This window comes from Paenibacillus glufosinatiresistens (genome assembly GCF_031470375.1).
In the GTDB taxonomy this organism is placed as follows: domain Bacteria; phylum Bacillota; class Bacilli; order Paenibacillales; family Paenibacillaceae; genus Paenibacillus_AQ; species Paenibacillus_AQ glufosinatiresistens.
Window position 1 is genome coordinate 1 of the sequence record NZ_JAVFHT010000013.1, and the last position, 57,671, is coordinate 57,671.

Annotated in this window: 50 protein-coding genes (1 of these 50 running past the window's edge); 7 read left to right on the forward strand and 43 right to left on the reverse strand. The window is 59.0% G+C overall.

Annotated elements, in window-relative coordinates:
- Positions 1 to 131: 131 nt before the first annotated feature.
- The 3 genes from tyrS to RBI05_RS13730 all read right to left on the reverse strand — a co-directional run bounded on the left by tyrS (position 132) and on the right by RBI05_RS13730 (position 6,985).
- The gene (tyrS, locus tag RBI05_RS13720) at positions 132 to 1,397 is read right to left on the reverse strand and encodes a tyrosine--tRNA ligase (RefSeq protein WP_150457715.1); all 1,266 of its coding nucleotides are present in this window, start codon (positions 1,395 to 1,397) and stop codon (positions 132 to 134) included.
- Positions 1,398 to 1,801: 404 nt separating this feature from the next.
- Positions 1,802 to 2,311, reverse strand: a complete 510-nt coding sequence (locus tag RBI05_RS13725; protein ID WP_310551522.1) for a LiaF transmembrane domain-containing protein — start codon at positions 2,309 to 2,311, stop codon at positions 1,802 to 1,804.
- Positions 2,312 to 2,506: 195 nt separating this feature from the next.
- Positions 2,507 to 6,985: a bifunctional 2',3'-cyclic-nucleotide 2'-phosphodiesterase/3'-nucleotidase gene (locus RBI05_RS13730; protein WP_310551523.1), complete on the reverse strand. Its 4,479-nt coding sequence runs from the start codon at positions 6,983 to 6,985 to the stop codon at positions 2,507 to 2,509.
- 311 nt (positions 6,986 to 7,296) lie between these two features.
- Here RBI05_RS13730 and RBI05_RS13735 point away from each other — a divergent pair, with 311 nt between their 5' ends.
- Entirely contained in the window at positions 7,297 to 8,334 is a 1,038-nt protein-coding gene (locus RBI05_RS13735; protein ID WP_150457717.1) for an asparaginase, read from the forward strand.
- A 222-nt stretch (positions 8,335 to 8,556) separates the two neighbouring features.
- Here the strand turns inward: RBI05_RS13735 and RBI05_RS13740 are convergent, their stop codons facing one another.
- From RBI05_RS13740 to RBI05_RS13790, 11 genes are all read right to left on the reverse strand, one after another.
- Positions 8,557 to 9,783, reverse strand: a complete 1,227-nt coding sequence (locus RBI05_RS13740; protein WP_310551524.1) for an aminotransferase class I/II-fold pyridoxal phosphate-dependent enzyme — start codon at positions 9,781 to 9,783, stop codon at positions 8,557 to 8,559.
- A gap of 270 nt (positions 9,784 to 10,053) precedes the next feature.
- Positions 10,054 to 11,112, reverse strand: a complete 1,059-nt coding sequence (locus tag RBI05_RS13745; RefSeq protein ID WP_310551525.1) for a Gfo/Idh/MocA family protein — start codon at positions 11,110 to 11,112, stop codon at positions 10,054 to 10,056.
- Between the two features lie 126 nt (positions 11,113 to 11,238).
- The gene (locus RBI05_RS13750) at positions 11,239 to 12,207 is read right to left on the reverse strand and encodes a sugar phosphate isomerase/epimerase family protein (RefSeq protein ID WP_150457721.1); all 969 of its coding nucleotides are present in this window, start codon (positions 12,205 to 12,207) and stop codon (positions 11,239 to 11,241) included.
- On the reverse strand, positions 12,204 to 12,938 hold the full coding sequence (locus RBI05_RS13755; RefSeq protein ID WP_150457722.1) for a ThuA domain-containing protein: 735 nt from the start codon (positions 12,936 to 12,938) through the stop codon (positions 12,204 to 12,206). The genes RBI05_RS13750 and RBI05_RS13755 overlap by 4 nt, the downstream gene beginning before the upstream one ends.
- A 92-nt stretch (positions 12,939 to 13,030) precedes the next feature.
- On the reverse strand, positions 13,031 to 14,107 hold the full coding sequence (locus tag RBI05_RS13760) for a Gfo/Idh/MocA family protein (protein ID WP_150457723.1): 1,077 nt from the start codon (positions 14,105 to 14,107) through the stop codon (positions 13,031 to 13,033).
- A gap of 79 nt (positions 14,108 to 14,186) precedes the next feature.
- Entirely contained in the window at positions 14,187 to 15,077 is an 891-nt protein-coding gene (locus tag RBI05_RS13765) for a helix-turn-helix transcriptional regulator (RefSeq protein WP_310551526.1), read from the reverse strand.
- A 49-nt stretch (positions 15,078 to 15,126) separates the two neighbouring features.
- Complete coding sequence (locus RBI05_RS13770) at positions 15,127 to 16,230, reverse strand: GerAB/ArcD/ProY family transporter (RefSeq protein WP_310551527.1); 1,104 nt, start codon at positions 16,228 to 16,230, stop codon at positions 15,127 to 15,129.
- 24 nt (positions 16,231 to 16,254) lie between these two features.
- Entirely contained in the window at positions 16,255 to 16,482 is a 228-nt protein-coding gene (locus RBI05_RS13775) for a hypothetical protein (protein WP_310551528.1), read from the reverse strand.
- Between the two features lie 3 nt (positions 16,483 to 16,485).
- Positions 16,486 to 17,694: a Ger(x)C family spore germination protein gene (locus RBI05_RS13780; protein WP_310551529.1), complete on the reverse strand. Its 1,209-nt coding sequence runs from the start codon at positions 17,692 to 17,694 to the stop codon at positions 16,486 to 16,488.
- Complete coding sequence (locus tag RBI05_RS13785; RefSeq protein WP_310551530.1) at positions 17,691 to 19,235, reverse strand: spore germination protein; 1,545 nt, start codon at positions 19,233 to 19,235, stop codon at positions 17,691 to 17,693. The genes RBI05_RS13780 and RBI05_RS13785 overlap by 4 nt, the downstream gene beginning before the upstream one ends.
- Positions 19,236 to 19,308: 73 nt before the next feature.
- The gene (locus tag RBI05_RS13790; protein ID WP_310551531.1) at positions 19,309 to 21,399 is read right to left on the reverse strand and encodes a YhgE/Pip domain-containing protein; all 2,091 of its coding nucleotides are present in this window, start codon (positions 21,397 to 21,399) and stop codon (positions 19,309 to 19,311) included.
- 203 nt (positions 21,400 to 21,602) lie between these two features.
- Here RBI05_RS13790 and RBI05_RS13795 point away from each other — a divergent pair, with 203 nt between their 5' ends.
- Positions 21,603 to 22,139: a hypothetical protein gene (locus tag RBI05_RS13795; RefSeq protein ID WP_310551532.1), complete on the forward strand. Its 537-nt coding sequence runs from the start codon at positions 21,603 to 21,605 to the stop codon at positions 22,137 to 22,139.
- 133 nt (positions 22,140 to 22,272) lie between these two features.
- Here the strand turns inward: RBI05_RS13795 and RBI05_RS13800 are convergent, their stop codons facing one another.
- The 6 genes from RBI05_RS13800 to arfA form a co-directional block, all read right to left on the reverse strand.
- A complete protein-coding gene (locus RBI05_RS13800) occupies positions 22,273 to 23,238 on the reverse strand; it encodes a glycoside hydrolase family 43 protein (protein WP_310551533.1) in 966 nt (321 codons plus the stop codon).
- Positions 23,239 to 23,275: 37 nt separating this feature from the next.
- Positions 23,276 to 24,742, reverse strand: a complete 1,467-nt coding sequence (locus RBI05_RS13805; RefSeq protein WP_310551592.1) for an alpha-N-arabinofuranosidase — start codon at positions 24,740 to 24,742, stop codon at positions 23,276 to 23,278.
- A gap of 156 nt (positions 24,743 to 24,898) precedes the next feature.
- Positions 24,899 to 25,750 carry a carbohydrate ABC transporter permease gene (locus tag RBI05_RS13810; RefSeq protein ID WP_408638335.1) on the reverse strand — a complete coding sequence of 284 codons (852 nt, stop codon included), beginning with the start codon at positions 25,748 to 25,750 and terminating at the stop codon, positions 24,899 to 24,901.
- 21 nt (positions 25,751 to 25,771) lie between these two features.
- Positions 25,772 to 26,659, reverse strand: coding sequence for a carbohydrate ABC transporter permease (locus RBI05_RS13815; RefSeq protein ID WP_150457732.1), 888 nt, complete (start codon positions 26,657 to 26,659; stop codon positions 25,772 to 25,774).
- Positions 26,660 to 26,755: 96 nt separating this feature from the next.
- Positions 26,756 to 28,159, reverse strand: a complete 1,404-nt coding sequence (locus RBI05_RS13820) for an ABC transporter substrate-binding protein (RefSeq protein WP_310551534.1) — start codon at positions 28,157 to 28,159, stop codon at positions 26,756 to 26,758.
- 89 nt (positions 28,160 to 28,248) lie between these two features.
- On the reverse strand, positions 28,249 to 29,775 hold the full coding sequence (gene arfA, locus RBI05_RS13825) for an arabinosylfuranosidase ArfA (RefSeq protein WP_310551535.1): 1,527 nt from the start codon (positions 29,773 to 29,775) through the stop codon (positions 28,249 to 28,251).
- 362 nt (positions 29,776 to 30,137) lie between these two features.
- Between arfA and RBI05_RS13830 the strand changes: the two genes are divergently transcribed.
- Both RBI05_RS13830 and RBI05_RS13835 read left to right on the forward strand, forming a co-directional pair.
- Positions 30,138 to 31,100 carry an ArsR/SmtB family transcription factor gene (locus tag RBI05_RS13830; RefSeq protein WP_310551536.1) on the forward strand — a complete coding sequence of 321 codons (963 nt, stop codon included), beginning with the start codon at positions 30,138 to 30,140 and terminating at the stop codon, positions 31,098 to 31,100.
- An 83-nt stretch (positions 31,101 to 31,183) separates the two neighbouring features.
- Positions 31,184 to 31,342 carry an asparagine synthase gene (locus tag RBI05_RS13835; protein WP_150457736.1) on the forward strand — a complete coding sequence of 53 codons (159 nt, stop codon included), beginning with the start codon at positions 31,184 to 31,186 and terminating at the stop codon, positions 31,340 to 31,342.
- A gap of 133 nt (positions 31,343 to 31,475) precedes the next feature.
- On the opposite strand, the gene RBI05_RS13840 is transcribed toward RBI05_RS13835, so the two are convergent.
- From RBI05_RS13840 to RBI05_RS13915, 16 genes are all read right to left on the reverse strand, one after another.
- Complete coding sequence (locus tag RBI05_RS13840; protein WP_310551538.1) at positions 31,476 to 32,249, reverse strand: class I SAM-dependent DNA methyltransferase; 774 nt, start codon at positions 32,247 to 32,249, stop codon at positions 31,476 to 31,478.
- Positions 32,246 to 33,148 carry a CvfB family protein gene (locus RBI05_RS13845; RefSeq protein WP_310551539.1) on the reverse strand — a complete coding sequence of 301 codons (903 nt, stop codon included), beginning with the start codon at positions 33,146 to 33,148 and terminating at the stop codon, positions 32,246 to 32,248. The genes RBI05_RS13840 and RBI05_RS13845 overlap by 4 nt, the downstream gene beginning before the upstream one ends.
- The gene (rsfS, locus tag RBI05_RS13850) at positions 33,145 to 33,492 is read right to left on the reverse strand and encodes a ribosome silencing factor (RefSeq protein ID WP_150457739.1); all 348 of its coding nucleotides are present in this window, start codon (positions 33,490 to 33,492) and stop codon (positions 33,145 to 33,147) included. Before rsfS ends, RBI05_RS13845 begins: the two co-directional genes overlap by 4 nt.
- The gene (gene yqeK / locus RBI05_RS13855) at positions 33,489 to 34,067 is read right to left on the reverse strand and encodes a bis(5'-nucleosyl)-tetraphosphatase (symmetrical) YqeK (protein ID WP_310551540.1); all 579 of its coding nucleotides are present in this window, start codon (positions 34,065 to 34,067) and stop codon (positions 33,489 to 33,491) included. The genes rsfS and yqeK overlap by 4 nt, the downstream gene beginning before the upstream one ends.
- Entirely contained in the window at positions 34,051 to 34,641 is a 591-nt protein-coding gene (gene nadD, locus RBI05_RS13860) for a nicotinate-nucleotide adenylyltransferase (protein WP_310551541.1), read from the reverse strand. Before nadD ends, yqeK begins: the two co-directional genes overlap by 17 nt.
- Before the next feature lie 61 nt (positions 34,642 to 34,702).
- Positions 34,703 to 34,996, reverse strand: a complete 294-nt coding sequence (gene yhbY, locus RBI05_RS13865; RefSeq protein WP_150457742.1) for a ribosome assembly RNA-binding protein YhbY — start codon at positions 34,994 to 34,996, stop codon at positions 34,703 to 34,705.
- Between the two features lie 33 nt (positions 34,997 to 35,029).
- Positions 35,030 to 35,893, reverse strand: a complete 864-nt coding sequence (locus RBI05_RS13870) for a shikimate dehydrogenase (RefSeq protein WP_310551543.1) — start codon at positions 35,891 to 35,893, stop codon at positions 35,030 to 35,032.
- Between the two features lie 22 nt (positions 35,894 to 35,915).
- Positions 35,916 to 37,043: a ribosome biogenesis GTPase YqeH gene (gene yqeH / locus RBI05_RS13875; protein ID WP_310551545.1), complete on the reverse strand. Its 1,128-nt coding sequence runs from the start codon at positions 37,041 to 37,043 to the stop codon at positions 35,916 to 35,918.
- Entirely contained in the window at positions 37,040 to 37,567 is a 528-nt protein-coding gene (locus RBI05_RS13880; protein WP_310551546.1) for a YqeG family HAD IIIA-type phosphatase, read from the reverse strand. The genes yqeH and RBI05_RS13880 overlap by 4 nt, the downstream gene beginning before the upstream one ends.
- A gap of 4 nt (positions 37,568 to 37,571) precedes the next feature.
- Positions 37,572 to 39,806: a DUF4129 domain-containing transglutaminase family protein gene (locus RBI05_RS13885; protein ID WP_310551547.1), complete on the reverse strand. Its 2,235-nt coding sequence runs from the start codon at positions 39,804 to 39,806 to the stop codon at positions 37,572 to 37,574.
- Positions 39,803 to 41,053, reverse strand: a complete 1,251-nt coding sequence (locus RBI05_RS13890; protein WP_310551548.1) for a DUF58 domain-containing protein — start codon at positions 41,051 to 41,053, stop codon at positions 39,803 to 39,805. Before RBI05_RS13890 ends, RBI05_RS13885 begins: the two co-directional genes overlap by 4 nt.
- Before the next feature lies 1 nt (position 41,054).
- Entirely contained in the window at positions 41,055 to 42,011 is a 957-nt protein-coding gene (locus RBI05_RS13895; protein ID WP_310551549.1) for an AAA family ATPase, read from the reverse strand.
- 179 nt (positions 42,012 to 42,190) lie between these two features.
- Positions 42,191 to 42,541, reverse strand: a complete 351-nt coding sequence (spoVAE, locus tag RBI05_RS13900; RefSeq protein ID WP_150457749.1) for a stage V sporulation protein AE — start codon at positions 42,539 to 42,541, stop codon at positions 42,191 to 42,193.
- A complete protein-coding gene (spoVAD, locus tag RBI05_RS13905) occupies positions 42,538 to 43,572 on the reverse strand; it encodes a stage V sporulation protein AD (RefSeq protein ID WP_310551550.1) in 1,035 nt (344 codons plus the stop codon). Before spoVAD ends, spoVAE begins: the two co-directional genes overlap by 4 nt.
- A complete protein-coding gene (spoVAC, locus tag RBI05_RS13910) occupies positions 43,569 to 44,021 on the reverse strand; it encodes a stage V sporulation protein AC (protein ID WP_408638336.1) in 453 nt (150 codons plus the stop codon). Before spoVAC ends, spoVAD begins: the two co-directional genes overlap by 4 nt.
- A gap of 119 nt (positions 44,022 to 44,140) precedes the next feature.
- Positions 44,141 to 44,269, reverse strand: coding sequence for a hypothetical protein (locus RBI05_RS13915; protein ID WP_263406097.1), 129 nt, complete (start codon positions 44,267 to 44,269; stop codon positions 44,141 to 44,143).
- A 199-nt stretch (positions 44,270 to 44,468) separates the two neighbouring features.
- On the opposite strand from RBI05_RS13915, the gene RBI05_RS13920 reads away from it, so the two are divergent.
- Positions 44,469 to 45,545 (forward strand): M42 family metallopeptidase, encoded by a 1,077-nt coding sequence (locus tag RBI05_RS13920; RefSeq protein WP_310551551.1) that lies wholly within the window; start codon positions 44,469 to 44,471, stop codon positions 45,543 to 45,545.
- Between the two features lie 155 nt (positions 45,546 to 45,700).
- On the opposite strand, the gene RBI05_RS13925 is transcribed toward RBI05_RS13920, so the two are convergent.
- The 3 genes from RBI05_RS13925 to RBI05_RS13935 form a co-directional block, all read right to left on the reverse strand.
- Positions 45,701 to 46,603, reverse strand: a complete 903-nt coding sequence (locus RBI05_RS13925; RefSeq protein WP_310551552.1) for an aldo/keto reductase — start codon at positions 46,601 to 46,603, stop codon at positions 45,701 to 45,703.
- Between the two features lie 122 nt (positions 46,604 to 46,725).
- Complete coding sequence (locus RBI05_RS13930; protein ID WP_310551553.1) at positions 46,726 to 51,576, reverse strand: LamG-like jellyroll fold domain-containing protein; 4,851 nt, start codon at positions 51,574 to 51,576, stop codon at positions 46,726 to 46,728.
- Between the two features lie 316 nt (positions 51,577 to 51,892).
- Positions 51,893 to 52,951, reverse strand: a complete 1,059-nt coding sequence (locus tag RBI05_RS13935; RefSeq protein WP_150457753.1) for a glycoside hydrolase family 53 protein — start codon at positions 52,949 to 52,951, stop codon at positions 51,893 to 51,895.
- Positions 52,952 to 53,149: 198 nt separating this feature from the next.
- Here RBI05_RS13935 and RBI05_RS13940 point away from each other — a divergent pair, with 198 nt between their 5' ends.
- The gene (locus RBI05_RS13940; protein WP_310551554.1) at positions 53,150 to 53,497 is read left to right on the forward strand and encodes a hypothetical protein; all 348 of its coding nucleotides are present in this window, start codon (positions 53,150 to 53,152) and stop codon (positions 53,495 to 53,497) included.
- A 129-nt stretch (positions 53,498 to 53,626) separates the two neighbouring features.
- Here RBI05_RS13940 and RBI05_RS13945 read toward each other — a convergent pair whose 3' ends face one another.
- A complete protein-coding gene (locus RBI05_RS13945; protein ID WP_310551593.1) occupies positions 53,627 to 54,082 on the reverse strand; it encodes a VOC family protein in 456 nt (151 codons plus the stop codon).
- A gap of 30 nt (positions 54,083 to 54,112) precedes the next feature.
- Positions 54,113 to 54,850, reverse strand: coding sequence for a ZIP family metal transporter (locus RBI05_RS13950; protein WP_310551555.1), 738 nt, complete (start codon positions 54,848 to 54,850; stop codon positions 54,113 to 54,115).
- Between the two features lie 208 nt (positions 54,851 to 55,058).
- Here RBI05_RS13950 and RBI05_RS13955 point away from each other — a divergent pair, with 208 nt between their 5' ends.
- Positions 55,059 to 55,523, forward strand: a complete 465-nt coding sequence (locus tag RBI05_RS13955) for a GreA/GreB family elongation factor (protein ID WP_310551556.1) — start codon at positions 55,059 to 55,061, stop codon at positions 55,521 to 55,523.
- A 99-nt stretch (positions 55,524 to 55,622) separates the two neighbouring features.
- Here RBI05_RS13955 and RBI05_RS13960 read toward each other — a convergent pair whose 3' ends face one another.
- Both RBI05_RS13960 and RBI05_RS13965 read right to left on the reverse strand, forming a co-directional pair.
- On the reverse strand, positions 55,623 to 56,441 hold the full coding sequence (locus tag RBI05_RS13960) for a hypothetical protein (protein ID WP_310551557.1): 819 nt from the start codon (positions 56,439 to 56,441) through the stop codon (positions 55,623 to 55,625).
- A 104-nt stretch (positions 56,442 to 56,545) separates the two neighbouring features.
- Positions 56,546 to 57,671 carry the 3' end of a hypothetical protein gene (locus RBI05_RS13965; protein WP_310551558.1) on the reverse strand. It continues 1,634 nt past the right edge of the window, so the window shows 1,126 of its 2,760 coding nt (coding positions 1,635-2,760); its start codon lies off the right edge, out of view — the gene reads right to left on this strand; it ends in the stop codon at positions 56,546 to 56,548.

Below are 57,671 nucleotides of genomic sequence, written 5' to 3' on the forward strand. Positions count from 1 at the left end.
TTGAACGGCCGCTTTGTTTACTTTTTAGTGGAGGTGGTCCCTCTCAGCTTAGAAATATCTACTTTTGGGACAGCCTCTTCGCGTGTGCCGTTATTGCCGTCTTCCTCGGCAGTCCCCTTCGGCTGCTGCCCTTATTGCTGCGCCAGCTTCACCAGGCTGTAGTTCTTCTTGCCTTTGCGGATAATGAGGAACCGGCCGCCAATGGCGTGATCCGGCGTGACTTCGAACTCCAGCTCGCTCACGCGCTCCCCGTTCAGGGAAATCGCGCCCTTCGTAATATCTTCGCGGGCCTGCCGTTTGGAAGGCTCAATGCCCAGCTCCACGAGCCAGTCGACGATATTCTTCGTCTCCGGAGCAGCGGTGTACGTCGGCATTTCCTTGAAGCCCTCTTCGATCTCATCGGCCGTCAGCGCCGAGATATCGCCGCTGAACAGTGCCGCTGTAATCTTCTTGGCCTGCTCCAGCAGCTCCTCGCCGTGCACGAACCGGGTCATTTCCTCGGCCAGCGCCTTCTGCGCCTCACGCTTGTGCGGTTCGGTCCGAACCTTCTCCTCCAGCGCCTCAATCTCTTCTTTCGTCAGGAAGGTGAAGTACTTCAGGTACTTGACCACATCCCGGTCATCGGCGTTCGCCCAGAACTGGTAGAACTCGTACGGCGTCGTCTTCTTCGGGTCCAGCCAGATCGCGCCGCCCGCGCTCTTGCCGAACTTCGTGCCGTCGGCCTTCAGCATGAGCGGGATTGTCAGGCCGAATACCTTCGCTTCGGCGCCTTCTTTTTTGCGGATCAGATCCAGGCCGCTCGTAATGTTGCCCCACTGATCGGACCCGCCGACCTGGAGCTGCACATCTTCGTGCCGGTACAGATGGAGGTAGTCGATCGACTGAAGAATCTGGTAGGAGAATTCAGTGAACGAAATGCCGTTGTCCAGACGGCTTGCCACGACATCCTTCGCCAGCATCGTGTTGATGCTGAAGTTTTTGCCAAAGTCCCGGAGGAATTCAATCACGTTCATGTCCTTGGTCCAATCGTAGTTGTTGACCATACGTACCGTGTTGTCGCCGTCCGTCACGAAGAGCTTCTTCATCTGGGCCGTCAGCGCATCGACGTTCGCCTGCACCTGCTCCATCGTCTGGAGCGAACGCTCGGTCGCCCGTCCGCTTGGATCGCCGATCGTACCGGTGGCGCCGCCGATCAGAATGACCGGCCGGTGTCCGGCCATCTGGAAACGTCTCAGTACCATGAACGGAATCAAATGGCCGATATGCATGCTGTCGCCGGTCGGGTCGACGCCGCAGTACAGCGAGATCGACTTGCTCTCCGTCAGCTCGCGCAGGCCCTCTGCGTCGGTCTGCTGATTAATGGCGTCTCGCCATTCCAATTCGTCGATGATGTTCAAATTGCACAGCTCCTTTTGGGGTCAGATTCTGCAGAATTTGTTGAACGGAGCCGGTCTTCACACCGCCGGACATCGCCGCCGGAACGCAAAAAATCGCCCCGTGCGCCGATTCATATCGGCACAGGGACGATGGATACACCGCGTTACCACCCTGGTTGCGCGCCCCCTCCCGTATCGGGTCAGGAACGCACCGCTCCCGGCGAGTTAACGTTCGCCTGATCCGCTTGGCATTACCCAAGATACTCCAGAGTGTAATTCGCAGTCCTTGTATGTACCGGGTTCCATCGCCCCCCGGCTTTCTGGGACAGGGACAAAGGCTGCTACTGACTCGTTCAACGTACTTCCGCTATCGAATTAGCTAAAAGTATAGCCCACTTCCAATTTCATTGTCAATGCCGTTAGCTTCAGTACCGTTCTCCCCGTCTGCGGCCCATCATCAGGGCAAGGCCCGCGGCCACCAGCAGCACAGCCCCCACCGATTGTCCCAGCACGCTCACGCTCAGCAGCGTCCCTACGGTGAAGATCATGAAGAACGTCAGCGAAGCTCCGCCGAGAATAAAGACGGGAATCAGAATCCAGCGGTTGCGTCCGCCGAACCAGTAGAATTCCAGCAGCCCGAAGGCAACCGCAAGCGGAAAGCCGGGCCAGGTGTACTCCCAGGCGTCCAGCAGCATCGAGATCTGGAAGATGATTCCGCTGACCAGCAGGATGCCGCCGGGAATAAGCAGCCCGCTGCCGCGTCTCCGGGTGGCGTAGAAATACAGCCAGTGCATCAGAATGCCGAGCGGAATGACGAACAGGCTTGGCCAGAAATAGGTGAAGACTCTGCCCGGCTCCATAATATCGCCCCTGCCCGCGAACAGGAGCACTCCCAGAATGACCAGCAGCAGCCCCCACAGTGTGCGTTTATCCATATACTCCGAACCTCCGTATGTTCCAGGATTTGCTTCTCCATCTGATTGTATCGGAGAAACGGCGTTTCGGACAGCAGCCAGGGATGGAAGAAGACTCCGTCCCGGGACCGATGCAAAGAGAAACCGATGCAAAGAGAAGAGCCTTCCCGATGTCCGGGAAGGCTCTTCTTGGCGCATGGCCTGGATAGAGGTGGATCAGGAGGCTTTATCCAGCATGCGGTAGACAATAACCGCCGCCTGGGCGCGGTTCGCGATCCCCTTCGGCGCGAAGGAGTCGCTGTCAACGCCGTTGACGATACCGGCCTGGGCCAGCTTCGCCACCGCCTCTTGGGCATAGGAAGCGATCTTCGATTTGTCTGCAAAATCGGCCAGCGCCGTCGTCTTGTTGACCGCCGGAAGCTTGTCGCCGAGCGCGTTGGCGATCATAATCGCCATTTCCTCGCGGGTGATGGCCCGGGACGGTTCGAACTTGCCGCTGCCGGAGCCTTTGACGATGCCGGCGTTCACGGCTGCCGTAATGGCATCCGTATACCAGGCGCCCTGCTTCACATCCTTGAAGGATGCCGCGCCCGTCGGCTGCAGGTTCAGCGCGCGCACGATCATCGTGATGAACTCGGCGCGGGTGACTTCTTTCAGCGGAGCGAAGTCGGAGCCGCTCACGCCCTTGATGATTCCCTGGGAAGCCAGGGAGGAGACAGCCTCCTGAGCCCAGGCCACCTTGGCCAGATCCTTGAATACCGGAGCTGCCGAAGGGCTTGGGAGCGGAGTGGCCGACGGAGCCGGGCTGGCCGAAGGCGCTGCGGAAGCAGCCGGAGTCGGCGACGGCGTTGCGGCCGGGCTCGTAGTCGACACCGGAGTCGGTGTCGGGTTCGTACCCGAACCCGAGTCGGTCTGGTTCGTAATGCGTCCTTCGATTTTTGCCGTAATCGGTCCGTAGTTGAAGGTCTGAACGATGTAGTTATACAGAGCCTCCAGGTCCGTGAGTCCGATCAGCTTGGACGATGCCTGCGGAAGCACCTTGTAGTTATCTCCGCCGTCGGCCATGAAGTTGTTCACAACCGCCGTGTACTTCGCGTTCATGTCAATCGGTGTGCCGTCCGCCTTGGTCATGGAGAGGACACGATCGGCAATCGGCAGTTTCAGATTGGCCGTATACTTGAGGCCGGAAATCTGCAGCGTCTTCGTATCCGCATCGGTTGCTCCCCACTGCTGCTGCAGCAGCGTCTTGATCTGGGCGCCGGTCAGTTCCAGCTTCACCAGCGTATTGCCGAACGGCTGGATCTTGGCCAGATCGCCGTAAGTGACGCTGCCCTTCGGCATATCGGCGCGGATACCGCCCGGATTCATGAAGGCAAAGTCGGCAGGGCCGGCTTTGTCGCCGAAGTCGGCAAAGCGCATGGAATCCGCGATCAGGTTGCCGAGCGCCGTCTCTTTGGTGTACGCATCGGTTCTCGTAATCGTGCCGTCCGTACTGCCGACCGGGTTGGTCAGTTCCGGATGCTTGGTCAGATATTTGTTGACCAGAGCAACCGTATCCGGGTCAGGCTTTACGCCTTCCTGGAAGGTGCTGGTTACCACGGCGCTGCTGGACTTCACGTCGCCGGTCGCAGGGTCAATGACAAGCTTGATGTCTTCAAAGGCTGTCCCGTACGAGTAAGCCTGCACAATCAGCATGCCGTTGACATAGCCGTTGGCCAGAGCGTGATTGTCGCCGGCGACGATCACGTCGATCGGAGACTTCGCGTTCGGGTCTTTCTCCTTCAGCTTGGCGATGAGCTTATCCGACAGCTCTGCCGCTTCGCCGGTAGTCGTACCGGTCGTCTTGGTAGCTTCCCCTGTCGCGGCTCCGCCTTTGGTCGTAGCCGGATCATGGGCCAGAACGACGATTGTCTTCACGCCCTTCTCCTCCAGCTTGGCCGCATAGCGGTTGATCGCTTCAGCTTCTTCGTCGGCGCTCAGGAAGTTCACGCCAACCAGACCGGAAGGGGCCACCTTGGACGGTGTCGCTTTGGTTACCGTGCCGATAAAGCCGATCTTCACCCCGCCGATTTCCTTGATGACGTAAGGGTTCAGAATCGGTGTGCCGGTCGCTGTGTCAATGGCATTCGCATTAATGTAGTCAAAGTTCGCTCCGGCATGCTGAATCTTGCCATCCTTTGGATCCAATCCGCCGAAGATCTGGGCCTTCAGCGCGGCTACGCCCTGGTCGAACTCATGGTTGCCCAGTGTACCGACATCAAAGCCCATCATATTCATCCATTCCATCGTTGGCTCATCGCGTTCCAGTGCGGACACCGGAGCGGAAGCCCCTACGGAATCGCCGTTGTGGAACAGAAGCGCGTTGTCGTATTTAGCGCGGGTCTGCTTCAGGTAGGTGGCCAAAATCGCCGCCGTACCCACATTCTTGCCGCTCACGGTATTCGTCGTATCCAGTTGTCCATGGAAGTCGTTCACGCCGAGCAGGTGAACTTCCACGTCCTGGGTAGGAGCCGCAGCCGTTTGCTTCAGATTGATATTGTAAATGCCAAAACCGCCGGTTCTGGAATTCGCGGCATAGAACCGATTCCCCGGTTCATTCAATTCCGGATTATAGGTAATGCTCTGATCGGCCGGAAGGAAATCAACAGCAACCGGAGTTGTAGTAAAGGTTACATTCACATTGCCCTTGATCGGAGCGATTGACCAGTTGTTGTCAGCTTCCGGGTTCACTTTATCGGTGCTGCTAATATAATCCATCAGCACTTGACGATTTTCCATCTGGGAGTCGATTATCAGCTTTCCGTTCTTGACACCCGGGAAGTTGCCGCCTCCGCTCGCACGGTAGTTATTGGTCACCACAACGAATTCCATATCGTCGTCCAATGGCTTGTCGTTGTAGGTAACGTCGAACACACGACTCGAGGATGCGTCGTTGATCGTGCCGTCCGCCTTATATTTGGCTTTTTTGGTTACATCAATTTTATACTTGATCCCGTCGATCACATCAAAGTTGAACACGGAGAAGTTATTGTTCAGCAGCGGTTGTGGCGTTGTAATGCCGGTCTTGATCTGATTGTAGGCCCCGGCGCTCATTTCCAGCCACTCTTTAACATCTCGGCCCTTCAGAACCAGCGCTTTTAGCGTATTGTCATACAGATACAGATCGCTTGCGCTGCGAATCGTAAGGTCCCCTTTCTTGATATTGGTATACTCCGTAACCCCGTTGCGCCCCGCTTTGAAAGGAGCTCCTACACTGAGTATAGGATAATCTTTATAGGTCGCCAGCGTCACATCGTGCTGGATCATATCTTCTACATACCTTTTCTGAGCATAAGTCACGATCTGGACAGTTGGATTGTCCTGCACCATAGCAAAATAGCTATTCATAGGCGAAGTAGTTTCGCCCAGTTTGGTGCCGGTATACCCGATCGTTCCTTCGTGAACCGCCGCTACCGCGTCATCGACACTCTGGTCGGGTTCCACATTAGCTATGTTCACCTTTTTGTTATCAATCGTTTTGGTCTGATAAATGGAGCGGGTCGAAGCCTTGGAGGCTTCCTTATCTACCGACCAGCCGTTCCCATTCCACTTAATGGCCAGGTCAATCTGGCCGAGATAGGCTCCGCCGTAGCCGGCCTGAACCGCAGGTGTGCCGTTGATGTGGCCGTTAATGTTGTCTATTTTGACATTATCCTTGTTGTAAGGAAGATTGGTTGCCGGATCTTTAAAGGAGGAATCAAGCGTCTTGTCATCCCCGGTAGGGAAAGCTTTGTGGGTATGAGAGAACGTGATGGCATCAATGCCACCCACCTTGCTCAGCCCGTTAATCGCATTCTCGACGTTGGGGTCGTTATCGCTGGCAGTTCCGTCAAAGCCGCTGTGAGCCATGGCAATCACGACATCGACATGTTCCTCTTCTTTCAGAATTTTCACATATTTCCGAGCGGTCTCTACAATTCCTTTGGTGACCACCTTGCCGCTTAGATTGGCTTTGTCCCAATCCATAATCTGCGGAGTTACCAGTCCCAGGTATCCCACCCGGATGGTCTGGTCATCGCCTTTACTGTCTTTTACTTTCATTTCTTTAATAACGTAAGGCTGAAAGGCGTTAGTCACTCCGTCGGTCTCATAAACATTGGCATTGATATAATCAAAATTTGCACCCGTACCGGCCTTGGCACCACTTCCTGTATCGTAGCCGTAAATACTGCGTTTCAGAAAATCCAGTCCATAATTGAATTCATGGTTACCCAGCGTCGCCACATCATATTTCATGACATTCAGCGCGGCAATCATCGGCTGGATACTTTCTGCATCTTGTGGGAATCCCGGATTTTCCTTAACAAAATATGTAGCCATCGGAGTTCCTTGAATCAGGTCTCCATTGTCCAGCAGTACGCTGTTAGTGCTCGGCACCTCTTCACGTGCTTTCTTGATCAGACTCGCAGTTCGATCCAGACCGACCGTCACAGTCGGAGTATTGGAGAAATAGTCAAAGCCATAGACATTGGAGTGTACATCGGTAGTGCTTAACACTCTCAATTGTACCGAGGTCCCCGAAGCCGGAGCGGCCTCCGCCTTCTTCGTTCCCACCAAAGATCCCGCAACCGCTCCGCCCAGAACCTGGACCGACAACACGGCGGCGGCCAGGATCGAAGCCAGCGGCTTGTTCCCATTCTTCCTGCCCTTCATCATCTGCTTGCTCCTCCCAAAAAGAAAATATTAATGATGCCTATTTCTACCTGCTACACGGCGATATTATAGCATAGTTTGAGAGAAGGTCTTCTTGATTTTTCACAAAAAAGATCATTTTTGTGTAAAGTCCGCGTTTGTTTGTATGACTTGCTTAACATACAGTTAACACGCAGAGTAAATACCGGGACTCAATTAAAGGAACACCGCGTTAAACGGGCAGTCGGACCATTGACATTCCGCTGCAAATGCGATAGTTTTCCTACATCTATGAATATTGAATACGGGCCCCCCGCCCTGGAGAGGATAACCGCATGAACCTACATCAAGAGGACGTCTCATTCGAGAGTTCCCCCTACTATAACCCGAACCTGAAGAACATTGTGCTGCTTGCCACCGGAGGCACGATCGCCGGGAGCGGCGAGAATCACCGGACGACCAATTACGAGCCGGGAACGCTGGACTTTCAGGCGTTGCTGGACAGCGTCCCCCATCTGGATCGGCTGGCCAATATGGCGGGCATTCAGGTCAGCAATCTGTGCAGCGCCGACATTACCGGCAGCCACTGGCTGACACTGGCATCGCTGATCAACCGTCTGTCGCTGCGCGACGATGTCCACGGGTTCGTCATTACCCACGGAACCGACACCCTGGATGAGACCTCCTACTTCCTGAATCTGACCGTCAAAACGGACAAGCCGGTCATCCTGACCGGCTCCATGCGTCCGGCTACCGCGCTCAGCGCCGACGGACCGCTTAATCTGTACCAGTCCATTGCGCTGGCCGTCAATCCCGAGGCGCACGGACAAGGCGTTATGGTCGTCTTCGCAGAAGGCATCTACAGCGGCCGCGATGTGCAGAAGGTCAATACCTTCAAGGCGAACGCCTTTGACGAGCGGGATTTCGGCTGTCTCGGATATATGCGGGACGCCGAAGCCTTCTTCTATACACGCTCCATCAAGCGGCATACTACCGCCGCCCAGTTCGACGTCACCGGCCTGACGGAGCTGCCGAAAGTTCCGGTCGCCTACTTCCACGTGGACGCCGATCCCGGCATTCTGGACTATTTCGCTTCAACCTCGAACGGCATCGTCATTGCGGGCGCGGGCGGCGGAATCTACAGCAAGCCTTGGATCGACAAGGTCGGGGAGCTGAAGGAGAACAACATTCCGGTCGTGCGCTGCTCGCGCATCTCCAGCGGGATTACGCTGAAGGATGCGTACATCGACCTTTCGGCCAACTCCATCCCCTGCAACAGCTTGGTCCCGCAAAAAGCGCGCATCCTGCTCTCCCTCGCCCTGACCCAGACGACGGATTATCTGCGCATCGGCGAGATGTTCCACGAATATTAATCTGAAATCCTGCCCTGACAGGGAAAACGCAAACAAGGCGATCCGGCCAAACGGATCGCCTTGTTTGTCGTTCCTTTCCCGCTCCGCTTCTGCTCCTCCGCCGGGTCTGTTATACTCCCGGCATAAGCAGGACCATACCGCCGTTGGAGGGGATAGAATGAACGGCCGTTCGCCGCCATGCACTACAGGGTTACCCTCGAAGAGTAGAGGCAGCCGCCCCGGTCAGCGGGACTGGATGAACGCGCCGATCCGGCGGGCCGCTTCCAGCAGCCGATCCTCCTCTTCGACAAGGGCGATCCGTACATACCCCTCTCCTTCGCGGCCAAAAGCGCTTCCCGGAATCACCGCTACCCCGGTGGCGAGCAGAAGCTCCCGGGCGAAGCGCCGGGAAGCGCCCTCCGATGCCCCGGAGACCGCATCCGGGAGTCCGGGCGGCAGCGGCGCCCAGACGAACATCGTGGCGGCCGGCTTCGGCACCGGCCAGCCCGCCGCTTCCAACGCCGCCGCGAACACATTGCGCCGGCGTTCATACACCGGTCCGACGCCCGGACCGGGGGCCGGTCCCATCGCCTGCTCCAGCGCGGCGATGGCCGCCTCCTGAATCGGCTCGAAGACGCCGTAGTCGATGTTGCTCTTCAGCTCGCCGAGCGCCGAGACGGCTTCGCGGTTGCCCGCAAGAAAGCCGATGCGGCAGCCGGCCATGTTGAAGCTTTTGGAGAAGGAATGAAATTCAACGGCTGTATCAGCCGCTCCCTCCACCTCCAGTATGCTCATCGGCCGGTAGCCGTCGAACCCCATCTCTGAATAGGCCAAGTCGTGGACCACCAGCAGCCCGTGACGCCGCGCCAGCTCCAGCAGCTCCCGGAAGAATGCTGCGTCGGCCCGAACCGACACGGGATTGCCCGGGAAATTAAGCAGAATGAACCGGGCCTGCTCCAGCACTTCCGCCGGTATGGCCGCGAGATCGGGCAGAAAGTGGTTCCCGGCCCGAAGGGGCAGCGGCCACGGCTTCACGCCCGCAATCTCCAGCGCTCCGGCATAGATCGGATAGCCCGGGTCCGGGACAAGGGCGATATCGCCCGGATTGCAGACTGCCAGCGCCAGATGGGTCAGCCCGTCTTGCGAGCCCATGAGGGCAAGCACCTCTTCGTCCGGATCGAGCGTGACGCCGAAGCGGAATTTCATCCACGCCGCGGCGCTGCGCCGGTAAGCCGCGCTCCCCTGCGAGGACGGGTAGCCGTAGGCGTCCCCGCGCTGAACGGCGCGGCCAAGCGCCGCGCGGATCTCGGGAGACGGACCCCGGTCCGGGCTGCCGATCCCGAGATCAATGATATCCCGGCCCAGGCGGCGGGCTTCCGAGCGCCAGACGGCCACCTCGGCGAAGATTGAAGAGCCGAGCCGGTCCAGCTTGTCCGCCCGCCAGCGCGGGCGGAAACGCAGTTCATTCACTCGCGACACATCCCTGCTTTGTTTTTCAGCCAGTATATCATACGCCGGGCGGCCCCGCAGTCTGGAGATTGATTTCACGGCCAGCCTGCATTGGGGCCCCTCATTCTCCCAGGCGAAGAACGGAGTTCCCTTACGATCCACCTGTTCGGGATTGTCTGGATCTTCGGACGATGCGCCACTATCTGCTGAATCAACAGACGCAGTTGGAGGCGCAGGCCGCGCAATTGGCGATCTTCTCTTCCGGGAAAGGCTTCTTGGTCTTGGGATCGATCAGAACGTCCGGTGAACCACGCTTCGGGTCTCTGCCGACTCAAAGATGGCCTCGATCAGCACCAGCACGCGGTGCACCTGCTCGTTCCGGACAAGCGGTTGAGCTTTGCCTTCGATGACAGATACCAGGTTCTCGTAGAAGCTCTCGGTCTTCGAGGGAACGCGTTCGAACGGCTCGCGGATCGTCGATTCCTCGCTCGGCGGGGCCATGGTCTTCGTCAGGCCGACGCCGGCCTGGATCGGCTTCGGCTCCACATGGGCCACTGCCTGGTTGCGGGTCACAATCTCGCCGCTGAGGTCCCAGTCATAGATAACTGCCGTTCCCTCCGTGCCCTTGACGTACCAGCGTGGCAGCTTAATGAAGTTCGTGGTGCCGACTTCAATCACTGCGGTGAGACCGTCCTTGAACCGGATGTGGGCAGTGAAGCCGTCGTCCACTTCGGTGCCCAAAATTGTACTGAGGCTGGCCGTCACCGTCTCGATCTCGCTGTCCGTAAGCAGGAGGAGCTGATCGAGCAGATGAACGCCCCAGTCCAGCAGCATGCCGCCGCCGTAGGCTTTCAGCTGACGCCAGTCTCCCGGAATTCCGTTCGCTCCCTGTACGCGGGACTCTACATGAAAGACCTCGCCGGCCTTCTTGTTCTCGACCAGGTTCTTGACCATGAGGAAGTCCTCATCCCAGCGCCGGTTCTGGTGAACCATGAATACCCGGTCCGCTTCCTTGGCCGCCTGAACAATCTCCAGCAGCTCGGCGCTGGTCACCGTAACCGGCTTCTCGCAGACGACGTGCTTGCCGGCCTGGAGCGCCTGAATGGCCAGATCCTTATGAACATCGTTCGGAGTCGCAATCACGACAACATCGACGCTCTCGTCGGCCAGCACTTCCCCGTAGCTTCCATAAGTCCGGAAGCCCTGGCTGCGGGCCAGCTCCATCCGGTATTCCACAATATCGTATACGCCCGTAAGCGCGATGCCGGGCACCGGAGCGATCAGCTGTCCGTGGTAACTGCCCATGCCGCCGTAACCGACGACCACAACGTTATAGGTCTTGTTCTCCATTCCATTAACTTCCCTTCTGGATTTCTGGTCTTGTACGTTCCCGAAATTGAAGCAAAGGCCACCGGCGGTCCGCTGGGCGGACTGAACCGGTGACCTGATAACCCGATGAAGCGAGGGGCGGCGGGCTTAAGCCCACCACATATCCGTCGGCTGGTCGCGGATCAGAATCGACTGCAGATTCGTCACGGCGCGCTGGAAGCCTTCGTCGACCGACATCAGCGGATCTTCGTGCTCAATGCTGACCACATGGTCGTAGCCATAGGTCCGCAGCGCGCTGATGATGTTCGACCATTCGGTCATGCTGTGGCCGCAGCCCACGGACCGGAAGGTCCAGGCGCGCGTCTGCACGTTGCCGTATGGCTGCATGTCGAGCACGCCGTACAGGTTGATGTTGTCCTGGTCCAGATACGTGTCCTTGGCATGAAAATGATGGATGGCTCCGGCCTTGCCGAGAATCTTGATGGCGGCAACCGGATCGATGCCCTGCCACCAGAGATGGCTCGGGTCCAGATTGACGCCGATGGCGTCGCAGGTCGCTTCGCGCAGCTTCAGGATCGTATACGGCGAATGGCAGAGGAAGCCGCCGTGCAGCTCGATGCCGATCTTGACGCCGTGCTCTTCGGCGAACTTGCCGATCTCCTTCCAGTACGGAATGAGCTTCTGCTCCCACTGCCATTCCAGAATGTCGGAATAGACGGTCGGCCAGGCAATGACCGGCCAGTTCGGAGCCTTGGCGTCGTCGCTGTCCCCGGCCGTGCCGGAGAACGTATTGACGACAGGCACGCCCATCAGCGAAGCGAGCTTAATGCTTTTGCGGAGAATCTCGTCGCCGGCCTTCGCCTCTTCCGGGTCCGGTGATATCGGGTTGTTATGACAGCTGAACGCGCTGATTGTCAGACCGCGGCGCTCGAATTTCTCCAGATACGCCTTGCGTGCGGCTTCGCTTACGAGCAGATCGTCCGTCGGGCAATGACTGTTGCCGGGATTGCCGCCGGAGCCGATTTCTACGGCCTGCAGGCCGGCCGCTTCCAGCTTGTCGAGCATTTCTTCCAAGGTCAATGATGCGAATACGGGATCGAATACGCCGAGTTTCATAAGAGCACTGCGCCTCCTTTGATCGGTTCCAGAGCTTCCGAATGGCCGTATACCGGATATGCGCGCGGTGTAGGCTCGCACCAGCGGACGCCGTTGACAATGACGCGCTGGATATCGGGATGATAATAGATTGGATAGGCTTCATGGCCGGGCTGGAAATAGAAGATCTTGCCGCTGCCGCGGCGGTAGGTCAATCCGCTCGGGAAGACGTTGCCGCCCTCGAACCAGCCGACGAAGATCTGTTCGTCAGGAGCCGGCACATCGAAATGCGTTCCGTACATCTCCTCGCGTTCGAGGTCAATGTACTCTCCGATGCCTTCCGCGATCGGATGGCTCGGATTCATGACCCAGATGCGTTCCTTCTCGCCGGCGTCGCGCCATTTCAGATCACAGCTTGTGCCCATCAGCTTCATGAAGATTTTGGACATATGGCCCGAGTGCAGAACCACAAGGCCCATTCCCTTCAGCACGCGGTCGTGCACCCGGTTCACAATCTCGTCGCTGACTTCTCCGTGGGCCATGTGTCCCCACCAGATCAGCACGTCGGTACGGTCCAGGACCTCCTGCGTCAGCCCGTGTTCCGGCTCATCCAGCGTGGCCGTACCGACTTCCATCCCGGCTGCAATCAGAAAGCTTGCAATCTGATTGTGGATGCCCGCCGGGTAGATCTCCCGAATCCGTTCTTCCTGCAGCTCATGCCGATACTCGTTCCATACGGTTACTCTGGTCATCGTCTTAACTTCTCTCCCCAAGGATCATATATAGGTTATGTCAATCAGTTAATTAATCATTTAATCAGTTACTCAGTTACTCACACAGTCATTCAGTCAAAATAAACGGGCTGTCCGGTCTCCGAGGAGGTATAAATGGCCTCCAAAATCCGGGTCACAATCAGAGCCTGCTCCGGCTTCACGACTGGCTCGGTGCCGTCGAGAATGCTGCTGATCCACTGGCGGGCTTCCGCCACCGCCGGGTCATCGCCTGCGCCGTCGTAGAAATCGACGCCGCCCGCATCCAGACCGATCGTCTTCTCGTAGGTACGGCCGTGCGCCTCGCCGTTGATGCGCAGCCCCTTCTCCATATCGGCGCCGCCTTCCGTTCCGTGAAGAGTGGTCTTCGCTTCGCCGACATCCAGCGTGTTCAGCGCCCAGCTTGCTTCCAGCACGATGGTCGCTCCGTTCTCCATCGTAATGAAACCGATGGCCGAATCTTCGACCGTAAATTTCTCGGGGTCCCAAGGTCCCCAGGCGTTCGCCGCGTTCTTGCGACCAGACAGCTTGTGGTAGGCGTTCCCTACTACATATTTCGGTTTATAATTGTCCATCATCCAGAGCGTCAGGTCGAGGGCATGCGTGCCGATATCGATCAGCGGTCCTCCGCCCTGCGCTTCCTCGTCCAGGAAGACGCCCCAGGTCGGAACGGCGCGGCGACGGATCGCTTTGGCCTTGGCATAGTAGATCTCGCCCAGTTCTCCGTTCTCGCATACCGTATGCAGGTACTGCGAGTCGGCGCGGAACCGGTTCTGGTAACCGATCGTCAGCTTCCGTCCCGTCCGCTTGGACGCATCGATCATCGCCTGCGCTTCGGCCGTCGTCTTGGCCATCGGCTTCTCGCACATCACATGCTTGCCCGCTTCCATCGCCGCGATGGAAATTTCGGCGTGGGAGATATTCGGAGTGCACACATGCACCACATCAATGCTTCCGTCCGCCAGCAGTTCGCGGTAATCCGTATAGACCGCCGCGTTCTCGTCGCCGAACTGGCTCTTCGCTTTCTCCGCCCGCTCGGGCACGATATCGCAGAATGCCACCATCTGCGCTTCCTTGATTGCTTTCAGGGCGGGCATATGTTTGCCGTTCGCAATGCCGCCGCAGCCGATAATTCCGATTCGAAGTGTCATAAGCCAGATAGACCTCCACGCTCTAAAGTTAGGTTTCGTTCACACTCCTATAATACCGAAGAGGCGAAGCGCTTTCTTCCTACATTCTTGTCGTATTATTCCCGAATATTGTCCTCCGGTAGCGCAGCGGCGATACGCCGGTCGATTCCTTGAACAGATGGTGGAACGTCTTGACGCTGCCGAATCCGGCGCTCTCGGCGACCTCCGCCATCGAGGTTTCTTCGTTCAGCAGCAGCCATTTGGCTTTGTTCAGCCGGTATTCATTGAGGAACTCGATAAACGTCATGCCCGTATTGCGCTTGAACAGCTTGGTGAAGTAATACGGGCTAAACCCCATATAATCGGCGACCTCTCCCAGCGAAATCGGCTCCCGGTAGTGGCTCTCCACATAGTTGAAGATCCGCTCCAGCTTCCCGAGCGTATCCCGGGACCGGTTCAGCGCATCCTCGGAGATGCGGGGGTCTGCGGCATGGGGATCGGACGGGACCTCGCGCACAATAAGCGCGAACATATCAAATACGCGCGCCTTCAACCGGTAGCCCCAGGCCGGGCCCCTCTCTGCATTCTCGCGGAAAATATCTTCGATCAGCTTCCTCATGCGGGAAGCCGTCTCTTCGGGCCATTCCAGACTGGAATGCGCCATCTGGGTGAAGACGTCGCGCAGCCCGATATCTTCGCCGCTCCAGGCCAGCACCTCCTGGAAGAGCTGGAGATCGAACTGGATGACCGCGCGTTCGCTGTCGGGAGAGGCCAGGAAGAAATGCACGTCCCCGCCGTTGATGAACTGGATTTCGCCCTGCCGCATCTGGACCGGCTCGTCGTTGATGCCGAGCTGAAGCGTGCCCTTGGTCACATAGATGATCTCGATCTCTTTGTGCCAATGCGGGTAGACCAGCGTGTCCCCTTGATTCGTGAAGCAGCGAAACGGAAAATGGCGGTTGAGCTTGGGGATTTCAAGAAACAGATTCATGCCGGCACCTCCCCTTCTACTCCGATCATAAATCAGCGGGAGAGCCGGTTCAAGCGGCCGCACGCTTCTTGCGGACCAGAGCAACGGCAAGGATCAGGAGCGGCAGCAGAATGCCGAACGTAATATCCCACATTAAATAGTAGTCGGTGATATAAAAGGCATAGTACAGCATGTTGGGGCTAATGAGGTAAGTCAAGCCGAACATCAGCAGGATGCCGGGATAAATGAGCGGCTTTTTGTCCTTCATCCTTGTCATCCCCGCCAGCATTTCCAGAAAGGCGAACTGGTACAGAGTCGCTTTGAAGCAGATTCCGAATAGCCAGTTGATCGCGAGCATCACTTCGATTCGTTGCAGAAAGTGGCCGATATCTATGGATTGGGCAAGCACATAAGCCGGATAGAGCAAGGTCCGGCACAGCCCCTCCCCGAGCACAAGCAGACACGCAGCAATAATGCCGACCATCAGGAACGAGCCCAGTAGACTGGTCAGCAGCAGATCGCGGCCGGTGTGCTTCCGCCGCTTGACATAAGGCATCAGTACGAGCAACGGGCAGAGCTCCGTCCAGGGAAACAGCGCATTGTATATTCCTCCCTTGACAATCGAGAGTGCGCCGTTCCCGGTTACCGGCTGAAGATTCGTCCATGTGAAATTAGGAATCGTCAGGATGATAACCACAACCAGCACCGCGATGAATATCCCGAAGAAAATCTCGCCCGAGCGGGCGATCGGCTCCAGCCCTTTGCGCAGCGCATAAGTGATGGCGAGGAGTCCCAAAATATCCAGCACCCGGATCGGCGTATCCGTCAAAATCTCCGTACTGAGAAAATCTACAGTCTCCCGGGCATAGATGGCGCCGCCGAGCACAAAATACACCGCATACCCGGCGGAGACGATCCTTCCCGGCCATTTGCCGAGCACCTTCTCTGCCAGTCCGCTCAGCCGCAGCTCCGGATGAAGCCGGCTCACAACGAGCAGCAGCCACATAATCAGCGGGGCGGCCGGAACGGCTATCAAAGCCGAGAGCCAGGCCGCAGACCCGCTCTTGGCGGCGGTGAGGGGAGGCAGAACAAACAGCATATCTCCGACAATCATATAGAAGATCAAACACGCGACTTGTCGGGTACTGATTCTTTCCTGACCTGGCGGTTTCACAAACGATTCTCCCCTTCCGCAGCGCTACAGAATCCAGCGCATCCACTTCACTACAGGATCATACAAAAAAACCAGAAGCTGCAGCGGGCTCTGCCATTTCACCCCCGCCCCCGCCGCCGCGGAACAGAAAAGGCCTGCGCCGGACAGCAGCCCGCACACCACTGCATCCCGGTACTGCTTCCTTCGCAGCAAGGGCCACAGTTCCTTGAAGGCAATCAGCATGCCGACCAGAATGATGAACGCAATCAACATCTCTTATTCCTCCAATGAATGCTTAATCGAAGCTCCGCTTGAACCTGACAGAAGAATATGAACATCCGCCCGGCAGTGAATATCCAGCTCGCTCAGCCGGTCATTCCAGCCCTCTCCGAGACGGAGCCAGAGAGCCGGCTGCTGCTGTTTCACCGCACGTCCAAGTCCCAGGAAATCGCTGTGCATCCTTGTCTTCTCCGCTTCAATGGCCTGATTCATCAGCCATACAATCTTTTCCGCCGCTTTCTTCTCAATCATCCTGAGATTCTTCTTCTCGGTGACATCAATCGGACTTGCGACATCCGCCAAATTGACCGTATTTTGAACATGAATGTCAAACACCGGGCGTCCCTCTACTTCCCGTACCCGGATCTTGGTCGTGCTGTTGGTCGCCTCGGTCGTAATTTTATTTCCGTTGACCACGATGTGGCCAACCGAGTTCTGAATCTGATTTGTCACATAATTGAAGCCCTTGGATTCATTCTCATCCAGCCATCCGATGAGCTTGTCGGACCGGAATACCGCGAGGTTCTTGTAGACCAGCCGTGCGGAAGGAAGCGTACTTTTGACTCCGTTCGCTTCCTCCCCCTTCTTCGCATCGCCCGTGATCATAAGTCCGGTCAGCACGGGATCACGTCCCTCGGCCAACAGTTCGTCCAAGAGCTGCATCATGTTGACGTTCGAGGTGGGTGAATAGTAATTGGTGGAGACTGTCAGTGAACTGAACAGCTTGTTGGCCGGAATGCGTTCCAGCGGCGTCAGGATCCGCAGCGTCTGTTCGGCGGTGGTGTCTTTTGCGACAATCATATAGAAATTTCCGCGGACCTCAGGGTCCCTTACGAGAAAGTCGATAAAATCGGCGACTCCCTCCCGGGCCAGCTCCTCTCCGAGAATGACTACCTGAAGGTGTGCCAGGTAGACCTTCCGGGGACTTCGTATGGTCATTTTGCGCAGAGCTTCAAATATGGTCGGTCCCGACTCTTCGTAGACCGTGACCGGCAACCCCCCGGAGCTGTTCATGTTCACTGCAACTTCGGACGGAATGACTACTTGGGCGGTCAGCTTGTAGCCGTCGCCCGTCTTGTCGATTCCTAGACCGACGCCAAGCGCGAGCTCGTTCAGCTCGTGACGGTCCCAGCAGCCGGTAAGGCACGGCAGAAGGAGAAGCAGCGAGAGCGCGGCTCTCCGGCAGATGCGAACCCGCCCTGTCATGACCCGCCGCCTCCCTTACTCCCCCGCTTACCCAGACGACGTCGATTGTCAGCAACCGCCGTCGTCGGCCGCCGCTTCATCCGCGGCCAGGGGACCCGAAGAATGGTATCCTGCCATTCGTCCTCCGCCGCAGGCGCGAACGGCATGGAGTACGGAACCCCGAATGAACGAAGACTGCAAATATGAACGGTCAGCAGGACGCATCCGAAAAATATGCCCACCAGCCCGAAAGAGCCTGCCAGAATCATCATGCCGAACCGGATAATACGGACGGAGATCGACATACTGATGGACGGAATAACAAAGCTGGAAATAGCCGTAAGCGAGACGATGATGACCATTGCAGCGGAGATGATTCCGGCATCAACCGCCGCTTGGCCGATGACCAGTGTACCGACAATCGAGACCGCCTGGCCGACGGTCCGGGGCATTCGAACACCCGCTTCGCGCAATACCTCATAGATGAATTCCATGAGAAGCGCTTCGACAAACGCCGGAAAGGGAACCCCCTCGCGCTGGGCGGCAAGCGAAATCAGCATAGCCGTGGGCAGCATCTCCTGATGATAGGTCGTCAGCGATACATAGAGAGCGGGAAGCAGCATGGATATGAACAGGGATATGACCCGGACCATCCGAAGCAGCGAGCTGATGTCGGCGCGCTGATAGTAATCTTCGGCGGATTGAAAGAATTGAACGAACAGCGCCGGCACCAGCAGAACGAACGGGGTGCCGTCCACAATGATGACGACCCTGCCCTCCAGCAGCGCTCCCGCCGCCGTATCGGGACGGTCCGTATTGAAGACGGTCGGGAACGGGGTGAAGGCCGTCTCCTGAATGAATTCTTCTATATAACCGCTCTCCAGAATGCCGTCGATATCAATGGAGCCGAGACGGATTCGGACCTCCTCCAGCACCCCAGGACGCACAATGTCCTTCATATACAGCACTGCGACCTCGGTATGGGTCCGCCGGCCAATGATGTATTTCTCGCTCCAGAGGCCCGTATCGCGGATGCGCCGGCGAATCTGCGATATATTGGTTCGGATATTCTCCGTAAATCCCTCCATCGGTCCACGGACGACCGCCTGCGAGGTCGGCTCACCGACGGACCGCTCCTCGGCCCCGCCGGTTCCGGCCGCGATCGCTTCGCTCTGTCCTTCAACCAGCAGGATACTGTCGCCGGACAGAAGCGACTGGAACAGCCCGTTGAAGTCCTTCACCCGGCTGCTTCCGCCGGTCGTCAGGACCCGCTCGCAGATCCGGCGAAGCAAGTCCTCCGGCGGCTGTCCCGCCTGCACTGCTTCGCTCTCGCCGCCGTCCCCGGGAACGCGCATCAGCGACTCGAGGGCGGTCTGAAGCAGCGCCTGATCCGCCAGCCCCTCCAGATAGACCAGGGCCGACGGATAGCGCCCCGAGACCACCAGCGATTTGACGGCCAGATCGGAGCTTCCTCCAAGCCTGCGGCCGATCTCTTCGATATCCTGATCCAGCTTGCCGGACAGGCAATCAAGCTCTCCGCCGTTCTTCATGCTGCCGCTCATGCTCTTCTCTCCTTTCTGTGGATGAATTCCAGACTTCGCCAATCTCGGCTCTTAGCGCCTGACGCCCGCACCTTTATGAAATCAGACGGGACCGGGCAGCCTGCTCGGCCGAATGCCGAACCAGCCGCTCCAGCGGGCGCTTCAGCGCGAGCGCGGCAAGCAGCGCCAAGGCTGCGAATCCGAGCAGCCCGGCTGCATCCCGCAGAACCGTTCCGGGCTCCGCTCCCCCTACCGCCTCGCGCAGGAGGCCGATGGCATAGGTGAACGGCATGAACGGATGCAGCGCCTCGAAGAAGGGACCGGCGGTGGAGACCGGGAACGTCCCGCCTGAGCTGGAGAATTGCAGCACCATGAAGATGATGGCGATGCCCTTGCCGACATTGCCGAACACCGAGACCAGAACGAACAGCACGGTAACAAACACCAGGCTGATCAGCACCGCCGACAGGACGAAGACGGCCGGACTCGCCACATAGCAGTGCAGCAGGTACAGATTGCCGAGAACGGCTACCAGCGCTTGCAGCACGCCGATGGTAGAGAAGGTCAGCAGCCGGCCGAAGAAGAGCTGATACGGCCGGTACCGGACTTCATCCGTCTCTACCGAAATCCGCAGCAGCGAGACCAGCAGCGTCCCGCCCACCCAGAGGGACAGCACCACATAGAACGGCGTCATCGCCGAACCATAGTTCGGAATGGGGAACAGCTTCTTCTCCTTCAGAAGGACCGGGCTCGCCAGAAAATCGCTTCTCGCCGCCATGTCTCCGGCAAGCAGCGCCGACACCTCGTCCAGGTTGGCCGCGCCCTTCACCCGGCGGACGGCATCCGCCGCCCGGCGCACCGCCTGCGTCAGTTCCGGCAGCCGGCCGCGAACGAGCGAAGCCGCCCGGTGCACGTCGCGGCCGGTCTCGGGCAGTCCGGCCGTGATCCGGCCGGACACCTCCCGCAGCCGCTGCTCGGCGGCGGGCCACTCGCCGCGGACCCAGCCGGCCGCGGCATCCAGCTTCGCTCCGGCCGCCGGCAGGCCGGAGAGCGCCTGCGGCAGCTCGGCCTTCGCCAGCTCGCCGAGCCGGCGCGCCTCCGCCGCCTGCCGCAGCTCCGGCAGGCTGCCCTGCAGCGCCTGAACTGCGGCGCTGCCTGCGTCGGCGGCCTGCTTCGCGGCCGCCAGCGCCTCAACCGGCGGAGCGGTTGCCGCCGGTTCCGCAGCGGCCGCCGGCGGCTCGGCGGCGGCCTCCAGCGCCGCCCGGGCCGCTTCCAGCCCGGCCAGCGCCGCTTCGAGGCGGCCGGCGGTATCGGCCGCGCCCTGCTCGAGCTGCGAGGCGATCGCTCCGGCCTGCTCCAGGCCGGGCGCAAGCCGGTCCCGCAGCGGAGCCAGACCCGCGGCCGCTTCTTCGATCTGCGGCCAGCGCTCCTGCAGCAGCAGGACGGCAGAGGCGGCGGCATCGGCTTCCGGGAGCAGGCGGGTCAGACCCGCGACCCGCTGGGCCGCGGCTGCAATCTCCGGCCACTTCGCTTCCACCTCCAGCACCTTCTGCCCCGCCTCCTCCAGCTCCGGCAGCCGCTTCTCCAGCGCGAACAGCCCCGCCTCCACCCTCCGGATCATCGGAAGGTTCGAGACCAGCTCCCGGTCGGCGCGCTGCAGCGCAGCCAGCACCGTCTCGCTGAGCGTCCGGGTGAAATGCTCGTCGATCCGGGCCGTGATCGACGAGGCGCCCTTATCGGTAATCTTGGGCGCAATGGCATTCAGCTTCTCGTTGACCTCATAGACCAGCTCCGGCTTGTTCTCCCCGCCTTCCAGAACCCCGGCCAGCCGGGCGGAGAAGTCGGCCGGAATGACAATGGCGGCATAATAATCGCCCCGCCGGACGCCGCTCTCGGCAGCTGCCCGGCTTACGAAGCGCCAGCCCAGCGAAGTGTTGTTCCGCAGGCTCGCCACGACCTCTTCGCCGACATTGAAGGCAGTTCCCGCAGCAGCGCTTCCCCGGTCCAGGTTCGCGACCGCCACCGGAATGCCCGATGTGCGGGTATACGGGTCCCAGACCGCAGCAACGTTCACCCAGTCATAGACGGACGGGAGAACCACAAGCGCCGCTATCAGCAGCAGAGCGACCGGAGCCCGGAAGAGGCGGCGCCAGTCGGTCCGGTAAATCCGCAGAATCCCCGGCATGATCTCACTCCCCCTTGGCATAAATTCCGATATTTACTATGCCCGGATTCTTCCCTTTTGATGAATAGCCTTGTCTGCCGTGTGAACGGTTTGCAACCTTTTTGCCCGAAATTACGTTTATTGAGGAAAAGAAGCGTTTGAGAACGGATGAAGCGGGTATATAAGCCATATACCGTGCTTTAGCCAAGGGGGAGAACCGATTGATGAAGAAGAGAGCGTACATATTGTCCGTCCTGGTCCTGCTGCTTCTAACCCTCGTCAGTACGGCCAGCACGGGCGGGACCTTTGCAGTGGCCCGAAGCGCAGCTGCGGACCAGGCAGCTCCGGCCGAGACCTATACCGTCTATCTGAAGGCCTTTCATACCGACGGCAACGGCTTCTCGGTAACCACCGATCCGATAGATTGGTATGAAGGCAAGGCGGCCGACGCCATGTTCGCCAAGGAAGACCCGGAATCCTACCGGGAAATCGGCGGCGCGCCGGACGGCTACTATATTGTGAATGACAGCGACAATACCATTACCTATCCGGTCGCAGCCGACGCTTCCGTGAAGGTTCAATTGTTCGACCATACCGGCGATCCCGCCGATCTCGATATCCAGTGGAACGAACCGGTCAATCTGGGAACGTTCATCGGACAGTTCGCTTCCTCGGATGTGATTGACCTCGGAGCCTTCCCGTATCACATTACCGTGCAGAACGGACAGATTATCTCCATCGTGCAACAGTACGTTCCGTAACCGGCACCCTGCTGCACGCATACAACGTTCCGTCTGTCCAGAGACTGGAACAGCAAAGTGCCAGCCCATTATTATCCGGGCTGGCACTTTCATTTTCTTATGAAGCGGCTCTCTTGATCAGGTTGTAAATTTCTCAGCGGCCCGCCTCGGTATCGGGCTGCGGCTCGCCGAACTCCGGCAGGCCGTCTTCGGACCAGCCGAAGCTTTTGACGCGGGTATGGCGGTTCGGATCGTACAGGGGGTCGCCCGTAATCTCCTTGTAGCTGCGGGCATGATAGACCAGCACATCGCTGCCGTCCTCGTCCACGGTGAAGCTGTTGTGCCCCGGTCCGTACTGGCTGTGGGCTTCGTTCGTCCGGAATACCGGCTCCGGCAGCTTCGTCCAGGAGGACGCCTCCAGCAGATCGGCGTTCTCGTCCGCCCACAGAAGGCCGAGGCAGTAGTTGAAGTCGGTGGCGCTGGCGGAGAAGCTGATGAAGATTCGCCCGTTCCGCTTGAGAACCGCCGGGCCCTCGTTCACGCGGAAGCCGATAATCTCCCAGTCGTATTCCGGCTGCGAAATCATCGTCTGCTTCCCGGTCAGCGTCCACGGATTGCTCATTTCCGAAATATACAGATTAGAATTGCCCTCGATCTCCGGATCTTTCTGGGCCCATACGTAGTAGAGCTTGCCCTTGTGCTCGAAGGTAGTCGCGTCCAGACAGAAGGATTCCCAGGCGGACTTGACCTGTCCTTTCTCGGTCCATTCCCCTTCCAGCGGGTTCTCCGAAGCATTCTCCAGCGCGAACATCCGATGGTCGAACAATCCGTCATTCGTCTCGGTCGTGCGGGCGGCGGCAAAATAGATATACCATTTGCCCGCATTAAAATGAATCTCCGGCGCCCAGATATTGGCGCTCAGCGGCCCGGTCTCGTATTTGCGCCAGACAATGGCCGGTTCGGCCTCAGCCAGTCCTTCGAGGGACGAAGCCCGCCGCAGCTCGATGCGGTCGTATTCCGGCACGGATGCCGTGAAATAGTAGAAGCCGTCCGTATGTCTGTAAATCCAGGGATCGGCGCGCTGTTCAATCAAAGGGTTGTTGAATGTCTTCTTGTTCATATCGGCTTATCTCCTTCGTATGAATTGGACCCAGGTGTCAAGACAGCTCAAGCACGATGACGGATGCGGCCGGGACGGCGCAGGATAGAAGGCCGTTCGCCAGGGAAGCGCCGCGGAATGCCGCCGGTTGAATCCGGTCCGGGGCCTCGAAGGTATTGTGGGCTTCCAGATCGGAATGGGTCAGAATCCGGCCCGTTACGGAGGCCGTCTCGGCCCCCTCCACCTGAATCGTCAAGGAAGCTCCGTCACAGTGGCTCAGGTTGCAGAGAGAGAGATAAATGCGTCCTTCCCCATCCCGCGATGCGGTTGCGCTGATTTGCGGCAGCGGCTGGCTGCCGTGCGTATACATGGGGCTGTCAAAGACAAGCTCCAGATACTCGTTGTCCTGATGCACGCTGTACATCTCCAGCACATGATAGGTGGGCGTCAGGACAAGCTTGTCGCCTTCGGTCAGCACAGGAGCCTGCAGCACATTGACGGCCTGGGCCAGATTTGCCATATGGACGCGGCCGCAGTGCTTGTGGAAGATATTCAGATGAATGCCCGCCACCAGCGCATCGCGCAGGCTGTTCTGCTGGTAGAGGAAGCCCGGGTTGGTGCCCGGCTCGCAGAGGAACCAGGTTCCCCATTCGTCTATAATGAGCCCGACCCGCTTCTCGGGATCGTACTGATCCATGATCGCGGAATGCCGGGTTATCAGCTCATCCATATGGAGGGCTTTGCCCATCGTCTCGGCCCAGTCGGCTTCGTCGAAGCCCAGAGCGGACTTCTTCTGTTCCCAACTGCCCGGGATGGTGTAGTAATGCAGGCTGAGGCCGTCCATGAACCGGCCGGCTTCCCTCATCAGCGTCTCGGTCCAATGATAGTCATCGACATTGGGGCCTCCCGCGATTTTGTACAGCCGGTTGTCGCCGTAATTGCGGGTATACGTCTGATACCGCCGGTACAGATCGGCGTAATACTCGGGACGCATATTCCCGCCGCAGCCCCAGTTCTCGTTGCCGACGCCGAAATACTTCAGCCGCCACGGTTCCTCGCGGCCGTTCCGGCGGCGCCAGTCCGCCATCGGCGATTCGCCGTCGAACGTCATATATTCCACCCACTCGGACATCTCCTGAACGGTGCCGCTGCCGACGTTCCCGCAGATATAAGGCTCGCAGTCCAGCAGTTCGCACAGGCGGAAGAACTCATGGGTGCCGAAATGATTGTTCTCGGTTACGCCGCCCCAGTGGGTGTTGACCATCCGCTTGCGCCCTTCCCGAGGGCCGATGCCGTCCTTCCAGTGATATTCGTCGGCAAAACAGCCCCCCGGCCAGCGCAGCACGGGAATCTTCAGATTCCGCAGCGCCTCCAGGACATCGGTGCGGTAGCCTTCTGTATTCGGAATATCCGAATTCTCGCCTACCCAGATTCCTTCATAGATACACCTGCCGAGATGCTCGGCGAAGTGACCGTAGATATGCCGGCTGATCCGGCCTTTGCTCTTGTCCGCCTTCAATGTCATTACAGTGGTCAAGCCGTTCCCTCCTAATCTCTATATGCGCCCGGGGCGCTGTTGATCGTCCACGCTTCCTCCCTGCCGGAGATCGACAGGTCATAGGAGCGGGAACACGACCGGAGAATCCGGAAACACCGGCTTCTCGTCCATGATTCGCCTCCTCTAGCCTTTGACTCCCGAAATGGCGACCGACTCGATAATCTGCTTCTGGAAGATCAGGAAGGTAATCAGCATCGGCAGCAGCGCAATAATGGATGCGGCCATAATGAGCGGATAATCGGTCTGGATGGCATAAGTCGCATTAAAGTTCGCAATGACCAGCTGAAGCGTCTGCTTCTCCGGCGAATTCAGATAGATAATCGGCGCCAGATAATCATTCCAGATGCCCATGAACCACAGAATGAGCTGGGCGGCAACGGCCGGCTTGATGAGCGGGAAGGTAATCGAGCTGTACAGCCGGAAATAGGAGCTGCCGTCAATCTTCGCGGCCTCGATAATGGCGTTGGGCACGCTGCTGAGATACTGCCGCAGGAAGAAGATCATGACAATGTTGCCGAACAGACCGGGTACAATCAGCGGCAGCAGCGTGTCGATCCAGCCCAGCTTGGAGAACAGGAAGAACTGCGGAATCATAACCGCGGGATACGGAATCATCAGGGACGACAGCATCAGCAGAAAAATTTTGTTCTTCAGCGGGAATTGCAGCTTGGCGAACGCAAAGGCCGCGAGACTGGAGGTCAGCGTTCCGACCACCGTTACGGACACCGCAATGATCACGCTGTTCTTGATGCCGTTCAGCAGCGGACCGGCCGTCCAGATTTCCTTGTACTTGTCAAAAACAAACGGATGCGGAATCCACACCGGCGGCAGGGCGAACACATCCTGCTTCTCCTTCAGGGACGTGGAGAGCATCCACAGCAGCGGCCCGATCATAAAGACGGCGCCGATGGCCAGCAGAATAAAGATCAGGGCATTGGTCAGTTTTCTTCTGCCCGAATAGGACAATGAGTTCATAGGGTCTCCTCCTTTACGCGATCAGTCGACGTCGAACGAAGATTTCTCGTTCATCCGGAATTGGATCAGTGTCACAACAAAGATGAACAATCCGAGTACGACGGCCATCGCAGACGCATACCCCATTTGGAAATTGCCGAACGCCTTCTGCCAAATGTAGAACACCACGGAAGCGGAGGCATACTCCGGTCCCCCTGTAGGCGTCATAATGTTCATTTCGGTGAAGATTTGCGAGCCCCCGATGATGTTCGTTACTACGATAAAGAACGTAACCGGGCGGACCATCGGCCAGGTGATATGCCAAAAGGTCTTCCAGCCCCCGGCGCCGTCGAGCTCCGCCGCTTCGTAATACGAGCGGGAGACACTCTGAAGGGCAGCCAGATAGAGCAGCATCGTATAGCCGAGACCCTTCCAGACGGCCATCATAATCAGCGCAGGCTTGACGGTATGCTTGTTGGCCAGCCAGTTCGGTCCCGAAATGCCGAACAGATCGAGGAACTGGTTAACCAGACCGAAGTCGCCGTTATACGCCCAGCTCCACATAATAGAGATGGCGGCCAGCGACGAAATGACGGGAACATAATAGATCACGCGGAAGGCCGTCGTGCCGGGAATGCCCCGGTTCAGACCGAGCGCCAGCAGCAGCGCCAGCGTAATGCCGACCGGAATGCCGAGCATCATGTACAGGGTGTTGAACAGCGCCTTGTGGAACAGCTCATCGGTGAGCAGGTCCTTGAAATTGCTCAGGCCGATGAAATTCATCTGGCCCAGGCCGTCCCAGTCGGTCAGCGAGCCGTAGATGGAATAGATCATCGGATACAGCGTAAAGACGAGCAGACCGATCAACGGCGGAAGAATGAACAGGAATCCATAGATCCGCTCTTTCCGGTAGAGGCTGGATTTGAACATTGCACGTATCACCTCAAGTTCTGATTAGAATGAAGAATGCTGCCGGGCCGCTTGGCATCAGCGCCGGCAACATTCTTCACTTGACTTGCAGACGGATTATTTCTTGGATTTCTGCTCCTGTGCAATCGCCTTGTCGAGCAGCTTCTGCATCTTCGGCTGTTCGGACTTCACATAATCGGCAGCCGTAACCTTGCCGTCGAGCACAGGCTGAATGTCCGTGAAGAACAGGTCATACCATTCGGTGTTGTACGTGTAGTTGCCCGGCAGCGAACGGCCGTACTCGTTCACGACTTGCAGGAACTCTTCCTTGTTGGCCGGCTTGATGGAGGCATCCTTCGCCCACGTGTCGGCCATGTCGATCAGGTTCGGAATCTGCACCTTCGCTCCGACGAGCAGGTCCATGCCTTCCTTGGAGGTCGTCAGGTAGTTGGTCAGAGCCACCGCTTCTTCCGGGTATTTCGTCTTGGCCGATACCCCGATGCCGAGCGATCCGGTCCAGGTTGCCGATTTGCCGGTGGAGCCGGCCGGCCACGGGATGAGATCATATTCGAACGGCAGTTTGTCATAGGTGCTCATATCCCAAGGTCCGACCGGGAAGAACGCCATTTCGCCCTTCATCCAGCGCTGGTAAGTATCCAGGGTCTGCGCTTGTTCCGTCGACGGGGTAATGTGGTACTTGTTCTGCATATCAGCAAAATACTGAAGCGCTTCCGCGAATTTCGGATCGTCGATCGTAACCTTGGTCTTCGTGGAATCCAGCCAGTCGGCGCCGTTGGACCATACCATCGACTGCAGCGACCAGTTCACGTTGAAGCCTGTGCCGAACTGGTCCACTTTGCCGTCACCGTCGGTGTCCTTTGTCAGCTGCTGGTTGACCTTGATGAACTCATCCCAGGTGTACGGCTTATCTTTATCGGGGAGCGGAACGCCGCTCTTCTCGAACATCGTCTTGTTGTAGCCGAGAGCGAACGGGCCGACGTCTTTCGGCATGCCGTAAATGTCGCCCTGGCCGGCGGTTGTGCCGTCGTACCGGTACAGGTCAATGCCATATTTCCAGATGTTGTCGAGGTTGATGCTGCTGTCCTTCTCAATATAAGGGGTCAGGTTCAGCAGAATGCCGCTGTTCACGTAGGCTTTAATATCGCCGGGGCCGTAGTAGAAGACATCGGGAACGTTGTTGCCGGTAATTGCCGCTTTCAGCTTGGTGGCGTATTGATCGGCTGCCGTAACGACGATTTTAACCTTGACGCCGGGATGATCTTTCTCGAACTGATCGACGACTTTCTTGTAGGCGGCCTGCTCGTCGGTGCCTCCTCTGAACATGAATGTCAGGTTCTTCGTTTCACCGCTGGACGATTTGCCGGAAGCATTGCTGCCGGCCGTTGCGCCCGCGCTGCTGCCCGCGTTGCCGTTATCGTTGTTGCCGCCGCAGCCGGCGAGGACTGCGGAGGATGCCAGCACCAGAGACATGACGGTGAACCAACCTTTTTTCTTTAACACACTAACCCCTCCTAGAAATATTTAGCTGGAAGCTGTTTATAGAAGAATTGCTATATAGAAGAGCCATAAACGGCTCTAACTACCGGCGGTTATTGAACCCGGCCAAGCCGGATCACATTCCAGGAAGCCTTCTGCAGCACCGTCTCGACATACCCGTCGCGGCAGACGGTTCCTTCGGTCCGGCGCGGGGCAACCCGCTCTTCTCCGGCGCGGTTGAACGCTTTCAAGTCCTCGTGATAAAGCACGATATGCTCCAGCAGCCCGTATCCCTCGAATCCCCGGATATCGCAGGTCAGCGGAATCCCCTCGCTTAAGTGGCGGTTGACCGCGAAGATCGTCAGCTCGTCGTTCTCTTCATTAAAGACGATGGCGCTGTCCAGATAAGGGACATCCGTATAATCCTGGGCGTCGTACTTCGGCGATTCTATAATCGGCTGAAGCGATACCCCGCGTCCGTAACGGGAGGCGTGCAGGTAAGGGTAGAAGATCGTCTGCCGCCAGGCGGCGCCGCCCGGTTCCGTCATAATCGGCGCAATGACATTGACGAGCTGGGCCAGACAGGCGATCTTGACGCGGTCGGCGTGCTTCAGGAACGTAATCAGCATGCTGCCGACCAGGAGCGCATCCTCGAAATTGTAGATGTCTTCCAGCTGCGGCGGACCGACCGTCCAAGGCTCGATCCGGGTATCGGCCTCATTGGAGTGATACCAGACGTTCCACTCGTCGAAGCTCAGATTCATCGTCTTCTTGCTGCGTTTCTTGGCTTTAACATAATCGCAGGTGCTGACGACCGTCTTGATAAAATGATCCAGATCCATGCTGCGCGCCAGGAAATTCGCGCTGTCATGATCCCGGTTGCCATAGTACTGATGCAGCGATACATAGTCCGCCACCTCGTAGGTATGGTCCAGCGTAACCGCTTCCCATTCCGGGAAGGTCGGCATCGCGGAGCTGGAGCTGCCGCAGGAGACCAGCTCGATCTGCGGGTCGATCAGACGCATGGCCTTGCCGGTCTCGTAAGCCAGCCGGCCGTATTCGGCCGCCGTCTTCTGGCCGATCTGCCAGGGACCGTCCATCTCGTTGCCGAGGCACCAGGTCTTGATCCGGTGCGGCTGCTCATAACCGTGCTTGCGGCGCAGGTCGCTCCATTTCGTTCCGCCGGGGTGATTGCAGTACTCCAGCAGATTGCGGGCGGCATCGACGCCCCGGGTTCCGAGATTGACCGCCATCATCGGCTCCGATCCGGCCTCGGCAGCCCACTTCATGAATTCGTTCGTACCGACTTCGTTCGGCTCGACGGTCCGCCAAGCCAGCTCCAGCCGGCGCGGCCGCTCTTCCACGGGACCGACGCCGTCCTCCCAATTGTAACCGGATACGAAATTCCCGCCGGGGTAGCGAATAATCGGAACGCCGATCTCCCGGATCAGCTTCTTCACATCGTTTCGAAATCCGCGTTCGTCCGCTTCAGGATGTCCGGGCTCGTAGATTCCTCCGTATACGGCGCGTCCAAGATGCTCGATAAAAGAACCATATATGCGCTTGTCGATCGCCGAAATCACGAAGGATTTATCGACCGTAAGCCGGGCTTGCAGCTTGTCGGCTGGCAAGTTCACCATCTCCCATTTTATGTATTAGTAAAATGATTAAAAATGAATTGAATGTATCCGCTTACAGGTATAAAATAACACATAGAAGGACCCTTGTAAATAATAATATATAAAACATTTTAGTTTTATTTGAATTTAACTAGGAAAAGCCTCTGTAAAGCAGAAATACGTTTGTTATTGACTCGATTTTCGACCTTTTAATACATATTTATATAAAATATAATCATGTTTATCCACAGAAAAAGATTAAAACTTACTTTATTGTTGGGTGGTGGGTAATAAAGCTTTCCTTTTTCTGTACATAAGTTTATAATTGTTTAAAACAACATTATTCCTCTTTTCACAAAGTCACTGGGAGAAGGTATCCATCCATGATCTATATTAAAGATCTGATGAGCGGGATCGACATTTTCAAAGCGCTCAGCTCCGAAATCCGGATTCAAATCCTCGAAATGCTGGCCGCCAACCAGGCCCTGAACCTCAATGAAATTGCCAAGAAGCTTAATCTCAGCAACGGCGCCATCACGATGCACATCAAGAAGCTCGAAGAGAGCGGCCTGATCGAGATCAACACGTCGGTCGGCAAACACGGCATCCAGAAGATCTGTTATTTGAACAAAGACAAGCTGCTGGTCGACCTGCGCAGCAAAGAAACCGACAATTTGTACGAAGTGGAGATTCAGGTCGGGCATTACAGCAACTATCAGGCCGTGCCGACCTGCGGGCTGGCTACCAAGGACAGCATTATCGGCGATTTCGATGAGCCGCGTTATTTTGCCGATCCGCAGCGGATTGACTCGGAGATTATCTGGATGGCGGAGGGCTTCCTGGAATACCGGATTCCGAATTATCTGAAGGCCAACCAGACCTTCCGCGAAATCCAATTCTCCATGGAACTCGGCTCGGAAGCCCCGGGCTTCGCCGACAACTATCCGTCCGATATTTATTTCTACCTGAACGGCATTGAGATCGGGTACTGGACCAGTCCCGGCGATTTCGGCGATGCGAGAGGAACCTTCAATCCCGATTGGTGGCCGCCGCATCTCAATCAGTACGGCATGCTGAAGCTGATCCGGATCAACAATGAAGGAAGCTTCATTGACGGCTGCCGGATCTCGGATGTAACGCTAGGCGACATCAAGCTGGATTACAAGAGCGAGCTGACCTTCCGGCTCGCGGTGTCGGACAAATCGGTCAACAAGCGGGGACTGACGATCTACGGCAAGCATTTCGGCAACTACAGCCAGGATCTGCTGGCCCGTGTACTGTATAACGTCCATGATGTCGAACAAGCGGCGGGACGTTCTTCTTTGACCGAAGCGGGCGTAGAGTGATTCGAGCCGTACATGCATAAGAACGCCTTCCCCGGCAGACACTAGAACTTGTCTCCCAAACTATGAGAAGGAGTGTGTCTCCAATGCGTGAAGGTCTGATTCCCGCTGTGCTTGGAACCGTCGTCTCTGCAGGAAGCGCCGCCTTTCTGGGCAGCAAATACAAGCTCGCCGCCACCGGCGTGCTTGGGTTCGGGCTGGCCCATATCGTGCTCGGGGCCATTGACCTCGTCGAGCACCGGTAAGGATGGGAAGACAACACAAAGGGCCGTCCCCGGAGGGGCGGCCCTTTGGCTTGTTAACCAGTTATTGAGTGAGGTCATCCCGAATCAATGCCTGTCGGCAGACTCGTTGTCGGGCGATTTCCTGCCCGCTTCCTTACTCCGGCTTGACGGCAGCGAAGAACAGCCGCTCCGCATCGTCGCCGGCAGGCAGCCATTCGAAGTCGGCAACCTTTTCGATTCCGGTGAAGCCTGCGCGCGCGAGTGCTGCGACGATCCACTCCGGTTCATACGCCCGCTGCACATGAATCTCCTCGAAGCGGCGGTACCGGTCACCCTCTTCGCGGACAAAGATCGACAGACGATGCTCGATCTCGCGGCGGGGAACATCCAGTTCGCAGGTCCAGATGTAAGAGATCCGTTCCTCATCATAGATAAAAGGCTGCTCCTCGTCGTAGCGCACCAGCGTATTCGGATGATGCACATCGAACAGAAACAGCCCTCCCGGAGCAAGTCCTTCGTACGTACGGGCGAAGACGGCCTCCACGCCCTGCTCGTCCAGCACATAGTTCAGACAATCGCAGAACGAGATCACGGCATCCACCGGTTCGCCGAGTTCCCATTCCGTCATATCCTGCCGAACCCAGCGCACGCCGCCTTCTCTGAGACGCCGCAGTCCTCCCGGGCGCTCCTCCAGCTTCTGCTGCGCCACCGCCAGCATGTCGGAGGACAGATCAATGCCTGTCACCTCATATCCGCGCTCGGAGAGCGGAATGGCAATACTGCCGGTTCCGCATCCCAGCTCGGCCACCGATCCCGGACGGCGGCCGAAGCGCTCCCACGCCTCCTCGGCGAAGGCCAGCCAGCGCGCATACGGCATGTCGGCCATCAGTTCATCGTAGACATAGGCGAATTTGCCGTAGGCATTCATGACGGCTCGCCCGATTCTTCTTCCGGCTTGGCCAGATAGGTCCAGTTCTCTTTCTGGGTAACCAGCCCTTCCTTCATCAGCTTGCCCAACGCCCGCTTGAAGGCCGACTTGCTGATGCCGAAGCGCTGCTTGATAATGTCCGGCGGCGTCGCATCGGAATACGGCATTGCGCCGCCCGGCCGTTCCTTCAGGAAGGTCAGCAGCCGCTCGGAATCCAGATCCCGCCCGACTTCCTTCCGCTGGGCCATCGACAGATTTACCCGGCCGTCTTCGCGGATATGCGAGACCCGGGCTTCGAATTCCTCGCCGAGACGAAGCAGGCGCGGCCGTTCGGAAGCATGAATCATGCCGATGACGCCGAAGCCGAGCACGCCGCCCTCGATCAGCACGAAGGTGCCCATCTGAAGAGGCTTGTACACCCGAGCCTTCATCCATTGGCCTCTCCAGGACGCCGGAGCGGGGAAGGCCAGAGGAGCCAGCTCCTGTTCGCCGGCCAGCTTGGCCCGCAGCCGTCCCTGCTTGTCATGCTCCATCATCACGAATACCTTGTCTCCAACCTTAGGATGGAGCTCCTTCAGGTCCGGAAGTTCGCGAATCGGCAGCAGGAGCTGGCGGCCAAGGCCCATCTCGAGAAAGCAGCCCAGACGCGGATGGATATCCGCTACTTCCAGAAGCGCCATCTCGCCAAGCTGGAGATACGGCTTCTTCATGGTGGCGGCCAGCCGGTCTTCCGTATCAAAGAACAGGAAGACCTCCACTTTGTCTCCGGGCTTGATCTTCCCGGTGAGTTCCGTATAGTGAAGCAGCACATCCTGGTCGCCCGCGCTCAGAAAATACCCGTAAGGCGACACTTCGCGCGCCACATCCAGAGTAACGGTCGTTCCGGCAATCAGACTCATACCGGCGTCACGACCTTGGCGTCGGACCAGAGGCGCTCAATATTGTAGTATTCGCGTTCGTCGCGGTGGAAGACATGAACCACCACGTCGCCCAGATCCATCAGTACCCAGCGGGCCGCATCCATGCCTTCGATGCCTTTGATCGCGGCCCCCGCTTCCTGGGCCACCTTGCGGACCTCGGCGGCGATGGCCTGCACCTGGGTATCGGAGTTGCCGTGGCAAATAATAAAGTAATCGGTGATCAGCGACACGCCGCGCAGATCGAGCGCGACAACATTCATCGCTTTCTTGTCTTCCACAGCCGTCAGCGTCTTGCGCAGCAGCTCTTCGGATGTAATGGTCATTCCGTTCCCTCCAATTTTTGCACTAGATCATTTCGTGCCAGCACCGTCAGCGGAAATATAATCCGGCGCTTGGCGATCAGCAGGCTGATGGTCGAGTCAAGTCCGGCAATCAGCCCTTCTTCAAGGCTCTTCATCGAGAGCTCGCGAATGCGGTCCACGCCCGGAAAGTCCCGCCCCGGCTCGATATAGTCGGCAAGACAGACGATCCGGTCCAGCAGGGTCATTTGCTCGCGCCCCGAGGTATGGTAGCGAACCGCATCCAGCACTTCCCGGTCGGTTACGCCGTACTCATGCTCCGCGACGAAAGCGCCGACTTCGGCATGCCACAGCTGCTTGTCATAGAGCAGCAGCTCCTTGTTCAGCCCATTCTCTTCGATTACGGCGCGCTGCCGCTCCACCGGCCAGTATTTGGCTACATCGTGCAGAATCGCCGCCAGCTCCGCCTTGTCCGGGTCGCCTCCGTACCGGTGCGCCAGCTCCGCTGCGGAAGACATGACTCCGAGCGTATGCTGCCAGCGCTTCTCCGGCATCTGGGCAGACACGGACTGCATCAATTCCCTACGGTTGTACTCCATATAATCCCCTCCTGCTCACCAAATCATGAACCGCATCCGGCACCAGATAGCGGATGGACCGGCCTTCCGCCGCCCGTCTGCGTATAGCCGTGGACGAGATATCCATCTGGGGCATACCGGCGACGGTTACGCTGCCTGCGATCTCCGGCGGCAGCGCGTCAAGATCGAGGGGCGTTCCCGGCCTTGCCACGCCGATGAACCGAAGCCGGCGCGCCAGCTCCCCGATCTCCTTCCACTTCGGCAGATAAGCGACCATATCGGCTCCGATAATAAAATAAAACGCCACATCGGGATGCCGCTCCTGCAGCAGGCGGACCGTCTCAATCGTATAGGAGACGCCGCCTTTGCGAAGTTCCAGATCGAGGCTGCGGAAGGCGGGATGGGATTTCACCGCCGCTTCCACCATCGCCAGCCGCTCCTCTCCGGAGACGCCGGAGGCCTGTTTGTGGGGCGGAACATGGGAAGGCATGAACCAGACTTCATCCAGTCCGCACGCCTCCCGCGCCGTCTCGGCCGCCAGCAGATGCCCGACATGGATGGGATCGAACGCGCCGCCCATAATACCGACCTTCATGTCATCATCTCCCGCCTGTATAATCAGACATCCGGCAAGCTCCCGTCCTCCCCTGGGTTACTCAGCGGGGAAGTTCAATCGTCTTGTTATCCCGGGATTCCTTGTAGAGAATAATCGTCTTGCCGATCACCTGCACGAGTTCGGCGCCGGCCTGCTTCGCCAGCTCCGGCCCCAATTCCTTGGCATCTTCACCGCAGTTGTTCAATACGCTTACTTTCAGAAGTTCCCGTTTCTCGATGGCTTCCTCGACATGGCGGACGAGATGGTCGTTCAGCCCGCCTTTGCCGATCTGGAAGACCGGATCGAGATGGTGCGCGAGACCGCGCAGATATCTGGTTTGCTTGCCTGTTAACATAGTTGTGCTCCTTCGTAGTCCTCTAAATTCGTATTACCCGAAATTCCGCAGAAGCGCTTCCCGCATAACCCCGGCGGGCGCCGGGCGTCCCGTCCAGTATTCCAGCGCGTAAGCTCCCTGGTAGACGAACATTCCGAGGCCGCCGTGAACCGTGCAGCCGCGCTGCGCCGCCTCCCGGAGCATCCGGGTCTCCAGCGGATTATAGATCAGATCGCTGACGACAATGCCGCCGGGAATCCATTCCGCCGGAATCGGAGTCGCCGACTCTTGGGGATACATCCCGACGGAAGTCGTATTAATGAGAATATCGGCAGCGGAAGCCGCCTCCTGAAGCTTGTCCGTTCCGAGAGCCGCCACTCTTCCCCGGCTTGCCATTGCATCCGCGAGCGACGCCGCCTTGGTGGCATCGCGGTTGACAATCGTGACCGAGGCCGGATTCTCCCGCAGAAGCGCATCGACAATACCGCGGGCTGCCCCTCCGGCTCCGATGACGACGGCCCGCTTGCCGGCCAGCTCGGGCGCCGCTTCCGCTTTCAGCGACCGGACATAGCCGATGCCGTCCGTATTGTATCCCTTGAGGCGGCCGCCCTCGTTCAGCACCGTATTGACCGCTCCAATCTCCCGCGCCCGCTCGTCCACATCGTCCAGATAATCCATAATGGCAAGCTTGTGCGGAATCGTGACATTGAATCCCCGGAAGCCAAGGGTCCGCATGGCGGCGATGGTCTCTCCAAGCCGCTCCGGCTCCACATGAAGCGGAACATAGCTTCCCTCTAGCCCCATCTCCTTCAGCGCAGCGCCGTGCATGAGCGGCGATTTCGACTGCGCCACCGGGCAGCCGATAACCCCGAGCAGCAGATAGCCTTCCGCCTTCGGGGCAATGGCTTCAGCGTTCATATGGCTCATCCTCCTTCCGCCCTCAGATCAGGGAAGGGCGCACCAGCACCTTGATGCCCTTGGGCACATGGACGGCCACTACCGCCCCTTCCTGCGAATTCACCTTGATCCAGCCGAGGCCGGAGATAAAGACATCGCTGCGGCTCCCCTTGGGAATGCGGAATTCGTGCCTTTGCCATTCCGGCAGCTTGGCCGCAGCCTCGCCCTTGGGCGGCGTGAGCAGCCCGCCCCGGTGCTCGGCGTAGAGCGAATCGGCCCGCTCCAGCTTCGTCCGGTGAATCTTCAGACTGCCGCTGATATGGCAGGTGAACGACTGATGCGGCCCCTGCACGAAATCGAACCGGCCCAGAGCGCCGAAGAACAGCGTCTGGCCTTCGTTCAGCTGATACGAAGCCGGCTTCAGCGGCTGCGAAGGCATGACCGCATCCAGATCCCGGCGGTCAACCAGTTCGCTGTACCGCCAAGGGTAGACGATCCCCGGCGTATCCACGATAAAATGCCCGTCGTCCAGCGGAATGCTGACCGTGCCGAGCGTCGTCCCCGGATAGCGGGAGACGGTCAATTCCTGCTCCAGATCGCTGTAGTCGGAGATCAGCCGGTTGATCAGCGTCGACTTGCCGACATTGGTCGCTCCGACCACATAGACGTCGCGCGATCCGCGCAGCGCTGATACCGTCTCCAGCAGCCGGTCGAAGCCCTGGTTGCGCTTCGCGCTGCACAGAATAATCTCGGCCGTGCGCAGCCCGAGCTCCTTGGCCCGCTGCTGCACCCAGTTGCGCAGCCGGTTCCAGTTCGTCACCTTCGGCAGCAGATCGCATTTGTTCACGGCCAGAATGACCGGATTGCTGCCGACAAACCGCTGCAGCCCGCTGATCAGGCTGCCTTCGAAGTCGAACAGGTCCACAATGTGGATAACCAGCGCGTCTTTCTCACCGATGCCCGAGAGCAGGCGGAGGAACTCGTCCTGATCCAGCGAGACCGTCGAAGCCTCGTTGTAGTTCTTGATGCGGAAGCACCGCTGACAGATCACCGGTTCCCGGGACAGCGCCGCTTCCGGCACATAGCCCGTGCGTCCCGGGTCTTCCGTCTGCAAAAGGGCGCCGCAGCCGCTGCAGCGCGGCGGACGGGCCTCTTCTTTTCCTTCATTCATTTCCGTTCTTCCTCCTCATGCCACAATCCTTGTTTGCGCAGCCGGGTCAAGGCGATCCGTTCTACCCGGCGGTTGATCCGCGTTCCGATGCCTTCATCGGCGGCGGAGATCGGCAGAACCAGCACGGTATACAGCCCCATGCGGTTGCCGCCGTAGACGTCGGTGAGCATCTGGTCGCCCACGACAATGGTCTGCTCGGGCGCCAGATCCATCAGCTTCATCGCCTTGCGGAACGGCGCGTTGCTCGGCTTGCGGGCTTCATGTACAAATTCAATGTTCAGGGGAGTCGCGAACTTGGACACCCGCTGCATGTTGTTATTGGATACAATGACCAGCTTGAAGCCGATCGATTTGACTTTCTCGAACCAGAGCATAAGCTCCGGCGTTGCCAGAGGCGCTTTGGCGCCGACCAGCGTGTTGTCCAGGTCCGTAATAATTCCCCGGTATCCCTTCGCATACAGACCTTCCAGATCAATATCAAAGACGGTATTTACCCTCAGCTTCGGAACCAGTCTTTCAAACATGACTTCACCTCCCGGCCTTCACCAATTTGCGCAGCCGCAAAACCTCAGTATACACGGCTTGCCAGTCTTTGTCTTCTATAATTTCGGGGCTGTACCGGGCCTTCTCGAACCAGGCCAGCAGCTGCTCCAGCGGCGCGGATATGGCCGGCTTCTCACCGCTCCAGCGGGCGACCGTCTCCCGGAGTGTCTCGTGGGAGGGGCGGCCAAAGCCCCGCCGCTTCATGAAGGCAAGCCACCGTTCCGTCTCGGCCAGAACCTTCTCGTCCGGCGTCAGCGGCCGGCCGCGGCGAAGCCGGTAACGCAGGAAACGAAGCGTCATCCGGCTGTTCCAGAGCAGGAAGCCTCCCCAGAGGGCGAGCACGCAGATTGCTGCGCCGATCAGCCAGGGACCTGCGCCGTTCAGGAAGCCCGAATCATCGGTCTGCGTTGGGCCTGCCGGATTGGCGGCCGGAGTCTCCGGCTGCTTCGGTTCCTCTCCGGCCGGCGTCTTTTCTTTCTCGGTCAGAAGCGGCGCGTTGAAGCCCGGTGTCGCCTCGATCGGGAGCCAGCCGTACTCGCCGAAATACAGCTCGGCCCAGGAGTGGGCGTCCGCGTTGGTAATGGTATAGCTGTTGTTCGCGGCACCGCGCATCTCCAGGTTGTCCGGCAGCGATGCCTGGGAGCCCGGCGCATAGCCTTTGACCCAGCGGGCCGGAATGTTCAGCGACCGGGCCATCGTTACCATTGCCGTGGAATAATAATCGCAGTAGCCCGACTGAACCTCGAACAGAAAGCCGTCTACAAAGTCCCGGCTCTTCTTGAGCGACAGATTCGGCTCATTCGTATAAGGGAACGATTGCTGTAGATATTGTTGCAGCGCGCGCGCCTTTTCATACGGCGTCTCCTCTTCGGCTGTTACCTTCCGGGCCAGCTCCCGCACTCGCTCCGGGAACGAGTCGGGGAGCTGAAGGAAGAGCTCGGGAACGTCCCGGCCCCCGTAGAGTTCTTCATAGCTAGCCGACTCCAGCTCCCGGATCGGGACAACCGGGATTTCGGAAGTCAGAATGTAAGAACGCGGATACGGCGAAGCCTTCGGATTATTGACGATCAATTCCCCGTCGCGCGGACGCCACGACAGCGACGGCACTTGTCCGCCGTCTTCCATGGATTCGATCCGCGAAATGGAATAAGCGCCGAAGATAACGGGATACCGGTTGCTGTTGAGCATCCGGACAGAATAACGAACCTTCTTGGTAGGGACCGACGGGGCGAAGCTGTTGGCCAGCTCGCGCTCCGCCTCGGCCTCCTCGAGCGCTCCCCGCTCCTGGCGGTTGCCGTCCGTCCATCCTTTGCCCGAGTAGACCGCCCGGGTCTCGCCCCGCATGTAGATTCGCGTATCCGACACGACCGTCATAACGGGCGAATAGTCGTAGGCGAAGCCTCCGCCGAGCCGGGTATCATTGTTGCTGTAGCCCGAGGTCGTATTAGCGGACCCGGTTCCCCCGGTCTTGGCTGCGGCCTTCCCCGCGCTCTCCGACTGCGAGGCCCCGCTGCCTCCGCCTTCCCCCTGCCAATGCGTCCAGGCCGTATACGGATCAGTCAGCGTCGGTCTGACGCTCGGAACGGATACTCCGGCCAGCAGGATGAGCGAGAAGACGACGACCAGATTGGCGATAATCTTGAACGGATATTCCAGCATATAGCTCCAGCTGTGCGGGTAGCGCTTGCGGAAGCTTGCAAGATGGTCCGTAACGAGCCAGCCCAATCCGGCGAAGACCGACCAGGCCGTCTCCTGCCAGAGTTCCGACACCGTGAAGGAATCCAGCGCCGCCAGCGCCGTCAGGTTCAGTCCAAGGAACAGCAGAATTCGAATCCGCCCCGATACCGACCGGGACAGGAGAAGAAGCAGAATTGCCGCTCCGAGCGCGAACCATAGGTACGGCTCCATCTGCGACACCAGATCCCTGGCTTTCTCCAAGGGCGGAGCTCCGGGGAACGGCAGGTATAAGCCGTAGTCGTTGATGGCGCGGAACGTCGTATAGATGCTTGCGGCGATAACCGCCGCCAGCCGCAGCGGCGCGGCCAGCGGCAGCAGAATCTCCAGCAATGCGGCAGCGAGCAGCGCGGTCCTCACGGCGCCGGTTGTCTGCTGCAGCCAGTAAGATTCCGTGACGGATACCCACTGCATGGCGAAGATGACAAGCCAGAGAACAGCAAAAGCGCGGGACCAGTCCTTCAGGGGATTGCGCCAGATTCTCATCTTGCTTCTCTCCCTTCCAGGGCGGCCGGCAGCTCTTCAAGCGCAGCGACCGAATAACCGGCCATTCCGCAGGAATCCAGCGTGCCTGCCCATTCGGCATAGCGGCCGGGTGAAGCCGGGTTGCGGACATGCAGATGGACCGGCATCATCCCCCGGTTCTCCGCCCAGCGCAGCACTTCAAGCGCAGCCCCTCCACTCTGCGGACTGACGAACACGAAATGGCAGCCGCGGGGGAAGAGCTGCTTGCTCTTCTCCAGCTTCTCCAGCAGGCGTCCGCTGCCTTCCGCATTCAGGTCAATCAGCGCATGCGTCATATGGCGGCGGTCCGCCGCGCCTTCGGCAGGCGCGAAGAAGCGGATCTCCCGGTCGATCGCGCACAGTCCGACTCCGATCCGCTCGCGCAGGCCGAAGCCGAGCAGCGACGCCGCTGCCGATACGGCCAGCTCGAATTGGGCCGAATTGGAGTACACGCGAGCCGTCCCGTCCAGGACGACCATCGTCCGCGGCACAGATTCATGCTCGAACTCCTTGGATTTCCAGGCCCCGGTCCTCGCGGTGGCATTCCAGTGAATCCGGCTCAGCCGGTCGCCGTAGACATAGTCCCGGACCCCGTTGATCTGCACCGATTCGCGCCGCGACTGCGCCAGGGACGTCTGCAAGCCCGAACGGCGCGAAGAGCGCTCGTACAGATTCCAGCGGGGCAGGTAGACGGTCCGCGGCAGCACCCGGAAGCGGCCCTCCGCGAGGAAAGATCCCTTGTGCTCCACCAGCCCGAATACATCAATGCTTCCAATCTCCGTCTCCTGAAAAGTGTAGATGCCGCGCTCGAGCGGCGGCGTCTGGAAGCGGAGCTCGCTGCGTCCCCGGTAATCGGGGATGAGGCTGTCTTCGAACTTCCAGCTCTCCCCGTTATGCTTCTTCAGCATCTCCCGGACAACAAGATAGGGCAGCGGCAGAATGCCGGGGACGTTCAGCCGGAGCCGGACCTGGAGATAGCCGCCGGCAGCCAGCGGCTCGGGGCTGTCGCCCGCCGACAGCAGGGTGCGGACGCCCTTGGCCCGGCGGACGCCCAGCAGGCCGCCGGTCAGCAAGTACAGAATGAGGATCGTGGCCATGGTGAAGAGCATGACCGAATTTTTGCCGCCCTGAAACAGGACGTACAGCAGAGTGACAACCCAGACCGCCAGCATGGCGGCCAGTTTGGCAGGCTGAACAGAGGCCGCCGCCTTGGCCAGTAAGGACCGCATGTTACTTCCTCATCGAGACCGGCACGCGCACCGTCTGCAGCAGCTTGTCCAGCAGAGCGCCGGCGTCGGTTCCGTCCAGCCGCGATTCCGGACGCAGCAGAATGCGGTGACCCAGCACGTAAGGCGTCAGCGTCTTCACATCGTCGGGCAGCACATAGTCGCGGTCCTGAAGGAACGCGTACGCCTTGCAGGCCATCATGAACGACAGCGCCGCCCGCGGGCTCGCTCCAAGCAGCACCAAAGGATGCTCGCGGGTCTGACGGACGATGTCGAGAAGATAGTCCAGGACCGGCTCGCTGATATAAATATCGCGGACCTCCTGCTGGATGAAAGCAATCTCCTCCATGCCCGTAACCGGCTGGAGCGTATCGACCGGCTGGCCCTGCTGATGAGTCAGCAGCAGATTCCGCTCCGTCTCGGCGTCGGGATAGCCCAGGCTGATTCTCAGCATGAACCGGTCAAGCTGCGCCTCCGGCAGCGTATAGGTTCCCTCGAAATCAATCGGGTTCTGCGTCGCGCACAGCATGAACGGATGCGGCAGTTCGTAAGTCTCGCCGTCAACGGTAACGTTCCGTTCTTCCATAACCTCCAGCAGAGCGGACTGGGTCTTCGTCGTCGCCCGGTTGATCTCGTCGGCGAGCAGAATGTTGGTCATCACGGGACCCGGGCGGAAATGGAACATCTCGTCGCGCGGATGATAGACCGACACGCCGGTAATATCGCTCGGGAGAATATCCGGGTTGCACTGGATGCGCCGGTAATCACCGGACATGGAGCGCGCGAGCGCCCGGATGAGCTGGGTCTTGCCGGTGCCGGGAACATCCTCGATCAGGATATGGCCCCCCGCCAGGAGGGCAGTAAGCAGAAGCTGTATTTCAAACGATTTTCCGAGAATGCAGGATTCGAGATTGGCGCGTATGGAGCTTGCGATTGCCGTGGACTCGGGACGCAGTGGCATATTGGCATGTACCTCCTATGTCGATATGACAGTATGCCTACTATTTTACATGAAAGGAGGGGCGAAAGTACATTCGCCTGGCCAAAACGCCCGCATATTCCTGCTGATTTTTCCTTGCCCTCAAGCATTGCCTTCCGGTGCGCCAAAAAAAGCCGGGGCGCTGGCCCCGGCTTGCCTGTTCATCCTTTCGGCCGCACAATCAGGGCGGCCAGGAACGAGAAGACGATCGCCGCCGAAATGCCGGCGCTCGTAATGTCGAAGATGCCGGTGACGACGCCGAGCCAGCCGTCCCGCTGCAGCTCGGTCAGCGCGCCGTGCACAAGCGAATTGCCGAAGCTCGTGATCGGAACCGATGCGCCCGCGCCCGCAAACTTCACGAGCGGATCGTACAGGCCGAACGCGTCCGCAGCCGCCCCGATGACGACAAGCGTACTCATCGTATGCGCAGGCGTCAGCTTCAGCACATCGAACATCAGCTGGCCGATGACGCAGATCAGTCCGCCGACGATAAAAGCCCAGAGATAAATCATGCCTTGCCACCTCCGTTCTCCAGCGCCACGGCATGGGCAATGCAGGGAATGGACTCGCCCTGCTGATAGGACAGAGGCGACAGCAGCGCTCCCGTCGCCGTAACCAGCACCCGGTTCAGCTCGCCCCGGCGCATGCGCTTCAGAATGTGGCCGTATGTAACCACGGCCGAGCAGCCGCAGCCGCTCCCTCCGGCAATGACATATTTCTGCTTCTCCCGGTCATAGATCATAAGCCCGCAGTCGCCGAACTCGGTCTTCTCCATCGGAATGCCCTCCTTGGCCAGCAGCTCCCGGGCAATCGGCAGTCCGATGGAAGCAAGGTCTCCGGTAACGATCAGATCATAGTAATCGGGCGACAGGCCCGTATCCCGGAAGTGGGCGGTCAAGGTATCCGCCGCCGCCGGGGCCATTGCCGCCCCCATATTGAAGGGGTCTTTCAGGCCCATATCCATCACGCGTCCGATGGTAGCTCTGGCCACGAACGGCCCCTGCCTGCTGCCGTCGTTGAAGCCGACCACCGCGCAGCCCGAGCCGGTGACGGTATACTGCGCGGTCGGAGGCTTCTGGGAGCCGTACTCGGTCGGGTAGCGGAACTGCTTCTCGACCGTACAGTTATGGCTGGAGGTTCCCGCCAGCGCATATTTGCCGCCGCCGGAATCTACAATCATCGAGGCGACCGCCAGACTCTCCATTGAAGTAGAGCAGGCCCCGAATGTTCCGAGATACGGAACGCCGAGCCTTCTGGCCGCAAAGGTCGTGCTGATGATCTGGTTCATAAGATCTCCGCCGACGAAGAATTCCAGCTCCTTCTCTTCCAGACCCGAATGAACCAGCGCGAGCCGGGAGGCCTTCTCGAACAGCTTGCGCTCCGCCTTCTCCCAGCTCTTCTCGTCCATATCAAGCGAATCGAAGCTGAAGTCCATATCGGCACCAAGCGGGCCTTCCTTCTCTTCCGGTCCGGTAACCGCCGCAGCGCCCACAATGGCGGGACGGGTGGTGAATTCCCAGGTCTGCTTGCCAAGCTGCTTCACAAATGCCCACCCCCGTGACCGAGAAAAATATAAATGATGCCGACAATAAACGCGGCAACCGTACCGAAGACGATAACCGAGCCGGCCAGCTTGAACATATTGGCGGCCATGCCGAGCACGATGCCTTCCGAGCGGTGCTCCAGCGCCGCCGAGCACATGCTGTTGGCGAAGCCGGTTACCGGAACGGCCGTCCCTGCGCCGCACCACTGCGCCAGCTTGTCGTAGACGCCGAAGCAGGTCAGAATGACCGAGATCAGAATCAGCAGCGCAACCGTCGGACTGGCCGCCTCTTTGGAGCTCAGATCAAATCCCGCCATGAGCGCCTCCTGAATGCCCTGTCCGATGACGCAGATCAGACCGCCCGACAGGAAGGCCCGGATGCAGTTCTTGAATACCGGACGGGACGGAACATGCTTGTCCGCCATCTTCTGGTATTCTTTCGGCGTCAGGGTGTCAAGGCGGAGCTTGACACCCGATTCCTTGGTATTTGCCGGCAATAAAGACACCTCCGCTATAAGAAGTTTTCTTTATTGTTGGCAGGCATGCCGCCGCTTATGTCTTTTCCCCTTCAGGTAAAATACAACAGCGCGGCAACCAGCAGCAGGAACAGGATCAGAATCAGCACCGTTTCGCGCTCCGCTCCGCCTAAGCGGCGTTCTCTCCGTTTCCACTCCGCTACCCTCACACTCTTGCCCATGAACCGTCGCTTCCTTTCCCCGGGCAGCCGCTGCCTCGGCCGCGCGGCGCCTCCCGCCCGGCTTCTCCATTGTATTCGGCGGCTCCTCTGCGGGTGCTGCCATGCCGGTTCCTTCGGATAGACAATCCCCGTCATTCGGTTCATACTATTCAGCAGACCCGTCAGCAGACCCGAACTCTCTTAAAGGAGCGATTGCCCCATGAATCAGGAAACCCTCGACTTATTCAGAACCTTAACCGAATTCCCTTCGGCTCCGGGCTTCGAGCGCGAGCTTCGCGCTTATTTCAAGAATGCGATGTCCGCCTATACAGAGGAATTCGTCCATGACCGGCTGGGAAGCTGCTTCGGCGTCTTCCGCGGCGACGAATCCGGACCCAGAATCATGATCGCCGGCCACTTCGATGAAGTCGGCTTCATGGTTACCGGCATTACCGATAACGGCATGATCCGCTTCCAGCCCCTCGGCGGCTGGCTGGCTTCGGCCGTGTCGGCCCAGCGGCTGGAGATTATTGCGAAGGACGGGCGCCGGATTCCGGGCGTGGTCGCCAGCATTCCGATCCACCTGCTGAGCGCAGAGGAGCGGAACAAGGCCGGCGATCTCGGCAAAATGCTGCTGGACATCGGCGCGGACAGCCGCCGCGAAGCCGAGGAAGCGGGCGTTGCGCCCGGCCAGCAGATTGTGCCGGTATGTCCCTTCACTCCGCTCGTGAATCCGAAGAAGATCATGGCCAAGGCCTGGGACAACCGCTACGGCGTAGGCCTTGCACTGGAGCTGGCTCAGGCGCTGAAGGACCGCAAGCACCCGAACATCGTCTTTACGGGAGCGACGGTACAGGAAGAAGTCGGTCTGCGCGGCGCCCGGACGGCGGCCAGCCTTCTGCAGCCCGACATCTTCTTCGGACTGGATGCCAGCGCCGCCGCCGATATGTACGGCGACAAGGGAGCCTTCGGCCAGCTCGGCGGCGGCGCGCTGCTGCGCATTCTCGACCCCGGCATGATTACCCACCGCGGGCTTCTGGAGTATGTGCAGGATACCGCCGACACGCATCGTGTCAAATACCAGTATTTCGTATCCCAGGGCGGAACCGACGCCGGACAGGTTCATCTGAGCGGCATCGGCGTCCCTTCCGCAGTCATCGGCATCTGTTCCCGTTATATCCATACCTCTTCGTCGATCATTCATACGGATGATTACGAGGCGGCGAAGGAACTGCTGGTCAAGCTCGTCGAGGGACTGGATCGGACGACGCTGGCTACCATTATTGAGCGAAGCTGATCGCCGCGTCCCTGTGCCCGTCAAGGGCTGAAGCATCGGACCAGACACCGGCGGTCTGAAGGGACCCATAACCTGCGAAGAAGCCTCCGTGCGCCGGGCGCACGGAGGCTTCTTTGTTTATTTTCCATTTCTTCTTCGGTTCTATTCTGCTGTCTTTAAATCATATCAAGCGGCACCTTCCATGCCGGTCTCGGGAAGGCATTGTCCAGAAGGACGCGCTCTTCTTCGGTCAGCTCAATCAGGCGGGCCGCCGCGTTCTGAAGCACATGGTCCGGCGTTGAAGCCTTTGGAATGGCAAAGACATTGTCGTCGCAGACGCTCCAGGCCAGCAGCACCTGCAGCGGCTCTGCGCCGTGATTGGAAGCCACCTGGCGAACCGCCTCGCTGCCGGTCATTCCGCGGCGGAGCGCTCCCGCCTGGGCCAGCGGCGAATAGGCCATGACCGGAATGCCGCGCGAACGCTGCCAAGGCATAAGGTCCGTCTCGATGCCGCGCGAGCCGAGATGGTAGAGCACCTGGTTTACGGCGCACGCCGTGCCCGTAATTCCTTCCAGTTCCAACATATCGGCCATATCGAAGTTGGAGACGCCCCACCGGGCGATTTTACCCTCGCGAACCAGCCGTTCCATGCCTTCTACCGTCTCTTCCAGCGGAATGTCGCCCCGCCAGTGCAGAAGATACAGGTCCAGGCGGTCTGTGCCCAGCCGCTTCAGACTGTTCTCGCAGCTGGCGGCAAGCCGTTCGCCGCCCGCATTCTGCGGATGTACCTTCGATACCAGGAACACCTCGTCCCGAATGCCCCGGATCGCCTCGCCGACCAGCTCTTCCGAACGGCCCTCCCCGTACATTTCGGCGGTGTCAATCAGGTCCATGCCCAGTTCCACGCCAAGCCGCAGCGCAGCAATCTCCTCTTCCCGGCGGGCGCGGTCTTCCCCCATATTCCAGGTTCCCTGCCCGATGCCGGCTACCGGCGTGCCGTCCCTCAGTACAACGCGTTTCTCCAGATTCATTCGGCGTATATCTTCCCGGCTTGCACCGGCGAGCGGCAGCTTGATCATTCGGAACTCCCCCTTAGGCGTTTGGTATTGACAGCTAAGAAACAGCCATAATATTTATATTTCACCAAAAGAAGCTGACATCAAACGGCAGCATTGCCGCCGATTTGCCAGAGCGGAACCGGTCATGGCGCTGTCGGGGCCTGCGTGCCCGCCCAAGCGTATTCCTGCGCCACTTCTTCCTGCGTCAGCGCCTTGCGGTAGAGCTTGAGTTCATCCATCATGCCCTTGAACGGCGCATCCCAATAGTTGACGCCCAGACCGAACGGCGCGCCGCCGCCTTCGAACAGACTCGGGAAGCCTGTTCCGCTGAATTTCAGCTCCCCGTTGACGTAGACGCGGAGCGATCCCCGGGCGACGGTAAAGGTCACCATGGACCACTGGTTCAGCGGAATCGTCATGCCCGTCTCGCCGTCATAGGCCGCATTCGCCCAGATTTTGGTCTTCTCCTTGTCGCTGAAAGGAACCAGACTCAGCCAGCTGCTGCTGCTTCCGCCGAAGAAAGCGGCGGTATAGGCGGTCTGCGCAGAAGGATTCAGCCAGAGCGATACCGAGTAGGTGTCGCTGTCGATCAGTCCGGACGGAAGCTTAATCCCCGACTTGCCGTCAAAGACGGCTGCCTGCCCCATTCTGCCTTCGGCAAAGGCGATAGTGCCGGTGCCCGACCCGTCCAGACGGCTGCCGGTTACGGTCCCTGCGGCCGCCAGCTTCAGCTCGTCGCTCAGACCGCCGTCGAAGGCATAATAGGCGAGCTCGCCGTTGTCAACTGTGACGGTATAGCTTGCGGTGACGCCGCTGCCGTCCTGCGCTCCGGCCGTAATGACGGCCGTCCCGAACGCTGCCGCCGCCACCTCTCCGGTCACCGGGTCCACCGAAGCTGCGGCCGGATTGCTGCTGCTCCAGGTTACTGCCTTATTGCCGGCATTGAGCGGCCAGATCGCCGGATCGGCGGGCTTGAAGGTAAGGCCGGCCGCCAATTTCTTCTCCGTCACCGGAAGCCGGATCTCGCTCACCTTGACCGCCGGGTCCGGAAGACCCGTCATGGCCAGGACGACTTCGTCTTGGCTCAACGCCCGGTTGTAGATACGGAGAGAGTCCATGCGTCCCTGATAAGGAACATCCCAGTAGTTGACGCCCAGACTGAAGACGCCGGCGCCTTCGGCAAAAAGATCCGTATAGTTGGTTCCGGTATACTTCAGCACCCCGTTCAGATACAGCTTAAGCGTTCCCCGGTCATAGGTAAAAGCCAGATGGCTCCATTGTCCGGCCGGAATCCGGCTGCCTGCGACGGCATCCAGCCAGGTGCCGCTGCCGAACCACAGCAGCGACTGCGGATTCGCATTGCCGCCGGGAAGCAGGCTCATCCAGTTATCGGCGGCTTTGGCACCGAAGAAGGCCGTCGTATACGGGGTCAGCTGATCGGGATTCAGCCACAGGCTAACGGTATACGTGCTCCCCTGGATCAAGCCGTCCGGCAGGCGGACTCCCGCGCTGCCGCCGAATACGGCGGACTGCCCGTCAACGCCTTCCCCGTAGGTGACCGTTCCGACCGTCGGCGAATCGATCTTCACCCCGGTAGGCTTGCCTTCCAAAGTCCGGCCGTTCTCTTCGCTCAAGGTTCCGTCAAAGCTGTAGTAGGCAACCAGACCGTCCTCCAACGGATTGGCGGGCTTCGCCGGCACTGTGAGTTCAAAACTTTTGACCGCCGCCGCCGAGCCGACCGTCACGGTCGCCGTCAGCCGGACGGAGGCGTCTCCTGCGCCCGCCGCCGGGCGCGTAACCGCTCCGCCGGAGGTTACAACCGATTCATCCGACGAGTTCCAGACAATGGCCGCGCCCTGCGCACCGGCAGCCGGAAGCGCGAGGTCGCGGATGACCCGGGAGGTATCTCCCAGACTCAACAGATTCGCGACGTTGTCTGCCAGCTGCTGATCGGTCAGGTCGGCCAGCCTGCTTCCCCAGATGACCTTGCCTTCGTCCGACATCGCGCTGAACGCCATAACGTAGGCGCTGCGGGTCGCGTCCCACTGCCTGACGAATACCCCTTGGTACAGATGGTCTGCGCCGTTCTCCTTCAAGTTCAGGTGAGCGTAATAATCCCCCGCCAGTTCCCAGGTCCCTTCAACGGAACCCGAGACCGTACCGTCGGCATTCAGCCGGACCGCTGTCGTAGCCTTGGTTCCGGCTCCGGTAATATCAAGATCGTGATTGACGAACTGGTACGTTCCCGGAATCTCCCGGGCCGAAGTATGGGAGAGCGTCTCTCCGGCATAACGGTGCGGCGCAACGACCGGCCAGCCCTCCTCATTCATGAACATTTGGTGTACCCGCACCTCATGGGTCTCGCCCCGGCCGGGGAAGCGACTGTGGAAGATGTTGAACATTTGTCCCGTCTTGCTGTCCAGCAGGACGGAGTTATGGCCCGGCGATACGTAGCCATAGGAAGGGAAGTCCGCTTCGGCGTTCAGATTCGTGAACTGAAAGTCGCCGATCATTTTGACCCCGGTGGCCTTGTGGACGGAAGCGTCTGCATTTGCCAGAACAGCCGGATGTCCGGCAGCGTCCGTATATGGTCCGTCCGGGTGCTGCGAACGGAACAGCCGCATGTCGTACCCTCCGCCTGCGGAGAGGCCGCCATAGGATACGATCAGATAGTAGTAGTCGGTCTGCGCGTCATAGACAACGTAGGGACCTTCTCCCGACAGGCCGAAGCCCCCGGAGATCTTCGTCCCGAAATACCGGTCGATCAGTCTTCCGTCGGAGGTCAGGCCATCCTGGCCCGGGTAGCGGGGCTGGCCGGTGGCGGGGTCCATCTCTAGCGCGAAGATCCCGCCGGACCAGGAGCCGTAAGTCATCCACAGCTTGCCGTCTTTGTCATAGAAGAGATCCGGATCAATGGCGTTCGGGTACGTCTTGTTGTTGTATGCGCCGCTTGCGAACCAGTCGCTGTCCATACCCCCTACCCGTCCCGCCTGAATCAGCTCCGGCAGATTCGTGTTCGTCCACTTCTTATCGACAGAGCTGTTGCTGTCCGTCCCGCTCTCTTCGGTGAACCCGGAATAGATCAAAGTATCGACATGCTTGTACGGGCCCTCGACCGTCTTCGATACAGCGAAGCCGATTGCCGACCGGATGTACGTGGAGGAGGTGCAGTAATACATCAGATACGCGCCTTGGCTTCCGTCTTCGTTCACATAATCCTTGTTCCAGAAGACGTAAGGCGCCCAGACAGAGAAACCGCCCTTGCTGTCGCTGTCATTCTCTCCGGCCCAGGCGAACGATTCCGCCAGATTCTCCGGCAGATTGCCGAACAACGTGTTGCCCGGCGTGGTATACCCGTTCGTGAACGAAGTCCATTTCATCAGATCGGCCGACTTGGCCGCCGCGATATGCGAACCGAAGACATAGTACATGCCATCGTCCGCCTGAACGATGGACGGATCATGGACGGAGACGTCGGCGAAGGCCGGGACGGCGTCAGGCGTCGCGGTCGGCGTAGCCGTTGCTGTTGCTGTGGCTATGGCTGTGGCTGTGGCTGTGGCCGATGCTGTGGCTGTGGCCGTTGCTGTGGCTGTGGCCGTTGCTGTGGCCGCCGGTGTGGCGGTCGCCGCAGCGCTTGGCGAAGGGGACGGCGATTGATCCGGCTCCGCAGTAGCCCCCGGGGCCGCCGGCGCAGCCGTTCCTGCGGAAGCCGCCGGCGCTGGCGAGGCATATTGAATCTGCGCCTTGTACTTGTCGTCCGCCTTGACTTGGCCGCCGCCTTCAATTGTAATCGTTCCGGCGTAGGCAATTGCCAAAGAGGCAATCCGCGTCCCGGCTTCGGCCCGCAGCGCAGCCTTGGAACCCAGCGTCAGCTCCACGATGTCGCCGGACGACAGGCGGACCAGCGGCTCGCCGGAAGCGGTGACGTTCACTGAATCGAAGCGTCCGCCAAGCTCCAGCGCCGCGCCTGCCGGCAGACTGCCTTCAAGCGTCACCTTCTTGAATCCTGCGCCGGACAGACCGGGCAGTTCCTCCAGCTTCGCTCCCGACTGGACCCGGACCAGACCCAGCGCACTGCTGCCGTCCAGGGCAAGACGGACCCGCCCGTCTCTCTTGTTCAGGACGACTGCCGCCGCGGAGGAATCGTTCAGCATGATGCTGTGTTCACCGCCGCCGCTCAGGTAAATCGTCCCTCCGACTTTGACATTCCGGAGCGTCACGTTCCCTTCGCCGATGCCCTCGGTCAAGTACAGATTGCCGTCGATCACGGCGTCCTGGAGTACCGCTCCCGATGAGCTGACCACCGCGTTGCGGGAATGACCGGTGGCATAGGTTCCGGAGGCCGTAATCAGGCTGCCGGACAAGCCGTTCATCATGCGCAGCGCTTCCGCCCGCGTAACGAAGGCGGCCCCCCGGAAGCTGCCGTCGGGGTAACCGTTCAGACTGCCGTCCGCAAGCAGCGTCCGTACCGCGGCCCGGCTCCATTCCGGCAGACTTCCCGCATCGGTCGGCTCCTGACCGGCCGGAGCGGCATCCAGACGGAACAGCCGGAACAGCATCACCGCAGCCTCCTGGCGGCTGACCGGTTCCGCTGCGCCGATCCGCCCGTCGGCGAATCCGTTGACATATCCGGCTGCAACCGCTTTCGCCACATCGCGGTAGACGGGGTCGCCCGCACTTACATCGCGAAAGGCAACCGGAGCCTCCGTCTTAAGGCCAAAAGCCCGGTTGACGAGCGCCATCCACTCTCCCCGGGTAATCGGACGGTCCGGCAGATAGACGCCGCCGCCGTAACCGGTGAGCAGCCCTTTATCCACCCAGCTCTGGAAGTCCTGCTTGGCCCAGTGTCCCTCGTAGTCCGCCTTCACGGCCGCCGCCGAAGCGGCAGTGCTCGGCTCCGACGCTGAAGGCGCCGCTGCCGCTGACAGCGGTGCGGGAACCAGCAAGGTCAGAGCGAGCGCCGGCGAGAGAAGCTTGCGTTTGAACGTGTTCAATTGAATACCCCCCATCCATAAATGAACCCCAGTAATTATAAAACGCTTACATTTCTGCTTTGAAAAAATAGTCCTCTTCATCCTTTTGATTTATTTTAAATAAAACTAAAAAGATTTAGGTAGACTATACTTTTCGCTCTTATTTTAAAGAGAACTTTCCTTCTTTGTCAATTTAAATTTCGGATAAATCTAAATCTTTTTATTTCAGATCAAATCAAAATAAATGCCCATGCAAAAAAAAGGCCCGGAAGACTCTTCGCCTGAAGCAGCGTCAGTCTTCCGGACCCGTCCGGATGAAGCCTGTTTAACCGTCTTTTTAGTTCAGGAAGCCTTCGAGCGCCGCAGTCGGCTTGCCGTCCGCTCCCCAGGCGCCGAGCTTGTAGCCGCCGTTATAATTGGGCGGAGATTCCGGTTCCCAATAGAAGACACCGAGGCCTTTGCCCCCGGAAATGTTGCGCACCTTGGTCTTGATCGTGCTGACGAAATTCTTCGCAATTGCAGGCTGGCTGTAATCGAGCCCGATCTCGCAGATCATGACGCTCTTGCCGTAGCGGTTGATCAGGTCGTTCGCGTTGCTGATCGTCTGATCGACTTTGGCGGACCAGTCGGAGGTCGAAGGATAGAGCGACATGCCGATATAGTCGAAAGTGGCGCCGTTCGCAAGCAATCCGCCGATATTCCAGACGAAGAGCGCATTGTCATTCCCCCCTGCAATATGAACAATGGTCTTCGTCGAGGAGAATACGCTCTTAACCGCATTGTTGCCGGTATTGACCAGCCAGGCGTAATTCTTCATGCTGACCGTCGCTTTGCCGTCTTCCCAGAGCATGCCGTTGTTGGTTTCATTGCCGATCTGCACCCAGTCCGGCGTGACGCCCGCGTTCTTCATCGTGTTCATCACATAGACCGTATGGCTGTAGACCGCATCCATCAGCTGGGTAAAATTGAAGCTCTGCCAGGCGTACGGCTTGGTCTGCTGCCCGGGGTCCGCCCAGGAGTCGCTGTAATGCAGCGTCAGCATGACGCTCATGCCTGCCGCCTTGGCCCGTTTGGCGAGAGCAGCGGCTTTCTCGGCATTCATATAACCATTGGCGTAATCGCTCATATTGGGATTCACCCATACCCGGATACGGGCCGAGTTAATCTGATAATCATTCTTGAGAATATCGAAGATGTCCCTTACCTTGCCGTTCTTGTCCTTCCAGGTGTACCCCTGCGCTTCCAGCCCCGCCACCCAGCTGATGTCCGCCCCCTTGGCAAATGCAGGCGCCGCGTCCGCCCGCTTCATTCCCGCTCCTGACAGCGAAGCCAGAACCAGCGCGATGGCCAGCAGCGCAATCAGCGCCGCTCCTTTCTTCTTAACCGCCAAGCTCATTCGATTTCCTCCCTTGTCTGAATTTGGTTTGAGGTGCTGCCCCTATAATGTAAACGCTTTAATTGTAGAGCGGCAGAGAGGTTGTCAATGATTTTGAATACCTAAACAACGAATCTTCCTCGCGGAGGCCCCGGCGAATCTGGTATAATTTGTTTGAACGGCTTCATCCATCCCCTACCCAAGCAAAGGAGCAATCACATGATGGTCGGATTAGTTGCGATTGTAGTTCTTGTCCTGGTAATCGTTGTTTTTGTGGCCGACAACGGGCGAAAGCCACGGGGTCCCTCCTCCCGCAACAGCGGCAGGGACGACGCCAGCTCCGGCTTCCTGGCCTCCACGATGCTGTATTCGCAGGACCCCGGTTCCGACAATAACCATGACGACGGCCGAAGCTCGCACAGCCATTCCGGCGGGCACAGCAACGGCGGACACAGTCACGGCAGTTCAAGCTGGGACAGCGGGCACGGCGGATCAAGCCACGGAGGCCATGACAGCGGCGGGGGCGGAGATTTCGGCGGCGGCGATTCCGGCGGCGGTGGAGACTGACCGCCCTGGCCCGGATGGCAGTCCTTCGGCAATCCGCTTCCGTGCCATCCACTCCACAGGGATCTTGTCGGGCCAGCGCGTCTGCAAGACGAATCAGGACCTGCCGGCAACGGCAGGTCCTGATGTTGTCTAACGCTTGTCGTTCTCCAGCAGCTCGATGATGACCTTCAAATCCTTGAGCGTATCCATATACGCATACCGGCCGCCCTCGTACTCGCCCCGCTGCTGCAGCGGAAATCCGCGGCCTTCCAGAAGCATCACCTTCTCCTCCATCCCTTCGATTACGAAGGCGATATGATGAGGCCCCTCTCCGTGCCGGTCGAGGTATTCCCTCCATGTGCTGGGCTCGTTGTCCGGCTGAATCAGCTCCAGCTGCAGCGGACCCATATCGAAGAAAGCCAGCTTCGCTCTGGCCGCCGTGTCTTGGCCCCGGTAACGGGTCTGCGCTATGTCGGGGGAATCTGTCTCTGCAATCGGCGGCTTGTCTACTCCGAAGAATTCGGCGTAGGCGCCGCTTACCTGTTCAATGTCATGCACCAGGATGCCAATCTGCGTAATCACCCGGTTGCCGAGCCAGCCTGTCATCGTCATGTTGTTCCTCCTAAATTCCGCCGTTTAAAGCCGGTCCAATACTACAGACGCCAGCAGACCGAGAGCGGCCATGAGGCCGATAAACGGTCCGCCTTCCTCATACGCCTCGGGCATCATCGTCGAAGCGACCATGGCGATGATCCCGCCTCCCGCAAAGCTGGCGATCAGCGCTGTCGTGTATTCTCCCGCATGCTCCATGAAGACATATCCGCCCAGGGAAGACAGCGCGGAGATGATCAGAACAGAAACCCACAGCAGCATAATAACGCCTTTGGCATAGCCGCCTTTCTTTAGACCGAACGTGCTGGACAGCCCTTCGGGAATATTGCTGATGAAGATCGCGATCACCAGCAGAAGACTGACACCTTCCCCCGACATCAGGCTGGCGCCGATCATAATTGACTCCGGAATGGCGTCCATCACCGTGCCGATAAAAATGCCCAGGCCTCCGGCGGCTCCGCCTTTTGCCGCCTTGCCTCCCCCGGAGCGCTTGCGCCCCGCTCCCCCTCTGGCCGATACCAGCCAGTCGAGGACCGTGAACACCAGCGCGCCCGCCAGGAACCCGATCAGCGTCGGCTCCAGACCGCCGGACTGAACCGATTCGCCCACCAGTTCATAGGTCGCGGCGCCGATCAGCACCCCGGTCCCGAAGGCCATAATGAACCCGATGATTGTCTTCGGAATCTCCAGAAACAGGGCCAGCAAGGCCCCGAGCAGGACGGCCGAGCCGGAGATACCGCCCCACATCGCCGCGCTCCACATACTTCCCCCACCTTTCACTTCATTCAGGATGACCAAACTTTGTATTTATAACCCTCTATCGGAATGCGGTAAACAGCCTTCTGTGCTATGATACAGGCAAGGCCCCGTCAGGGGCCTATTTATCTATATCAGGAGGAATGATCCATGAAGAAGTTACAAGACGTTGCGCTTCTGAACAGACTTACCGAGAAAGCGGGGGTAACCTACTATGAGCCATAGCCTTCACACCGCTGCTGTCCGGGAAGAGTGGATTCGCCAGCTTCTCTATTTCGACGAGAACCGCTATACCCTTATGGAGAAGCTGCAAGCATACGCCCTGCCCGAAAGGCTGGAGATGGAACAGCTTCTGATCCGCTACGAACAGACCCTGGAAGAGCTTGTAGCCGCTGCCGAAGAGACCCCGCCCCCTGTCGTTCTGGTCGGTTCCCGGGTGATGATCCGGTTCGAGGATACGCTGGATCAGGAGCGCTTTGTCATCGCGCTGCCCGATGGGGGCTCGCTGGAGAGCGGCAGCATCTCCTGCCTGTCCCCGGTCGGCCGCGCGCTGCTGCTCAGCCGGCCCGGCGACAAAGTGAAGATCCGCACGCCGGAAGAGCGGTATGAGGTCACCGTACTGGAGCATGAATTCGCTCCCGCAGTCCGCCTCCCTCGCCCGATCCGGCGTACAGTCTAGTCTTCCCCAAGCCCTGCCGGGAGTTGCTCCCGGCAGGCTCTTCTTACGCTTCTGCTCCCTTCGCTCACTTCGCCGAAATGACCGAAGGGTTCAACCGGCCTATTCCGTCCGGCCGGGGGACTGCTCTTCCCAGGCATCAAAATATGAGAGAATCTCCTGCTCCGTCTCCTCTATCGTTCCTCCTGCATCCAGCGTAAGGCCGGATACCGCCAGAATCTGGGGCTTGCCGGTGTCTTCCTCCAGCTTCATCAGGTATTGATCGATGGTATCGCTTGAGGCTCTGGCTTCGCCCAGACGCAAATACGCCTCAGGAGTCAGGTACACCCAGTTGACCGAGGTGCGGTAATAGCCCTGATCCTTGAGCAGCCCGGCGAACTCCCGGTATTTCGGCAGCTCTTGTCCGGAGTCGATGCGTCCTTCGCCGTTCAAGTGCCCGCTGGCGTCAAGATAAATGGACACCAATTGGATGTTGGTGGGATACCGCTCCATGAACTCGGCAAATGACATCGAGATGTCCCGCTCTTTCGGATACGTCAGCCGGGTGTCGTTGGCGACGCTCAGACTCGCCGCCGGCCAGAGTCGCTGCGCGAGCTCCCGGATTCTCGGCTCCTCGTTCTTCGCCACGCGCTGGTTCAAATACTTGTCGAAGAGCTGCTTCCCGTCCTTCGTCATTTCCACCGCTACCTTGAGATTCGGATCGCTCTTGGGCCGTACAATCGCTTTCAGAGTATGGTTGTTCATTGTCCCCCAGCTTCCGCCGATGCCGTCCAGGGTGAACGGTTCTCCGTACTTCGCCTCCAGTCCTTTCAGAATGCGCTCGGCCGCGCGTTCCTCTCTTGAGAGCCCGCAGCCGAAAAGGCTGAATACCGTCCACAGCGCCACTATAATCGTCACCGTCCTTGTCCCGATTCGCTTCATCCTCCGCTGTCTCCTTTCTGATCGCGAGAGTTCTATCCCGAATCCGCCGGTTCGTACAGGAACAGGCGTCCCGCTAGTATGGACGCCTGCCCTGCCGTAAGATCTCAGTTGTTCAAATCATCATACATGGAACCCTTGACGCTGATCCGGATCTCGTCCAGCGGCTTCACGCCGACCAGCTTGCCGAGCTTCTTGTAGGCATTGGAGCTGTCCGACAGCTCGGTGTCGGCAATCCAGGCTCTGACATAGTAGCTGCCGTCCGCCATGCGGGCGTCCGTATAGACCGGCATGTTGTTCGGATTGACGCGGATGCTGACCGTCGTCTTCTCCGTGATTCGATACATATGCTGGCCGTCCTTGACGAACTCCCGATACTTGAACGCATCGAAGCTGCCCTTGGTGCTCGATTCCGCATACCCCTCCATGATGTTCCGCCAGAAGGCGTGGGTCTCTTCCAGGTTCTCCCGGTTCTGCGAATGATAGATTTCCTCCACCTTCTTCGTGTAGCGGGAATCGTCGGTCGAACGGTCTTCGACGACAATCAGCGGCAGCGCATTGACGCCTTTGGCCTTCTTCACGCTTAAGGCAGCCGGCTTCGGCACAATCGTATTGCCGGTCCGTGCAAGCGGCTCATTCAGCAGATTGACCGCTTCCTTGTTGTTGTTGATGTAGACCAGATTGCTCTCGTAGCGGAACGAGTCGATGACGGCGTTCACCAGATCGCGGTGGTCCTTCGTATCGGCGTCGGTCGGCTTGTAGGTAACGGTCTCCAGCGTGAAGCTGTAAACGCCGGCCGGGTTAAAATAGTAGCCCGATTTGATCGGATAATCGTAGCCCTGGAGCTGCCGGTCCGTGGCGAACACGGCCTTGTCATAGTCCGATTTGTTGTTGGTCATCCGCCGGGCGGCTTCCCGTCCCTGGCTGTAGGCCGCCTCCATCGTCTGCTCCTTCTTCCAGACCAGCTTGCCGGAGGCCTGCTGCGTGAAGCTGCGCTCATACTGTCCCGGCACGCCGGTCCAGTCGAACAGCCGGCCGTTCTGGTCTTCATGCGCCATCCAGCGGACGGTGCGGACCGGATAGGCCTCGCTGGTCCACAGCAGCTTTTTGAGCAGAGCATCCTTGTCATTGTCCTCAATCTTGTCCTCGTACTCTTTGGCCGGAACCTCCGTCCGCCCATTGTAGACAAATGCATGGACCGATACGGTATCCTGCCCCGGAGTGAACGGAGCG

Excerpts from the sequence above, each read along its gene's own strand:
- RBI05_RS13725 (WP_310551522.1), bottom strand. The coding sequence starts at position 2,311 with ATGGATAAACGCACACTGTGGGGGCTGCTGCTGGTCATTCTGGGAGTG.
- RBI05_RS13730 (WP_310551523.1), bottom strand. The coding sequence starts at position 6,985 with ATGATGAAGGGCAGGAAGAATGGGAACAAGCCGCTGGCTTCGATCCTG.
- RBI05_RS13735 (WP_150457717.1), top strand. The coding sequence starts at position 7,297 with ATGAACCTACATCAAGAGGACGTCTCATTCGAGAGTTCCCCCTACTAT.
- RBI05_RS13745 (WP_310551525.1), bottom strand. The coding sequence starts at position 11,112 with ATGGAGAACAAGACCTATAACGTTGTGGTCGTCGGTTACGGCGGCATG.
- RBI05_RS13750 (WP_150457721.1), bottom strand. The coding sequence starts at position 12,207 with ATGAAACTCGGCGTATTCGATCCCGTATTCGCATCATTGACCTTGGAA.
- RBI05_RS13755 (WP_150457722.1), bottom strand. The coding sequence starts at position 12,938 with ATGACCAGAGTAACCGTATGGAACGAGTATCGGCATGAGCTGCAGGAA.
- RBI05_RS13760 (WP_150457723.1), bottom strand. The coding sequence starts at position 14,107 with ATGACACTTCGAATCGGAATTATCGGCTGCGGCGGCATTGCGAACGGC.
- RBI05_RS13765 (WP_310551526.1), bottom strand. The coding sequence starts at position 15,077 with ATGAATCTGTTTCTTGAAATCCCCAAGCTCAACCGCCATTTTCCGTTT.
- RBI05_RS13775 (WP_310551528.1), bottom strand. The coding sequence starts at position 16,482 with ATGTTGATTGCGTTCATCATTCTGGTCGGCATGCTGATTGCCTTCAAG.
- RBI05_RS13780 (WP_310551529.1), bottom strand. The coding sequence starts at position 17,694 with ATGACAGGGCGGGTTCGCATCTGCCGGAGAGCCGCGCTCTCGCTGCTT.
- RBI05_RS13785 (WP_310551530.1), bottom strand. The coding sequence starts at position 19,235 with ATGAGCGGCAGCATGAAGAACGGCGGAGAGCTTGATTGCCTGTCCGGC.
- RBI05_RS13790 (WP_310551531.1), bottom strand. The coding sequence starts at position 21,399 with ATGCCGGGGATTCTGCGGATTTACCGGACCGACTGGCGCCGCCTCTTC.
- RBI05_RS13795 (WP_310551532.1), top strand. The coding sequence starts at position 21,603 with ATGAAGAAGAGAGCGTACATATTGTCCGTCCTGGTCCTGCTGCTTCTA.
- RBI05_RS13800 (WP_310551533.1), bottom strand. The coding sequence starts at position 23,238 with ATGAACAAGAAGACATTCAACAACCCTTTGATTGAACAGCGCGCCGAT.
- RBI05_RS13805 (WP_310551592.1), bottom strand. The coding sequence starts at position 24,742 with ATGACATTGAAGGCGGACAAGAGCAAAGGCCGGATCAGCCGGCATATC.
- RBI05_RS13810 (WP_408638335.1), bottom strand. The coding sequence starts at position 25,750 with ATGAACTCATTGTCCTATTCGGGCAGAAGAAAACTGACCAATGCCCTG.
- RBI05_RS13815 (WP_150457732.1), bottom strand. The coding sequence starts at position 26,659 with ATGTTCAAATCCAGCCTCTACCGGAAAGAGCGGATCTATGGATTCCTG.
- arfA (WP_310551535.1), bottom strand. The coding sequence starts at position 29,775 with ATGGTGAACTTGCCAGCCGACAAGCTGCAAGCCCGGCTTACGGTCGAT.
- RBI05_RS13830 (WP_310551536.1), top strand. The coding sequence starts at position 30,138 with ATGATCTATATTAAAGATCTGATGAGCGGGATCGACATTTTCAAAGCG.
- RBI05_RS13835 (WP_150457736.1), top strand. The coding sequence starts at position 31,184 with ATGCGTGAAGGTCTGATTCCCGCTGTGCTTGGAACCGTCGTCTCTGCA.
- RBI05_RS13840 (WP_310551538.1), bottom strand. The coding sequence starts at position 32,249 with ATGAATGCCTACGGCAAATTCGCCTATGTCTACGATGAACTGATGGCC.
- RBI05_RS13845 (WP_310551539.1), bottom strand. The coding sequence starts at position 33,148 with ATGAGTCTGATTGCCGGAACGACCGTTACTCTGGATGTGGCGCGCGAA.
- rsfS (WP_150457739.1), bottom strand. The coding sequence starts at position 33,492 with ATGACCATTACATCCGAAGAGCTGCTGCGCAAGACGCTGACGGCTGTG.
- yqeK (WP_310551540.1), bottom strand. The coding sequence starts at position 34,067 with ATGGAGTACAACCGTAGGGAATTGATGCAGTCCGTGTCTGCCCAGATG.
- nadD (WP_310551541.1), bottom strand. The coding sequence starts at position 34,641 with ATGAAGGTCGGTATTATGGGCGGCGCGTTCGATCCCATCCATGTCGGG.
- yhbY (WP_150457742.1), bottom strand. The coding sequence starts at position 34,996 with ATGTTAACAGGCAAGCAAACCAGATATCTGCGCGGTCTCGCGCACCAT.
- RBI05_RS13870 (WP_310551543.1), bottom strand. The coding sequence starts at position 35,893 with ATGAACGCTGAAGCCATTGCCCCGAAGGCGGAAGGCTATCTGCTGCTC.
- yqeH (WP_310551545.1), bottom strand. The coding sequence starts at position 37,043 with ATGAATGAAGGAAAAGAAGAGGCCCGTCCGCCGCGCTGCAGCGGCTGC.
- RBI05_RS13880 (WP_310551546.1), bottom strand. The coding sequence starts at position 37,567 with ATGTTTGAAAGACTGGTTCCGAAGCTGAGGGTAAATACCGTCTTTGAT.
- RBI05_RS13885 (WP_310551547.1), bottom strand. The coding sequence starts at position 39,806 with ATGAGAATCTGGCGCAATCCCCTGAAGGACTGGTCCCGCGCTTTTGCT.
- RBI05_RS13890 (WP_310551548.1), bottom strand. The coding sequence starts at position 41,053 with ATGCGGTCCTTACTGGCCAAGGCGGCGGCCTCTGTTCAGCCTGCCAAA.
- RBI05_RS13895 (WP_310551549.1), bottom strand. The coding sequence starts at position 42,011 with ATGCCACTGCGTCCCGAGTCCACGGCAATCGCAAGCTCCATACGCGCC.
- spoVAE (WP_150457749.1), bottom strand. The coding sequence starts at position 42,541 with ATGATTTATCTCTGGGCTTTTATCGTCGGCGGACTGATCTGCGTCATC.
- RBI05_RS13915 (WP_263406097.1), bottom strand. The coding sequence starts at position 44,269 with ATGGGCAAGAGTGTGAGGGTAGCGGAGTGGAAACGGAGAGAACGCCGC.
- RBI05_RS13920 (WP_310551551.1), top strand. The coding sequence starts at position 44,469 with ATGAATCAGGAAACCCTCGACTTATTCAGAACCTTAACCGAATTCCCT.
- RBI05_RS13925 (WP_310551552.1), bottom strand. The coding sequence starts at position 46,603 with ATGATCAAGCTGCCGCTCGCCGGTGCAAGCCGGGAAGATATACGCCGA.
- RBI05_RS13935 (WP_150457753.1), bottom strand. The coding sequence starts at position 52,951 with ATGAGCTTGGCGGTTAAGAAGAAAGGAGCGGCGCTGATTGCGCTGCTG.
- RBI05_RS13940 (WP_310551554.1), top strand. The coding sequence starts at position 53,150 with ATGATGGTCGGATTAGTTGCGATTGTAGTTCTTGTCCTGGTAATCGTT.
- RBI05_RS13945 (WP_310551593.1), bottom strand. The coding sequence starts at position 54,082 with ATGACAGGCTGGCTCGGCAACCGGGTGATTACGCAGATTGGCATCCTG.
- RBI05_RS13950 (WP_310551555.1), bottom strand. The coding sequence starts at position 54,850 with ATGTGGAGCGCGGCGATGTGGGGCGGTATCTCCGGCTCGGCCGTCCTG.
- RBI05_RS13955 (WP_310551556.1), top strand. The coding sequence starts at position 55,059 with ATGAGCCATAGCCTTCACACCGCTGCTGTCCGGGAAGAGTGGATTCGC.
- RBI05_RS13960 (WP_310551557.1), bottom strand. The coding sequence starts at position 56,441 with ATGAAGCGAATCGGGACAAGGACGGTGACGATTATAGTGGCGCTGTGG.